Source organism: Slackia equolifaciens (assembly GCF_003725995.1).
GTDB lineage: Bacteria > Actinomycetota > Coriobacteriia > Coriobacteriales > Eggerthellaceae > Slackia > Slackia equolifaciens.
Map to the genome: position 1 here is coordinate 1 of NZ_QIBX01000012.1, position 57,671 is coordinate 57,671.

Annotated in this window: 45 protein-coding genes and 3 tRNA genes (1 of these 48 running past the window's edge); 13 read left to right on the forward strand and 35 right to left on the reverse strand. The window is 60.5% G+C overall.

Annotated features, from left to right (window positions below; translation table 11 throughout):
• Positions 1-300: 300 nt before the first annotated feature.
• From DMP06_RS07175 to DMP06_RS07190, 4 genes are all read right to left on the reverse strand, one after another.
• Positions 301-375 (reverse strand) — tRNA-Asn (locus DMP06_RS07175).
• Between the two features lie 6 nt (positions 376-381).
• Positions 382-456, reverse strand: a tRNA-Val gene (locus DMP06_RS07180).
• A gap of 163 nt (positions 457-619) precedes the next feature.
• Positions 620-694 (reverse strand) — tRNA-Ile (locus DMP06_RS07185).
• Between the two features lie 55 nt (positions 695-749).
• Positions 750-2,465: a helix-turn-helix transcriptional regulator gene (locus DMP06_RS07190; RefSeq protein WP_245962423.1), complete on the reverse strand. Its 1,716-nt coding sequence runs from the start codon at positions 2,463-2,465 to the stop codon at positions 750-752.
• A gap of 349 nt (positions 2,466-2,814) precedes the next feature.
• Here DMP06_RS07190 and DMP06_RS07195 point away from each other — a divergent pair, with 349 nt between their 5' ends.
• Positions 2,815-4,545 (forward strand): FAD-binding protein, encoded by a 1,731-nt coding sequence (locus DMP06_RS07195; protein WP_123209067.1) that lies wholly within the window; start codon positions 2,815-2,817, stop codon positions 4,543-4,545.
• Between the two features lie 194 nt (positions 4,546-4,739).
• On the opposite strand, the gene rpoD is transcribed toward DMP06_RS07195, so the two are convergent.
• The 10 genes from rpoD to DMP06_RS07245 form a co-directional block, all read right to left on the reverse strand.
• A complete protein-coding gene (gene rpoD / locus DMP06_RS07200) occupies positions 4,740-5,903 on the reverse strand; it encodes an RNA polymerase sigma factor RpoD (protein WP_123209068.1) in 1,164 nt (387 codons plus the stop codon).
• 215 nt (positions 5,904-6,118) lie between these two features.
• A complete protein-coding gene (dnaG, locus tag DMP06_RS07205) occupies positions 6,119-7,978 on the reverse strand; it encodes a DNA primase (protein WP_123209069.1) in 1,860 nt (619 codons plus the stop codon).
• A 115-nt stretch (positions 7,979-8,093) separates the two neighbouring features.
• A complete protein-coding gene (ribF, locus tag DMP06_RS07210; RefSeq protein WP_181443037.1) occupies positions 8,094-9,014 on the reverse strand; it encodes a riboflavin biosynthesis protein RibF in 921 nt (306 codons plus the stop codon).
• On the reverse strand, positions 8,998-10,008 hold the full coding sequence (gene truB, locus DMP06_RS07215) for a tRNA pseudouridine(55) synthase TruB (protein WP_123209071.1): 1,011 nt from the start codon (positions 10,006-10,008) through the stop codon (positions 8,998-9,000). The genes ribF and truB overlap by 17 nt, the downstream gene beginning before the upstream one ends.
• A complete protein-coding gene (locus tag DMP06_RS07220) occupies positions 10,005-11,003 on the reverse strand; it encodes a DHH family phosphoesterase (protein ID WP_123209072.1) in 999 nt (332 codons plus the stop codon). Before DMP06_RS07220 ends, truB begins: the two co-directional genes overlap by 4 nt.
• Positions 11,004-11,006: 3 nt before the next feature.
• Positions 11,007-11,393, reverse strand: coding sequence for a 30S ribosome-binding factor RbfA (gene rbfA / locus DMP06_RS07225; protein WP_123209073.1), 387 nt, complete (start codon positions 11,391-11,393; stop codon positions 11,007-11,009).
• Between the two features lie 416 nt (positions 11,394-11,809).
• Positions 11,810-14,578, reverse strand: a complete 2,769-nt coding sequence (infB, locus tag DMP06_RS07230; protein WP_123209074.1) for a translation initiation factor IF-2 — start codon at positions 14,576-14,578, stop codon at positions 11,810-11,812.
• A 30-nt stretch (positions 14,579-14,608) separates the two neighbouring features.
• Positions 14,609-15,811 (reverse strand): transcription termination factor NusA, encoded by a 1,203-nt coding sequence (gene nusA / locus DMP06_RS07235; RefSeq protein ID WP_181443038.1) that lies wholly within the window; start codon positions 15,809-15,811, stop codon positions 14,609-14,611.
• A gap of 69 nt (positions 15,812-15,880) precedes the next feature.
• On the reverse strand, positions 15,881-16,354 hold the full coding sequence (locus DMP06_RS07240) for a ribosome maturation factor RimP (protein ID WP_123209075.1): 474 nt from the start codon (positions 16,352-16,354) through the stop codon (positions 15,881-15,883).
• A 246-nt stretch (positions 16,355-16,600) separates the two neighbouring features.
• On the reverse strand, positions 16,601-17,473 hold the full coding sequence (locus DMP06_RS07245) for an NUDIX hydrolase (RefSeq protein ID WP_123209076.1): 873 nt from the start codon (positions 17,471-17,473) through the stop codon (positions 16,601-16,603).
• A gap of 519 nt (positions 17,474-17,992) precedes the next feature.
• On the opposite strand from DMP06_RS07245, the gene DMP06_RS07250 reads away from it, so the two are divergent.
• The 4 genes from DMP06_RS07250 to DMP06_RS07265 all read left to right on the forward strand — a co-directional run bounded on the left by DMP06_RS07250 (position 17,993) and on the right by DMP06_RS07265 (position 23,271).
• Positions 17,993-19,303, forward strand: coding sequence for an MFS transporter (locus DMP06_RS07250; protein WP_123209077.1), 1,311 nt, complete (start codon positions 17,993-17,995; stop codon positions 19,301-19,303).
• A 361-nt stretch (positions 19,304-19,664) separates the two neighbouring features.
• On the forward strand, positions 19,665-20,906 hold the full coding sequence (locus tag DMP06_RS07255) for a CaiB/BaiF CoA transferase family protein (RefSeq protein ID WP_123209078.1): 1,242 nt from the start codon (positions 19,665-19,667) through the stop codon (positions 20,904-20,906).
• 73 nt (positions 20,907-20,979) lie between these two features.
• Positions 20,980-22,629, forward strand: coding sequence for a medium-chain fatty-acid--CoA ligase (fadK, locus tag DMP06_RS07260; protein WP_123209079.1), 1,650 nt, complete (start codon positions 20,980-20,982; stop codon positions 22,627-22,629).
• A gap of 51 nt (positions 22,630-22,680) precedes the next feature.
• Positions 22,681-23,271, forward strand: a complete 591-nt coding sequence (locus tag DMP06_RS07265) for a hypothetical protein (RefSeq protein WP_123209080.1) — start codon at positions 22,681-22,683, stop codon at positions 23,269-23,271.
• A 226-nt stretch (positions 23,272-23,497) separates the two neighbouring features.
• Here the strand turns inward: DMP06_RS07265 and DMP06_RS07270 are convergent, their stop codons facing one another.
• Positions 23,498-24,457 (reverse strand): LysR family transcriptional regulator, encoded by a 960-nt coding sequence (locus DMP06_RS07270; protein WP_245962424.1) that lies wholly within the window; start codon positions 24,455-24,457, stop codon positions 23,498-23,500.
• Between the two features lie 395 nt (positions 24,458-24,852).
• On the opposite strand from DMP06_RS07270, the gene DMP06_RS07275 reads away from it, so the two are divergent.
• The 3 genes from DMP06_RS07275 (at position 24,853) to DMP06_RS07285 (ending at position 27,966) form a co-directional block, all read left to right on the forward strand.
• A complete protein-coding gene (locus DMP06_RS07275) occupies positions 24,853-26,049 on the forward strand; it encodes an acyl-CoA dehydrogenase family protein (protein WP_123209081.1) in 1,197 nt (398 codons plus the stop codon).
• A 111-nt stretch (positions 26,050-26,160) separates the two neighbouring features.
• Positions 26,161-26,928: a type I 3-dehydroquinate dehydratase gene (aroD, locus tag DMP06_RS07280; protein WP_161957859.1), complete on the forward strand. Its 768-nt coding sequence runs from the start codon at positions 26,161-26,163 to the stop codon at positions 26,926-26,928.
• Positions 26,929-27,081: 153 nt separating this feature from the next.
• Positions 27,082-27,966 (forward strand): shikimate dehydrogenase, encoded by an 885-nt coding sequence (locus DMP06_RS07285; RefSeq protein ID WP_123209083.1) that lies wholly within the window; start codon positions 27,082-27,084, stop codon positions 27,964-27,966.
• Positions 27,967-29,492: 1,526 nt separating this feature from the next.
• Here DMP06_RS07285 and DMP06_RS07290 read toward each other — a convergent pair.
• Positions 29,493-30,950 carry a solute carrier family 23 protein gene (locus DMP06_RS07290; protein WP_123209084.1) on the reverse strand — a complete coding sequence of 486 codons (1,458 nt, stop codon included), beginning with the start codon at positions 30,948-30,950 and terminating at the stop codon, positions 29,493-29,495.
• Between the two features lie 346 nt (positions 30,951-31,296).
• Here DMP06_RS07290 and DMP06_RS07295 point away from each other — a divergent pair, with 346 nt between their 5' ends.
• The 3 genes from DMP06_RS07295 (at position 31,297) to DMP06_RS07305 (ending at position 33,030) form a co-directional block, all read left to right on the forward strand.
• The gene (locus tag DMP06_RS07295) at positions 31,297-31,770 is read left to right on the forward strand and encodes a type II 3-dehydroquinate dehydratase (protein WP_123209085.1); all 474 of its coding nucleotides are present in this window, start codon (positions 31,297-31,299) and stop codon (positions 31,768-31,770) included.
• Between the two features lie 195 nt (positions 31,771-31,965).
• Positions 31,966-32,742, forward strand: coding sequence for a TIM barrel protein (locus DMP06_RS07300; RefSeq protein ID WP_123209086.1), 777 nt, complete (start codon positions 31,966-31,968; stop codon positions 32,740-32,742).
• Positions 32,743-32,778: 36 nt separating this feature from the next.
• Positions 32,779-33,030, forward strand: coding sequence for an EFR1 family ferrodoxin (locus tag DMP06_RS07305; RefSeq protein ID WP_220092550.1), 252 nt, complete (start codon positions 32,779-32,781; stop codon positions 33,028-33,030).
• Between the two features lie 153 nt (positions 33,031-33,183).
• Here DMP06_RS07305 and DMP06_RS07310 read toward each other — a convergent pair whose 3' ends face one another.
• Entirely contained in the window at positions 33,184-33,969 is a 786-nt protein-coding gene (locus DMP06_RS07310) for an enoyl-CoA hydratase/isomerase family protein (protein WP_123209088.1), read from the reverse strand.
• Positions 33,970-34,461: 492 nt separating this feature from the next.
• Between DMP06_RS07310 and DMP06_RS07315 the strand changes: the two genes are divergently transcribed.
• Positions 34,462-35,637, forward strand: coding sequence for an acyl-CoA dehydrogenase family protein (locus DMP06_RS07315; RefSeq protein ID WP_123209089.1), 1,176 nt, complete (start codon positions 34,462-34,464; stop codon positions 35,635-35,637).
• Positions 35,638-35,687: 50 nt separating this feature from the next.
• On the opposite strand, the gene DMP06_RS07320 is transcribed toward DMP06_RS07315, so the two are convergent.
• The 13 genes from DMP06_RS07320 to DMP06_RS07375 form a co-directional block, all read right to left on the reverse strand.
• A complete protein-coding gene (locus DMP06_RS07320; RefSeq protein ID WP_123209090.1) occupies positions 35,688-36,692 on the reverse strand; it encodes an MBL fold metallo-hydrolase in 1,005 nt (334 codons plus the stop codon).
• Between the two features lie 98 nt (positions 36,693-36,790).
• A complete protein-coding gene (locus DMP06_RS07325; protein WP_123209091.1) occupies positions 36,791-37,357 on the reverse strand; it encodes a hypothetical protein in 567 nt (188 codons plus the stop codon).
• A gap of 14 nt (positions 37,358-37,371) precedes the next feature.
• Complete coding sequence (locus tag DMP06_RS07330) at positions 37,372-37,851, reverse strand: DEAD/DEAH box helicase family protein (protein ID WP_123209092.1); 480 nt, start codon at positions 37,849-37,851, stop codon at positions 37,372-37,374.
• Positions 37,827-38,618, reverse strand: a complete 792-nt coding sequence (locus DMP06_RS07335; RefSeq protein ID WP_123209093.1) for a hypothetical protein — start codon at positions 38,616-38,618, stop codon at positions 37,827-37,829. Before DMP06_RS07335 ends, DMP06_RS07330 begins: the two co-directional genes overlap by 25 nt.
• Positions 38,619-38,691: 73 nt before the next feature.
• A complete protein-coding gene (locus DMP06_RS07340) occupies positions 38,692-40,035 on the reverse strand; it encodes a type IV secretory system conjugative DNA transfer family protein (protein ID WP_161957860.1) in 1,344 nt (447 codons plus the stop codon).
• 7 nt (positions 40,036-40,042) lie between these two features.
• Positions 40,043-41,338, reverse strand: coding sequence for a hypothetical protein (locus DMP06_RS11425; protein ID WP_161957861.1), 1,296 nt, complete (start codon positions 41,336-41,338; stop codon positions 40,043-40,045).
• Position 41,339: 1 nt separating this feature from the next.
• Positions 41,340-41,642 carry a hypothetical protein gene (locus tag DMP06_RS07345; RefSeq protein ID WP_123209095.1) on the reverse strand — a complete coding sequence of 101 codons (303 nt, stop codon included), beginning with the start codon at positions 41,640-41,642 and terminating at the stop codon, positions 41,340-41,342.
• 323 nt (positions 41,643-41,965) lie between these two features.
• On the reverse strand, positions 41,966-43,486 hold the full coding sequence (locus DMP06_RS07350) for an MFS transporter (protein WP_123209096.1): 1,521 nt from the start codon (positions 43,484-43,486) through the stop codon (positions 41,966-41,968).
• A 206-nt stretch (positions 43,487-43,692) separates the two neighbouring features.
• Positions 43,693-44,586, reverse strand: a complete 894-nt coding sequence (locus DMP06_RS07355; RefSeq protein ID WP_123209097.1) for a MaoC/PaaZ C-terminal domain-containing protein — start codon at positions 44,584-44,586, stop codon at positions 43,693-43,695.
• Between the two features lie 202 nt (positions 44,587-44,788).
• Positions 44,789-46,390, reverse strand: a complete 1,602-nt coding sequence (gene caiC, locus DMP06_RS07360) for a crotonobetaine/carnitine-CoA ligase (protein WP_123209098.1) — start codon at positions 46,388-46,390, stop codon at positions 44,789-44,791.
• Between the two features lie 105 nt (positions 46,391-46,495).
• Entirely contained in the window at positions 46,496-47,716 is a 1,221-nt protein-coding gene (gene caiB, locus DMP06_RS07365) for an L-carnitine CoA-transferase (protein ID WP_123209099.1), read from the reverse strand.
• Positions 47,717-47,854: 138 nt separating this feature from the next.
• The gene (gene caiA, locus DMP06_RS07370) at positions 47,855-49,006 is read right to left on the reverse strand and encodes a crotonobetainyl-CoA dehydrogenase (RefSeq protein ID WP_123209100.1); all 1,152 of its coding nucleotides are present in this window, start codon (positions 49,004-49,006) and stop codon (positions 47,855-47,857) included.
• A gap of 299 nt (positions 49,007-49,305) precedes the next feature.
• Complete coding sequence (locus tag DMP06_RS07375) at positions 49,306-50,589, reverse strand: MFS transporter (RefSeq protein ID WP_123209101.1); 1,284 nt, start codon at positions 50,587-50,589, stop codon at positions 49,306-49,308.
• Positions 50,590-51,165: 576 nt separating this feature from the next.
• On the opposite strand from DMP06_RS07375, the gene DMP06_RS07380 reads away from it, so the two are divergent.
• Positions 51,166-52,635 carry a helix-turn-helix domain-containing protein gene (locus DMP06_RS07380; protein WP_123209102.1) on the forward strand — a complete coding sequence of 490 codons (1,470 nt, stop codon included), beginning with the start codon at positions 51,166-51,168 and terminating at the stop codon, positions 52,633-52,635.
• A gap of 1,036 nt (positions 52,636-53,671) precedes the next feature.
• On the opposite strand, the gene DMP06_RS07385 is transcribed toward DMP06_RS07380, so the two are convergent.
• The 5 genes from DMP06_RS07385 to DMP06_RS07405 all read right to left on the reverse strand — a co-directional run.
• Positions 53,672-53,971: a ferredoxin family protein gene (locus DMP06_RS07385; RefSeq protein WP_123209103.1), complete on the reverse strand. Its 300-nt coding sequence runs from the start codon at positions 53,969-53,971 to the stop codon at positions 53,672-53,674.
• Positions 53,968-55,260, reverse strand: a complete 1,293-nt coding sequence (locus DMP06_RS07390; protein WP_123209104.1) for an FAD-dependent oxidoreductase — start codon at positions 55,258-55,260, stop codon at positions 53,968-53,970. The genes DMP06_RS07385 and DMP06_RS07390 overlap by 4 nt, the downstream gene beginning before the upstream one ends.
• A gap of 176 nt (positions 55,261-55,436) precedes the next feature.
• A complete protein-coding gene (locus DMP06_RS07395; protein WP_123209105.1) occupies positions 55,437-56,327 on the reverse strand; it encodes an electron transfer flavoprotein subunit alpha/FixB family protein in 891 nt (296 codons plus the stop codon).
• Positions 56,328-56,347: 20 nt separating this feature from the next.
• Positions 56,348-57,106 carry a putative electron transfer flavoprotein FixA gene (gene fixA / locus DMP06_RS07400; protein WP_123209106.1) on the reverse strand — a complete coding sequence of 253 codons (759 nt, stop codon included), beginning with the start codon at positions 57,104-57,106 and terminating at the stop codon, positions 56,348-56,350.
• A gap of 546 nt (positions 57,107-57,652) precedes the next feature.
• On the reverse strand, positions 57,653-57,671 hold the 3' end of the coding sequence (locus tag DMP06_RS07405) for an acyl-CoA dehydrogenase family protein (RefSeq protein ID WP_123209107.1). Its footprint extends 1,136 nt past the window's final position; only the last 19 of its 1,155 coding nucleotides appear in the window; its start codon lies beyond the right edge, outside the window — the gene reads right to left on this strand; its stop codon occupies positions 57,653-57,655.

The window sequence follows — 57,671 nt, forward strand, 5'->3', positions numbered from 1 at the left end:
CGAGTGGATGCGCTGGTTCCGCGAGGGGCGCATATCCCAGAAGCTCGGGTGGCTCACCCCGGACGAGCGCCGCGCGGCGCTGGGCTATCCGGTGCTGTAGGATGTACAAGAAAACGTCCGCGGTCCCATGGCACACGTCAGCTGCACGATTCTATAGAATCCTTTAAGTTTTAGTTCAAGCCGCCGAAAACAGCAAGCGGCAGCGCGGGCGCACCGCTCAAGGGCTCGACCCCTCCGCCAAACGCACGAATCTGGATTTAGGGCATGAAAAAACCCGCCGAAGCGGGTTCTCAGTTCAAGTGGCTCCTCGGGTAGGATTCGAACCTACAACCTATCGGTTAACAGCCGAGTGCTCTGCCGTTGAGCTACCGAGGAATATGATGGTGGGCGTTACAGGATTTGAACCTGTGACCCCTTCCGTGTGAAGGAAGTGCGCTCCCGCTGCGCTAAACGCCCACTTGTTTGCGCCTCAAGCGCGAGAAAGAATAATACTCGCATCGCTCTTGTTTGGCAACCCCCAATTTGAATTTTTTTTCAATCAAATCGGGCAAACAAGCCAAGGCAGGCTTCGCATCAGGCGTTATCGGAGTCATCTTGAAGCATGCACACGCAAGATGATTGGTGGGCCCGGCCGGATTCGAACCGACAACCAAAGGATTATGAGTCCCCTGCTCCACCGTTGAGCTACAGGCCCAGAGCCCGTTGCAAAGCCCGACTATTGTAGCGTAAACCCGAATATACGCAAGTCATCATTCCTCAAACAGATACACAACATCGATGAGCTCTTGCTTGGAGTGCACGCCCATCTTGGAGAATACGCCCTTGGCATGAGTGCGCACGGTGTTCTTTGACAGCGTGAGCTCATCGGCGATGAAAGCCACATCGCGCCCATGCGCCAGAAGCGTCATCACCTCGGTCTCGCGCGCAGTAAGCCCGTAATGTTTAGCAACCCCGGCACATTTGCGTTCGAGGCCCACCACTCCCGATGAAGGGTCCGAGGGCTCCCGAGGCGCACGACGATCCGCATCTCCATGCATCCGCGGTGCAACAGCCCCCTTTGTGCGCGACGCTGCGCCTCCGCTCTCGTTCTTAGCATCGTCCGCCATGTGCTGCCTGGCGTATTCTTCACCGCGCAACGCGGCATCGCCCGCATGGCGCGCGTCGCCTCTGGCCTCCCCGACGCGGTTTGCCACGGCCCCCAATAGCACGGAGCTGTTGCTGAACGCGTTGGTCTTCGCACTCGCCCGCGCCACGTCGCGAGCAGCTTTAGTGCGACGAACGCCGTCGGTCAGACGGCGCCCCAGCGTAAGCGCCATCGAGAGCACATAGATAGCCACGAGCGCAATCGCGAACAACCAAAGCGAGGTAGCCTCTCTCAATCCGCCAAACGAATACGACAGGAGCGCCCCACATGCCAAAAAGAGATAGACAACGCCCGAAAATGCACCAAACACCAGCACGGGCGGCAGCGCATACATGCGCGCTGTGCGAGCGCAAGTAACCACCATGAGCGACGAGGTGATAGAGAACACGGTAAACGCGATCGAAACGAACAAGCCTCGGCTCTGCCCCGTGAGAAACGGCAGCAGCAGAAACGAAGTCGCGATGAGAGGGAATATGAGCAGTTGAAGCTTGGAGAGAAGGGTGCGGGTGTAGATCATTCGCCAGCAGCCGAGCAGCACGATAGAGGCAAGAAGTAACCCTAGCATGCCGCTGTCGTTCACGCCATTCAGCGCTCCCCCGTCGATGATCGTGTCGGCGCGGATGATGCCGATCAAAAGCGCCGAGAACGCGACGCACAGCAGCGGTCTCCATAGGTCGATAGCGGCACGCAGAATCTTATCGCCTCCGCTGGACGGAGCGGCCTGAAACATGGGATGGCGAAACGCCGGGCCCACCTTTCGCGCCGCCACGCAAAACGCCGTCACCAACGGGAAGCATACGAATGCCACCAGCCACACCTGCACATCGGCGGGCAAAGCGCCCATCAAGAGATAAGCCAGAGCGCTGATCGCCGCAGCGCAAAACACGACGATTCCGGCGACGTACACCCGCAGATTCGCCACGAGCTCCTGCAGAGCGCAGAAGAAGAACGCGCTCGCGCACCCGAGCAACCCTCCCGTCGCGGCGCCGACTGCGGGCGGATACGCATCACGCCAAACCTGAAAGCCGAGAAGCACTCCTGCAGCGACCACCATCGCAAGCGCCGCCGCAGGATGCCGCCATGCCCTTGACGAAGGGCGCAGATACGCAGCGCCCGCCACAACGAACAACCCGATTGGATGGGCGAAGGCGCAGGCGAAGTAGCTTGCCGCGCGATAGGCCGCGTCGGAGCCCGCCGGAACGACGCTCAAGAAACCACCCCAGAGAAGCACCGACGTGCACATGAGGAACAGCCCGTACACTACGGCGCAAATGCAGGCTATCTTTTTAGGCATGCTCCCCACATCGGACCTTGCAGCCAAAACGTTCCCTCCCGTGACGTTTTCAGCTTTGCGAGCGTGCGGCGGCACGCATGACTCTCCCTTTTCACGCGTCATTACGCCCGTGCATACGCACATCTTCACGCTGCATTACAACGATGATAGCAGAACCGCGCGGAGGCGAACCGATCCAAAGAGCGTTGAGGGCGCCTAGGTCGAATCTCACCCACCCTATGTGAAGCATTCATAAGCGCTCTAGGCTGAAATAAGGGCAGACCCGAACATCGGGCCGGGCGGATGAAATGCGCAACTCATCCGCCGAGGGGAGCGGGCTTGCCCCGCGCAACGCTTCGGAGCGCAATGCTTCGAGCGAACAGACAAGGAGGGAATCATGAAGAAAGACCTCGACCGCCGCACATTCCTCAAAGGAGCAACCATCGCTTCCGCCGGCGTGGTAGCCGCGAGCGCACTTGCGGCGTGCTCGCCCTCGACATCGGCAGAGGAGACAACGGAGACCGCCGCCACCTCATCCGGCGAAGCCGTCAATACCGCCTCGCAGCAGTGGAGCTTTGAGATTCCGCCCGAGGCCATATCCGACGACCAGATTACCGAGACCGTCGAATCGGAGGTCGTCATCATCGGCTGCGGCATGGCGGGCATGTGCGCCGCTGCGTCATGCGCCGAGAACGGCCTGGGCGTAACGCTCATCACGGCCTCCGACGGCCCCGTGTCGCGCGGCGGCTCGAACAACGGCGTCTACTCCACCGTCATGGAAGAGATGGGGCTGCCCCGCATGGATCCCACGTGGTTCTACCGTATGCAGTACGCAGCCAACGGCGGCAACTTCAAACCCGAGCTGTGGTACAAGTTCTACAACAACTCCGAAGAGGCCATCAACTGGATCATCCAGATCGCTGCTAAGGCCGGCATCAAGACCACCATCGAATCGGGCCCGGTATACGAAGAGGGCGACCCCATGTACACGCCCGCCGCGGCGCATGCGTTCTACGTGGATGACGAAGAGCTCCATGGCGCCATCGGCAGCGGCGAGGGATACATCGCCGAGGAGATGGCCCGCTACATCCAGGAGGACCTTGGCGTGGACGTGCGCTTCGGCGTGCATGCCGAGATGCTCGTGCGCGGCGGCACGCCTAACGGCAAAGAAGGCCGCGTGGATGCCGTCATCGCCACCAATGCGGACGGCGACTACGTGAAGTTCGTGGGCAGCAAGGCCGTGATCCTCGGTACGGGCGACTACTCGCACAACGAGGAAATGATGGCTCGCTACTGCCCCGAGGCGTTGGAGCTGTGCGACTTCACCACCGACATCGACTACAACATCGGCATTTCCATGGGCGGACTCATGCCCGGCGAGGGCCAGCAGATGGAGCTGTGGGTGGGCGCCGCCTGGCAGAAGGCCCCCAACAACATCATGCTCGGCCGTCCCAATCTGCCCGGCGATCAGCCCTACACCTCGCACACCGGCCTTATGGTCGACGAGGACGGACGCCGCTTCATGAACGAGGATGTGCTGGGCGGCCTGGCCTGCGCCACCATCATGCACCTGCCCAACCGCACCTGCTACTCCATCTGGGGTCAGAACCGCGCTGAGGCGGGCGGCCCCTGGGGCGCCATCAACTACGCGCAGGGCGAGTACTTCACCACCGAGGAGGTCATCGACCGCTGGGATAACGACCTCGATGGCTTCGGCATCGTGAAGGGCGACACCCGAGAAGAGGTAATCGAGGCGCTGGGGCTTCCGCCCGAGACCATCGACACCATCAACCGCTACAACGAGATGTGCGAGAAGGGCGAAGACACCGACTTCTACAAGAGCCCCGACAAGCTGATCAGCATCGGCGAAGATGACGGCCCGTTCTACGGCGCGCCGTTCTCGCCCGGCCTGCTGACCTCGCTGGGCGGCTGCCGAAGCGACGTGCATCTGCGCGTGCTCGACGCAAACGACGAGCCTATCGAAGGCCTGTACCACGTGGGCTGCATGATCGGCGACTTCTATTCCGCCACCTACACCTACGCCATGGAGGGCATGAACTACGGCGCATGCTGCATCACGCTCCCCTACTGCCTGGGCAAAGAGCTCGCCTCCGGAGAGCTTGACTAGCGCATACCGCCACGTCATGCGGAATCCTCGGGCTGCCGCCCCTCCCTCCCCAATACAGGCTGCAGCCTGATTCCACCAAGGGCCCGACTCGAGTCGGGCCCTTTCACATACGCGCCCATGGCACAGAAAGGCCCGATGACGAAAGCCATCGGGCCTTGCAGGTATGATTGGATGAGCGATCGAAGACCGGAGCGCTAGTCCTCCAGGTAATCCTTGAGGCGCGCAGAGCGGTTGGGATGGCGCAGCTTGGCGAGCGTTTTGCTCTCGATCTGACGGATACGCTCGCGGGTAACGCCGAACTGACGGCCCACCTCCTCGAGCGTATGCGGGTGACCATCCTCGAGGCCGAAGCGCAGCATGATAACCTTGCGCTCGCGCTCCGCCAGGCCCTCGAGCACCTTGCTCAGCTGCTCCTGCATCATGGAGAAGCTTGCGGCATCGGGCGGCACGATAGCGGCGTCGTCCTCGATGAAATCGCCCAGCTGGGAATCTTCCTCCTCGCCGATGGGCGTTTCAAGGCTCACCGGCTCCTGGCTGATTTTCTGGATCTCGCGCACGCGTTCGGCGGTGAGGCCCATCTTCTCGCCGATTTCCTCCGGCGAAGGGTCGCGCCCAAGCTCCTGAAGCAGCTGGCGCTGAATACGGACGAGCTTGTTGATGGTCTCCACCATGTGCACCGGAATGCGGATGGTGCGCGCCTGGTCGGCGATGGCGCGCGTGATGGCCTGACGAATCCACCACGTGGCATACGTGGAGAACTTGAAGCCCTTGGTGTAGTCGAACTTCTCAACCGCGCGGATGAGGCCCAGATTGCCCTCTTGGATGAGGTCCAAGAACAGCATGCCGCGGCCCACGTAGCGCTTCGCGATAGACACGACCAGGCGCAGGTTGGCCTCGATCAGCTGCTGCTTGGCGTCCAAGCCCACCTGCTCGACGCGGGTAAGGCGGCGACGCTCGCGGCGATCGAGCTCGATGCCTTCGTCCTCGGCCTTTTCAAGCTCTGCCGCGGCGGCAACGCCGGCCTCGATCTTCATGGCCAGGTCGATCTCCTGGGCGGCGTTAAGCAGCGGCACCTTGCCGATCTCTTTGAGGTACATGCGTACCGGGTCACCCGTAAGCATGGTGACCGACGCGTCGGCCGTGCGGCGACGAATGCGCGTGGAGCGCGAGGATACCTTGGGCAGGTTGACCTCCACGCCCTCGGCCGCCTTGAGCTCTTCCTCGGGAATGCCCTCGAGCAAATCCTCGTCAGAGAGGTTCGACTCGATCTTGTCTTCCTCGAGCGTCATATCGGCGTCGTCGACGACGTTCTTTTCCTTTTTGGAATCTCCGGTTACTTTCGCTTTGGCAGCAGTCACAGATGCTATCCTTCCTCCGGAAAATGGGCGCAATGGCCCTAAAGATACAGCAATCAATATTAGCACAAAATAATGGCACGCTAAACGATATTTTTCACCGGCGATGCGTTTCTCATCAGAAGAAAAACGCATCGCGCGCGAAGCCCGGTCTGAACCTCGCGCATTCCGGTGCTCATTCGCACCAACGCGCCTAGTTGATGGCGCCCGGTTGCTCTTTAGTTGATGGCGCCGAGCGGTTTATGCTCTCGCCGCAGGGTCGTGAGATCCTTTTGCATGGACACCACGGCGGCATAGGTCATGTCGTAATCCTCCTGAGACATGGACGAGGGATCCTTGAGCTGCACGTTCAATGCGACCACGGAATCTTCCATATCGCGGATGGCCAGCTCCTCCGCCAAAAACTGCGCGACCTCGGCAGGCTCGAAATCATCGTAGGTCGAGGCGTGCGTGAGCGTCGACGAAGACCCCGGACACAGCCCCTCCACCCCGCGCACGACATCCCCGGCACTCGCCTGGGCGTTCTCGGAGAGGTACGCCAACAGCGCCGCGGCGATATCGGCGTGGGCCGAACGACGCCACTGGGTCTGCGCCAGCACGGCGGCGTAGTTCATGCCCAGCTGCGGTTCACGCGCGCACAGCGAGAGAAACTCCCGCTCGATGCGCAGCCGCTCGCGCTCGCGCGGAGAAAGCTGGATGGCGGGCCGGGGCGGCATCGGAGCTTCTTGCGCATCCTCGCGCTCGAACGCCTGGCGCGGTGCGGGCGTGGAGGCAAGACGCTCGACCACGGTCTGTGCATCCATCTGCAGGCGATCGGCGATATATCCCGCATACTCCTGCGCGAGCACCGACTGCTTAATGGGCGCAAGCAGGCCCAGGCACTCGGGCAACGCGCGGCTGCGATCGGCGAAATCCGCCACGTTGAAGCGCGACAGCGTGCGGTCGATAGCGTAGCGCAGAAGCGGCACCGCATGCTCCAGCAGCTCGTTCAAGGCATCGGCTCCACGCTGCTGCACGAAATCGGCGGGATCAAGATTGTCGGGAAGCGTGACCGCATAGAGCTCCACGCGGGAACGCCCCGCCTCGGGGAGCATGCTTTCGTCCACGAAGCGCGCGGCGCGGTCGGCCGCCCTCTGCCCTGCCTCGTCGCCGTCGAACAGGTACACGATGCGGTGCTTTGCGTGGCGAGACAGCGCGCGTATATGGCGCAGGGTGAGCGCCGTGCCCAGCGTGGCGACGGCGTTTTTCACGCCCGCCTCATGAAGCACGATCACGTCGGTGTAGCCCTCCACGACAATCGCCACGCCGGTAGACGCCATGGTTCCCTTCGCCATATCGAGGCCAAAGAGCACCTCTGATTTGTGGAAGATGGGCGTTTCCTGCGAGTTCAGATACTTGGGCTCGCCCTTGCCCACCACGCGCCCGCCGAACGCGATGGTGTCGCCGTCGGCGTCGCGGATGGGGAACATGATGCGGTCATAGAACCGGTCGCGCAGGCGGCCGTCGCGCTTGGAGGGCAGCGCCACATTGGCGTCGATCATCTCCTGCGGGGAGAACCCGAGAGAGCGCAAGTGGTACACGAGCGACTCACGGCCCGGCGCATAGCCCAGATTCCACCTCTTGGGCACCTCTCCGCCCAGCTTGCGGCCCGAAAGATAGGAACGCGCCGCATCTACCGAACCGCCCTTTCCGCGCATGAGCTGCGAGTGATAGAACTCCGCGGTGGCCTCGCACACCTCCTTGAGGCGCGCCTTCTTGCCGCGCGAGACGCGCTCGCCGGGCGCCTCTGCGATCTGGATACCCGCACGGCGCGCCAGCTCGCGCACCGCATCGACGAACCCCAAATCGTCGATCTTCATGACGAAGCTGAATACGTCGCCGCCCTCGCCGCAGCCGAAGCAATGCCACAGCTGCGTGGTGGGATCGATCTTGAACGAGGGCGATTTCTCGTTGTGGAAAGGGCAGCATCCCCAGAAGTCGCGCCCACGCTGGCGCAGCTGCACGCGCTCCCCCGCAATCGCGACAAGATCGCTCGCCTCGCGCACGCGCCGAATGTCCTCTTCAGATATTCCGGCCATACCGCCCTCCCCTCGTTTCTCGAGTCATGAATTGAACCCGCCCGCTTCCAAGGGCCGAAACGCAAGCAGGCGACACCTCGTCGAGCCGTTCAGAAGCTCGGCAGAACCGCAGAACCTAAAGGTTCTCCCGCACCCATTGGATGTTCGACTTCACGGTGGCGATGAGCTCGTCGACGCTTTCGAACTTGATCATGGGACGCAGGTAGTGCACCGGCTCGATCTGGATGATATCGCCGTAGATCTCGCCCGCGAAATCAAGGATGTGCACCTCGCACGTGGCCGTCGCATCGGCGAACGTAGGCGCCACGCCCACGCTCATGGCAGCCTTGTAGCGCACGCCGTCGACCGTCGCATAGGCCGCATACACGGCCTCGCCGAGCACCTGCATCATCGAAGGCAGCGAGATGTTGGCCGTGGCAAAACCCATGTCGGTGCCCTCGCCGCGGCCCTTGAGCACGGCGCCCTCGAACACGTACGGATGCCCCAGAAGGGCACACGCCTGCTCGCATTCCCCATCGGCCAGAAGAAGGCGGATGCGCGTGGCGGTTATGGGGCGCCCATCGGCGCTTTTGAGGTCATGGGCGCATACATGCATGCCGTCGCGAGCGCCCCACGCCTCAAGATCGGCCACCGTACCCGCCGCGCGTGCGCCGAAGCGGAAGTCGCTTCCCACATGCATTGCGTACGGCACAGCGCCCTTGAACAGGGCGTCCAGAAACGCGGAAGGCTCCTGCGAGGAGAACTCCGCCGTAAACGGCAGAACCACCACGACGTCAACGCCCGTTTCGGCGAGCGCCTCGATGCGACGCTCGTTGCTCATGAGCTTCTTGAGGCGTTCGGCATGAAAGCGCTCGTCGGGATCGATATCGAACGTCAGAACAGCCGAAATGCCGCCGGATTCGCGCGCCGTTTTGACCGCCTCGCCGATGAGGAAGCGATGCCCGCGATGCACGCCGTCGAACACGCCAAAGGCGCACGACGCTCCCGCAAGCAGCTCGTGGTTGAACGTCTCATCTGCCTTATAAACCTTTGCCACGGATGACTCCTTGAGAAAACACGCAGCTCGGGCGCGCAATGCCGTGCGCCGCATCGGCCGCATAGAGGGCCACGAGCTCATTTTCGTACACGAGGCTTACGACCTCGCCTTGGGCAGGCGCATCGCAGCTTTTGCGCGCGCCGCGACGAGGTCCGCAGTCGCTCTCGTCGAAACGGCGCGGAGGCTCGAACAAGACCAGATCGTCCAGAACGAGCTGACGTCCGTTGCGCACCGACGCAGCCTGCGCCTCATCCAAAAACGCCATGCGATAACCCAGCAGATACACCGGGTCGATCACCGCATCCAAACCGCGGTCCTCGAGCGCCTCAAGCGATACGCAGTCCTCGACATCGAGGTTGCCGGCAAGCGTGCGGCGCAGCGCATCCACATGGGCCGCCGTGCCGAGCGCCGCCCCCACGTCGCGCGCCACCGAGCGAATATAGGTGCCCTTCGACACCGAGAGGCGCACGTCCCAGTACAGACACGGGGCATCGTGGTCGGTCTCCAAGCCCAAAAGCTCGGCATCGTAGATCTGGATATCGCGCGGCTCGAGCTGCACGATGTTGCCCGCACGCGCCGCCTCGTACGCCTTCACGCCGTTGCGCTTGATGGCGGAATACGCAGGCGGCAGCTGACGATGATGCCCCACGAGCGTACGCACGTAATCGGCGGCAAAAGCCGGATCGCATACCTCGGGCGGCACGGGCGCCGTGCGGATGGGCTCGCCCTCCGCGTCATCGGTGTCGGTGGCAACGCCGAACGCGATGCGCACCTCGTACGTCTTGTCGTGCGCGGTCATGTACGCGTCAAGACGCGTGGCCGGACCCACGCAGATCGCGAGCGCGCCGGTGGCAAGCGGGTCGAGCGTGCCGGTATGGCCCACGCGACGCTCGCCGAAAATACGGCGCACGGCGTTCACGATATCATGAGAGCTTTTGCCCCGCGGTTTATCGATACCCACGATGCAGCAGATGCCGCTCTGGCCTCGCTTCATCGAATCGCCTCGCAGAGCGCGTCCAAGCGCGTCGAAAGCTCGCAGCGGGCATCGGAGAGCGTGCCCTCGAACGTGAACCCGGCCGCCGCCTTGTGTCCGCCGCCCCCGATCGACCGCGCAAGCTCGGCCACATCAAGGTCGTCGCCCTTGGCGCGCAGGCTTCCGCGCACGCATTCGGACTGCTCACGCAGCATACACGCTACCTTCACGCCCTTCAGCGAGCGCAGCGTGTCTATAAGCGGCTCGGCATCGGCCTTTACCGCCCCCGTGCGCTCGAAATCGGCGAGCGACACGTAAGAAAGCGCCCACAGCCCATCGGAAGAGACCGTCATGTTCTCGAGCATGATGCGTTCGAGCTGGATGGATGCGCTCGTACGCGACTGGTACACCTCGCGCGCCGCAAGCGAGGGATCGGCGCCCGCGGCAACCATCTCGCCGGCGGCAATGAATGCGTCTGCCGTGGTGTTTTGATACTGGAAACGCCCCGTATCGGTCATGAGGGCCGCATAGCAGCACATCGCCATCTCGGGCGTGGGCTCAACACCCAGCTCTTTGATGAGCTGCCAGATGAGCATGCCTGTGGCGGGGCTATCGGGATCAACGTAATTGAAGTCGGACATCGATTGGGGCACCGCATGGTGGTCGATGGTGAATTTGACCTTTGCGCGCTCCTGCACCCGAGCGCCCTCCCCCATACGTTCGGGGATGGGCACGTCGCATGCGATAAACGCCCGCACGTCGCCCTCGAACTGCGACCCGGGCACCATCTCCTGGATGCCGGGCAGAAACCCCAGACCGGCTTCAATCGGGTTGGAGCTGGCCAGAAGGCAGGTAACGCGCTTGCCGATCGACTTGAGCGCAAAAGCGAGCGCGAGCTGCGACCCCAGGCAATCGCCATCGGGGTTCACATGCCCGCAGATCGCGAAATTGTCGTATTTTTTAATCTCGTCCGCCATCGCCGACAGCGTTGTATTGGTTTGAGGGGTAGCAGCCATCGCCTACTCCTCGCCCTTCAGCGCCTCATCGGTGCCGTGCGATTCGGCGTTGCGCTCGGCGTCACGCGAGAGGGCGTCGGAGATGCGCTGGGCCTCGTCGACGCTCGCATCGAGCAAGAAACGCAATTCGGGAGTCACGCGCCACGAGAGCGCACGGCCCAGAAGCGAGCGAATGCGCCCGCGCGCGGCGGCGAAGCCAGCAGCGGCATCGTCGTAGCGGCCGGGCTCGGCGGTATAGAAAACGTTGCAGTAGCTGCGGTCGAAGCTGACCTCGCAACCGGTGATGGTGACCATATGCAGACGAGGGTCGCTCACCTCGAACAGGAGGATGTTCGCCAGTGCTTCGCGCGCCTGCTCGTTCACTTTGCGGCTAGAACTCGATTGCTTCATGAATAGCCCTCCTTTCAGGAAGGATTTCCAAACTCGCGATGGGTGCGGGGAGGCATTCCATGCTCAAACAGTCCTGGCTCGCACGAAAGTCACATTAAGTGGCTTTCGGCTCGTGCGGAACTGCGCGTGGAACGCCTCCCCGCACCCACCGTAAAATACAAATCAAACCTTAGGGGCACGGAACGAAACAGCGAACGACACCCCGGTGTCCCAGATTGGCGGAACAGCGCGGGCGAAGCATGCTTCGCTACGTGACGAACACGCCGGTGACATGTTCAGTACCTGCCTTTGCGCCCGAGAGGGCGCGTCCTGCTCGCTCGTCGAGCAGGACGTCGCGAAGAGGCGGGGCGCCCGCCTGCCGTGCAGCATCGCAGCGCCTCGAGGAGTGAAGCATAGGCGGCAAAAGCCGCCAGACTTTACTCCGTGCGTTCGACTTCCTCGATACGGTAGCCCTCGATGACGTCGCCCACCTTGATATCCTGGTAGCCGTCCACGCCGATGCCGCACTCGTAGCCCTGCTTGACGGTTTTGACGTCATCCTTGAAGCGGCGCAGCGACGAGATCTTGCCTTCGAAGATGACGGTGGAATCGCGCACCACGCGCACCTTGTCGTCGCGGCTGATCTCGCCCTCGGTGATGTAGCAACCGGCGATGTTGCCCACCTTGGGCACGCGGAAGACGTCGCGCACCTCGGCAGAACCTGTGTCGCGCTCCACGATCTCGGGCGAGAGCATGCCCACGCGAGCCGCATTGATGTCCTCGATGGCCTGATAGATGACGCGGTACAGGCGAATGTCGACCTTCTCGTGCTCGGCAGCCTTGCGAGCGCCCGCGGTAGGACGCACGTTGAAGCCGATGATGATGGCGTCGGAAGCGGCAGCAAGGGTCACGTCGGTCTCGGTCACGCCACCCACGGCAGAGTGGATGATGTTGATCTTGACCTCAGACTGGTCCATCTTCTCGAACGCATCGCGCAGCGCCTCGATAGAGCCCTGCACGTCGGCCTTGACCACCAGGTTGAGCTCGGTGGCGCCGCCCTCGATGCGGTTGAACAGGTCGTCCAGGCTCATGTGGCTCTTGGCCTCCTGGGCAGCCAAACGGGCACGCAGCGCACGCTCCTCGGCAAGCTTGCGGGCATCGCGCTCGTCCTCGAACACGCGGAACTCGTCGCCAGCGGTGGGAACGCTCGAAAGGCCCAAGATCTCCACCGGGTCGGAGGGACGGGCCTCTTTCGCGTGCTCGCCGCGCGGGTTGACCAGCGCGCGCACGCGGCCATGGCTTGTGCCGGCAACCACGGCGTCGCCGGGCTTGAGGGTACCGCGCTGAACAAGCACCGTGGCAACCGGGCCGCGGCCCTTGTCCAGATTGGCCTCGATCACGAAGCCGGAGGCCAGCGCGTCGGGATTGGCCTTGAGCTCAAGCACGTCGGCCTGGAGGATGATGGTCTCGAGCAGGTCGTCGATGCCGAGCTTCTGCTTGGCCGACACATTGACGAACATGTTCTGGCCGCCCCATTCCTCGGGGATGACGCCGTACTCCACAAGCTCCTGGCGCACGCGGTCGGGCTGGGCGCCGGGCTTGTCGATCTTGTTCACCGCCACAACGATCGGCACCTTGGCCGCCTTGGCGTGGTTGATAGCCTCGATGGTCTGGGGCATCACGCCGTCATCGGCAGCCACCACCAGCACGATGACGTCGGTCACCTGGGCGCCGCGGGCGCGCATGGCGGTAAACGCCTCATGGCCGGGCGTGTCGATGAAGGTGATCTGGCGGCCGTTGATGTTGACCACCGATGCGCCGATGTGCTGGGTGATGCCGCCGGCCTCGCCCGCAGCCACGCCGGTGTGGCGGATGGCGTCGAGCAGGCTCGTCTTGCCGTGGTCGACGTGGCCCATGACGGTCACCACGGGCGGACGCGGCTTGAGATCGGCCTCGGTGTCGTTGTACACCACGGCGTACTCTTCCTCGGGCGACACAACGCGCACCTTGCGGCCCATGTCGTCAGCGATGAGCTCGATGAGCTCGTCGGTCATGGTCTGGGTGACGGTGAGCACCTGGCCGAGCATGAAGAGCTTCTTGATGATCTCGCTGGAGTTCACGCCCAAAAGCTCGGCGAACTCGCCCACGGTCGCACCCTGGGGCACTTCGACCACGCTGTCATCGAGCACCAGATCGGGATCGATGCCGCGCTCCATGGCCTCCATTGCCATGCGCTCGCGCTGCTGCTTCTCGCGCTTCTCCTTGCGCTTCTTGCGACGGCCTTCGCCCTCGGTGTTGGAGGTTGCGGCGGCCACGGCGGCGCGGGCATCGGCCAGCACCTTGTCACGCTGCAGCTTCTCCGCCTGCACGGCCATCTGGGCGTAGCGATCCTCGCCCTGAGCGTTTGCGAGCTCGGGCACATCGGGCTCGAAATGATGCGGGGCGCGACCCTTCTGGCCCTGCGCCTTGCCATGCTTCTTTGCGGGACGCGCAGGCTGCTGCTTTGCAGCCGCCTTCTCGGCGCTGATGCGAGCGTTCTCCGCCTCGATCTGCGAAAGCAGCGAGCTGAATGACGATTTGGGGGCCATGCTGGGCGCGGGCTTTTTGGGCTGACGCTCGGGAGCGACAACCTTGCCGGTCTTTTTAGCTCCGCGGTTCGCGAGCGCCTCCGCGACCGCCTTCTTCTTGGCGACCTCGGCCGCAAGCTTGGCGGCACGCGCCTCTGCGGCGGCCTTCTTGCGACGCTCGGCCTCGGCGGCCTTCTGCTCCTCTATCTGCTTGGCGAGGCTCGAAAGACCGGAAGACGCCACCGGCGCAGGTGCGGGCTTTTTGGCCTTCTCGTGCGCCTGCGGGGCCTCGCGGTGCTCCGCGGCGCCGGCTCCCTTGCCGCGGCGGGCGCGCTCTGCGTCACGCTGGGCACGCTCGCGCTCCACGGCCTCGCGGCGAGCGCGTTCGACCTCGGCCTTCTCCTCGGCCTTCTTCTCGGCCTCTGCCTTGGCCACCTCGGCGGCCTTGGGATCTATCTTAGCGGCGACCTTCGCGCTCAATTCGGGCACGATCGCCTTGCGAATCTGTTCGACATGCGCATCGGTTAGCATGCTCGCGTGGCTTTTCGCGGGAATCTTCATGCCCTGGATGCGAGAAAGCAGCTCTTTGCTGTCCATGCCGAACTCTTTCGCCAACTCATGAACTCTCATGCTGGCCATACGGTACTCCTCGTCTTTCCTTCTTCCTACTTACTCGCAATCGGCATGGACGCCGCAGAAACGGCTGCCGGGACGCGCGTGGTTGCGGCAAGGCGTGCCGTCCTCGGACACGAAGGCGCAGAACTCGCCTTCCTCCTCGGGCTCCTCGTCGATAAGCATATTCTCCTCGGGAGCAGGCGCGATGCCAAAGCTCGTGGATTTGATGTCGATGTGCCAGCCGGTGAGGCGCGCAGCAAGGCGAGCGTTCTGGCCCTCCTTGCCGATGGCCAGCGAAAGCTGATCGTCGGGCACGATGACGGTAGCGTAGTGGTTCTCCTCGTCCACCAGGACGCGGTTGACGCGCGCGGGAGAAAGAGCATGCGCCACATACACTGCCGGATCGGCATCCCACTGGATAACGTCGACGCGCTCGTTGCGCAGCTCCTCGACCACCATGCGCACACGGCTGCCCTTGGGGCCTACGCATGCTCCCACGGGATCGAGCTTGGGCTCGCGGCTGGCCACAGCCACCTTGGAGCGGGCGCCGGGCTCACGCGCGACGTTTTTGATCTCCACCATGCCATCGTAGATCTCGGGCACTTCGAGCTCGAACAAGCGGCTGATCAGGTCGGGGTGCGTACGAGACACGACGATGGCGGGACGAGCCGCTTCGCCGCGAGCGCGAGGCTCGAGCGAATTGGGGTCGCGCACCTCGATGATAAGCACCTTCAGGCGCTGGTTGTGGCGGTAGTGCTCGCCGGCGGGGCGCTCGTTGCGCTCGTTGGGGTTGCGCTTCTGGTCGTAATGGGGAAGCTCGGCCTCAACGCCGTCGCGAATCTTGATGATGGTGAAGTCAGGGGTCACCTGGAGCACGGTGCCGGTCACGATGTCGCCCACGCGATCGGAGAACTCCTCGTAGATGCTCTGGCGACCTGCCTCGCGCACCATGGCGGCGATGACGCCCTTGGCGTTCTGCGCGGCGATACGGCTCACGTCGCTCGGCGTCACGTCGCGCTCGGTGAACTCGGTGTACTCATCGGTCTCCTCGTCGTAGGACTCCTCCACGGGCACCATCTCGTACACGTAGATGCGGCCGGTGGCGCGGTCGATGGTCACGCGCGCATCCCATTCCAAATCGAGGATGTTCTGGTAGCTCTTGGCGAGGGACGCCTCCAGGCGCTCGAGCAGGTAGAACTCGTCAATCTTCTTCTCGTGCGCCAGGGCCTGTAAAGCCTCCATCAGTTCGGATGCCATGATCGTCCTCCTTGTATCGTCTTTTGCTTGAATCTTTCAACTAGTTCGATGCGCCGTGCGGCGCGTGGATTACCTGAATTCGATCTTGCCCTTCACATGTGCCTTCTTCACTTCGGCGAGCGGAACCTCGATGCGGCCCGACTCGGCATCGAGCAAAACCGCATTCGCCTGAGCGTCGAAGCCCGCGAGCACCGCGTTGAAGCGGCTCTGCCCGTCAATGGGCTGGGTGGTCATCAGATACACGTCCTCCCCTGCGAAGCGCGCGAAGTGCTCGGGCGTGCGCAGCGGGCGGTCGATGCCGGGAGAGCTCACCTCGAGCGTGTAGGCGCCGGGGAACGGATCGAGCTCATCCATGAGCTCGTTCACCCACACCTGGGCTGCGGTAATGTCATCGAAGGCAATGCCTTCGGGTTTGTCGAGGTACACGCGGATGGTGGGCGCCTTGCGCGAGCCCACGACCTCTATCGTCACCACCTCGATGCCCTCGGCTTTCGCACGCGGCTCGAGCGCGGCGAGAATCGATTGTTCTTTGGATGTGAGCACCTCGACCCCCCTATCATCTGCCCGACTGAAACTCGTCCTGCCGGTCTGCTCGCCGGCATGATAATGCGCTCATACAAAAAGAAAGCGGGACGAGCCCACTTTCTCTCACAAGCGAAAAAGTTGTTGCGCACCTCCCGTCGAAGATGCGGAAGCATTTATACCATATCCGCAGCCTATTCCACAAGAACGTCGCGAAAAATCGCATATCGAACAGGAGGCGGGAGCGCGAAAGGGCTCGATGCCGCCCTATGGCAGCACGCATTCGTTGACGAAGCCGCCCCGACCGTCGTCGCGCGGCTCCATCATAAGGCGGTCGATATGCGCGCGCCCCTGAGCAAAGGAGCGAGCGTCGACGGCTCGCGCGAGACCGTTGAGGTTGTAGGCGGTCGCAGGCACAAGACGCGCTTTGCCGGCATCGGCCCGCCTCACGATCTCGTCGGGTTCCACCCAGCCCGAAACAGCGGCCTCGGTGGTAAGCGCGAGGGCGTCCTGCCCCGCAGGCAAAAGCGCCGCGAAGAAGAACGTATCGTAGCGACGCGGGCAGTACAGGGGCGTCACCCAGCGCGAGATCGGCGCGAGCAGGTCGGCGCGCAGGGCAAGCCCGCGAGCATTGAGAATATCCAGCAATGACACCTCGTGGGCCTCAAGACGCGCACGGTCTGCCTGCCAGCCCGCGTCAGTGGGATCAAACGACACGAGCGAGCCCTCATCGCCCGCAAGCAGCACGCTCGCCTCCTCGAAAAGCTCGCGTGCGGCTGTGACCACGAGCGAGCGCGCAAGGGATGCGCTCTCTATGCCCAGACGTTGCGCCCACTCCTCAGGACTCGGACCGATCCAGGGGATCTCTCGCTCGTAATCATCCTCGCGCGCGCTCCCTCCCGGAAACACCGCCGCTCCGGGAACGAAGGCCATCGTGGACGCGCGGCGGATCATGAACACCTCTTTGCCCGATGCGGCGCGCGGCGCATCGCGTACCAGCATCACCGAAGACGCGTTGCGGGGAGCAACCGCCTGCTCATCCGATGCGCGAAACGCCCTGATTTGGACCGCATCTTCCTCGGACACAGGAGCAGACACTACGCCGCCCGATTCGGTGGGGATATCGATGAGAAGAGTCATGTAAGCCTCCCGTCAGCCAGGCATGGCGCAGAAAAACGCACTCCCGCACCCTTTGATCCACATCCGCCCAAAGGGTGAGCTTTGCATCCACCTTCGCCCAAAAGGCAAGCTTTGCACTGCGTTTCGCTTTCGAGCCTTTCTACGCCGGATGCGTTTGATAGGCCCATCCTATCGAACCGAAACATGAAGCGATAGAATCCGTCCTCAAATCCGCCAATTTATGCCACACATCTTATATATTGTTGGTATTCATGCATTTTGCCTTCTTGATTTTCGGCGCAAATTATCTGTTCTGTCCGAATTCAATTACCAGTTTCCATGAATTGTTGGGAATAAAACGGAAATTCCTATTGGTTTTGTGTTCATTCAGTGCGCATAATGTGCACTAGGTTTGATGCTCCCCGTTCTTTGCGATGCGAACGGCCTGTCACGCAGGTTGAGCGGTTCGGATCGGTGACTACGGGAAGCATCGAGGGGTTTAGGCAAAAGTTCGGCTGTAGTCTTGATAAGGAGGACTCAATGAGCGCAGCAGCTGAAAGGGCGAAGAAATACCTGTTCGCTATTGCCACCGTGTACATGTGCTACCTGACTCACGGCGTGCAGGCTATCATCTTCAGCCAGAACCAAGTTAACTTCTACACCCAGTGGGGCTTCACCGACGCCGCCGCTGGCGCCGCGGCCGTGTCCCTGGCCATCACCTGGACCGGCGTAGGCAAGTTCGTCTCCGTGTGGATCGGCGGCGAGATCTCCGACCGCATCGGCCGTAAGATTCCTGCCGTTCTCGGCGGTGTTCTGTACATCATCTCGTTCGTCATCATGCTGGTGACCGACAACGCCACCGTCGCCTGCGTCGCGGGCTTCCTGTCCGGCGTTGCCACCTCCGGCTTCTGGGACGGCGCCCTGTACCCGGCGATCGCCGAGGCGAACCCGCGTTACTCCGCCTCCACGACCATCGGCATCAAGGCCGTCATCTCCGTGTCCGGTATCATCTATCCTATCTTCGCCGCTATGAACTCCGGCGCTTCCTGGCACATCAACATCTGGATCCCGATCGTGATGTCCATCATCGCCACCGTGTTCGCCATCCTGACCCCGTTCGTCTATGACGACGAGCGCAAGCAGGCTGTCGAGGCCGGCGACGGCGCTGCGGCCAAGAACGCCGCCGACGCCGAGATCCAGGCCGCCAAGGATGCCATGCTGCAGAAGCCTACCGCGATGACCAACTTCGTCACGCTGTTCTTCGGCTTCGTGATTATGTTCATCATGTACGGCGCGCAGCAGTACTCCAAGTCCTTCGGCATCAACAACCTGGGCCTCGACCCGGTTGCCGCCGCTGGCATGACCTCCATCTACACCGCCGGTTCCATCATCGCCGTGCTCTTCTGGGCATGGATGATGGGCAAGCTCCGCTGGACCCCGATCAAGGTCATCCTGATCGACGCCATCCTGTCCGCGGCTGCTCTGGCTCTCGTTATCCTCGCGCTGCCCCTGGGCCTGGGCGCGGGCGTCGTCTACGTCGCCATCGCGGTCCTCGGCTTCGGCGCTGCTGGCGGCATGCTCCAGACCGGCGTTACGCTGCGTCAGATGATGTGCCCCGGCCCGCGTGGTCGTAACGTTGGTATGTACTACACGTTCATGGGCTTCGCGTCCGTCTTCCTGCCCTTCATCGTTGGCTCCATGACCAGCGCCACCGGCGAGGCCACAGCTGTGTGGATCATGATGATCCTGCTGCTCGTCGCCTCCGTGCTCGCCATCCTGATGTCTGTATACGTCATCGCACAGTACAAGAAGCAGTTCGGCGAGAGCGCTATGAAGCCGATGAAGGACTAGCTTCAAGCAAACACCCGCCTAAAATAACCCCGCCTCAAACAAGCGAAAGGCAGTCGGCAAGCCCGGCTGCCTTTCCTTTATTTTTTGGCCTTTCACCTGCGGTTTTGACCTATAGAACTCTTCTATGAAACCCATAAGAAAACGCCCTGAGTACCGATTAGACGCACCTCCTTATGCACTCCATAATACTTACATAGGGTGGTTTTCGAGATGCGGCAGCATCATGTAAGAAACGCGCCGGATATCGGCGGCCCGCCTGGCGTCATGCTATGCGGCGCTTCCCATCCGTCGGTTTCGCCCACGCTTCCCCATCTTGAGATACCAGCCAGCAACGAGCTGGAAGCAAAGGAGGCCAAACAACATGGAACCGCTCAAAGGAATAAAGGTGGTCGACCTTACGACCTTCCTCGCCACTCCCACCACGGGCCGCGTGCTCGGCGAATGGGGCGCTGACGTCATCAAGGTCGAGGCCGCCAAGGGCGATCCTACCCGCGTCAACCAGGCCGTCGTCTACGGCATGCCCTCCTCCGACGAGGAGAACCTGGCATTCGACGTCGCCAACATGCACAAGCGCTGCATCAGCCTGAACCTCAAGTCCGAAAAGGGTCTCGAGGTCATGCACAAGCTGCTCGCCGAGGCCGACGTGTTCATCACCAACACCCGCACCAAGTCCCTCGCAAAGATGGGTCTGGATTGGGAGAGCCTGCATGCGAAGTACCCCCGCCTGATCATGGGCCATGGTCTGGGCTATGGCAAGAAGGGCCCCGAGAAGGACGCTGCCGGCTTTGACGTGACCTGCTACATGGGTCGCGGCGGCGTGTTCGGCACCACCGTCAACAAGGGCGACGCCCCCATGATCCCCACCAACGGCTATGGCGATTTCCAGGCCTCCATGTTCCTGACCGCCGGCATCCTGGCCGCCCTCATCGGCCGCGAGAAGACCGGCCAGGGCGACTACGTGACCTGCGCTCTGCAGCACGCCGCCATCTATGCGCTGTCCGTGGGCATGATCTCCGCCCAGTACGGCAACCCCTACCCCAAGAGCCGACTCGAGGTCAACAACCCGCTCAACAACGTGTTCCGCTCCAAGGACGACAAGTGGGTCGTTCTGTGCCTGCCCGAGTACGACCGCGATTGGCCGCGCGTCATGAAGCTCATCGGTCGCGAGGATCTGGCGGAACACCCGGATTACTCCGTGTGCGACATCGTGAACGAGAAGGGCATTGCGCCTGAGGTCGTCAAGATTCTGGACGAGGGCTTTGCCCAGTTCACCCTGCAGGAGCTGCTCGACATGTTCCATGAGAACGACATGCCCTGCGAGCCCGCCCAGACGCCGACCGACGTCTATGAGGATCAGAACGCCATCATCAACGAGTACATCAAGGAAGTTCCTTATCCCGCCGGCCCGCGTTGGTGCCCGACCGTTCCTTGCCAGTTCGAGCTCAGCGAAACCGCTCCGCTCACTCCCACCGGCAAGATGGGCTGCGACACCGAGGCCGTCATGAAGGATCTCGGCTACACCGACGACGAGATCAAGGCCGCCGAGGCAGAGGGTGCCGTCAAGGGTTCCACCGACCTCGCCGTTCTCCAGGGCAAAGCGTAAGCATTTACGTTTCTCCTGCGAAGGGGCGGGCCTACCCCGCCCCTTCTTTTATCGCATATCCGATAGGACAAGCATGATTACCGATCTGAAAATCAATGCCGAAGCAAAGAAACGCTACTATCGGCTCGGATACTGGGGAACAAAAACCCTGTGCGACGTCTGGGACGAGCAATCGGCCCGCTTCGCGAACCGCACCTACGTCAAGGACGATCTGGGCGGAAACCTCACCTATGGCCAAGTCGACCGCCTCGCTTCGCGCCTCGCAACCTGGCTCAAGACCGAAGCAGGTGTGCAAAACGGTGACGTGGTGACGTTCCAAGTGCCCAAGTGGGTCGAATTCTGCATCATCTACGTGGCGTGCCTCAAAGTAGGCGCCGTCATGCACCCCATCGCTACCAACTTCAACGCGGACGACCTCAATTATGCGTTCGGTCTCGTGAAACCGCGCGTCTACATTTGCCCCACCAAGTACAAAGCGGTGGATTACGAAGCGCAGTTCCGCGAGCTCGGATGCGACGTCACGCGCGACATGACGGTTTTGCTAATCGACCAGCACGATGCCCCGCGCGACGATTCCACCTGCGCGGCGCTTACCGACGTGCTCGCCCGCTGCGCGCCCCTCGATGAGCCGTCGCCTTCATCCTCGGACGAGGTGGCATGCATCCTCTCAACCTCCGGCACCACCGGCCGCCCCAAGGCCGTCCTGCTCACGCACAACAATATCCTGTTCTCCGAACGCGCCTATGTGTCGGTGCTCGACATGACGCCTGACGACGTGTGCTGGATGCCCTCGCCTTTGAACCATGCCACGGGTTTCTTCCACGGCCTTATCGCCACCATGCTCGTGGGCGCCTCCACCGTGCTCGAGCTCAAATTCAGCGCCGAAGACGCCATCGACCTCATCAATCGCGAAGGTTGCACCTGGTCGCACGGCGCTACGCCCTTCGTGCACGACATCGTGGCGTACATGGAAAAAACGGGCAAGCGTGCCGAGACGCTGCGTTTCTACCTGTGCGGCGGCGCCCCCGTGCCCAGCATCATGGTCGACCGCGCCTATGCCCTCGGGTTCCTTCTGTGCGAATCGTACGGCTCCACCGAAAGCTGCCCGCATATATACGTCCCGCTCGACAAGTGCCTTCACTGGGACGGCAATTGGTCGGGAATCGCCTACAAAGGCATCGAGGTTCGCGTCGTAGACGAGAAGCACAACCCTGTTCCTTTAGGCGAGCAAGGCGAGGAATGCTCGCGCGGGCCCCATCAGTTCGTGGGGTACCTCAATGACCCGGAGAACACCGCCAAAGCGCTCGATGACGAGGGCTGGTTCTACAGCGGAGACCTGTGCGTCATGGACGAAGAGGGCCGTATCCGCATCACGGGCCGCAAGAAGGAGATTCTCATCCGCGGCGGCGAGAACATCTCGGTGAGCGAGGTGGATGCGAACGTGTCTGGCTGCCCCGGCATCGGGAACCATGCCACCATCGGCATGCCCGACCAGCGTCTAGGCGAGCGCATATGCACGTTCGTCGTTCCCAAGGGCGACGCGCGACCCACGGTGCCCGATGTCCAAGACTACCTACGAGCGAAAGGCGTGCCCAAGCGCCTGTGGCCCGAGCGCATCGAATACATCGACGCCATCCCCTACACCAAGACAGGCAAAATCAGACGATTCGTTCTTCAGCAGGAGCTCGAGCGTCGCATGAAGGCCGAGCAAGAGGAAGGGTAACACTTCCCCACCGCTCACCCCGCCGATACGCAGAAACTAGAGAGGACCGCCATGACCGCCCAGGAATTCCGCATCACCCGCACCCATGCCACATGGAAACCCCGCGTAACCGCCGAGGATATCCCGTTTTTCGAGGTCGAAGACACAGGCGACGTGCTCATGGCTCTTGGCGGTTCGGTTGAGGCCCACACATCTGGCTCGGGTCGCTCCCTTGTCCACGAACTCCCCTATGCTTTCGCCCATGCTAACGAAGTGACCGCCGATCATGCTCCCTTCGTCTCGCTGGCCGATCTGCCGGAAGGCGTCACGCTCAACTACCGCATCGACGGCGGGCTCAACAACAACTGCATCGTGTTTTCGTGGTCTATCGAGAACCCGGAGGCCTATGCGCTCAAATGGGTGTGCATCAAGACCTTCACGGGAATGCAGGTCAAGTACGTGACCGAGAAAAAGCGCTCGCCGCTCATCTTTGCGTTCGCCGACGAGGACGCATTCGCCTACTGCGACAAGATGCCCTGCGAGGAATGCGCCTTCAGATGCAAAAGCGGCTTCTATGCCTACGCTTGCATCAGCGGCGTGGGCATCGTAAAGATGCCCATCGATCGCGTGAGCATGATCACGTTCGGCAAGTTCGACGAGTAGGCCGAAACGCCGCAAACCCAACGCGAGAAACGCTTTAATCAGATGCAAAAAAGAAGGCAGCCATCCGGTTGCCTTCTTTTGTTTCAAATGCAAATGCCGACGATGCTCGCGTAAAAGCCACGCCTTGAGCCCATGAGGCCTGCGCCGTCAAAGGCGAACGCAGCCTCTCCCCCGTGAAACCACGCAGACAAGGAGGAGGGCGCCGTGCCCTTTCGGCAGCACGAAGCTACTCCTCGCGCCCGTGTGGGAACGCCGCGCCGGAATCCAGCCCCATCACGAACTCGATGAAGCTCTCGAGGGCAAGGTTCTTGAACTCGGCCTTCTTATACACCATGTACACCTGGTGGAAATCGTAAGGCACCTCGTTCTCATCGATGGGAACGACCGAGACCTTGGTGAACGGCTTGAGGCCGATGGTGTTGAGCACGAGCGCGCATGTGTCATCCTTGATGGCGGAGAGCATGCCGCCCACGGTGATCTCGTCGTCGAACTCGTAGTTCGCAGGAATATGATGCTCGGCCAAAAGCTCGGCCATCTCGTCGCCCACAGGCGTGCCGCGACGGTAGGTGATTACGTTATGCCCCACCAGATCCTCGAGCTGAATCTTATCCTTTGACGCCAGCGGATGCTCTTCGTTGACGGCGATAACCACCTCTTGCACCGACACGGGCTCAAAGCACAGCGCCGGCTCTTCCTCGAATCCCTTCGCGGCGAACACGATGTCGTAGCGGTCGTCCTTGAGGCCCTGAATCAATGGGTTCGAGAAGCCCTGCATGATTTCGAAATGAACCTCGGCGCTATACTTCTCATGGAACGCCTCGATGAGCGAGGGCAGATAATCGCCCGTCACCGTGTAAAGAGCGCCCACCTTGAGCGTACCTGAAAGCTTACCGGTGTATTCATGCATGACCTCCACGCCGCGATCGAGCTCACGCAGCGCGCGACCTACATAATCGGCGAACTCGCGACCGTAACGCGTAAGGCGCACATTGCGCCCCTCGCGCTTGAACAACGGCACGCCCAGCTCGCGCTCGAGCGACTTGATGGCGTCGGAAAGCGCAGGCTGACTGATATAGAGCTCTTTTGCGGCCTTGGTGTAGTGCTGGAGCTCTGCGAGTTTGCGGAAGTAGTACAGCTGAGACAGGTTCATGCCGGGAATCACCCTGTTCTTATATGCAAGGGCCAATACGCGCTTCTCGATTGGGGTCGCTTCCATAAGCGAAGTTTATGAAAGCATACAATCAATAAGCTCTGCCTATTATACGTAAAATCGTGTGTACGCCTCCATGATTGCTCGTATTTTTTCAAAAAGATCGCCTCTTCTATGCATATGACGCACAATGCAATGAAGGCGCATCGCCCTTCCCCGCCTCAATCGTGTCAACACACTCGATTAGAGGCATTCTTTTACACATATTTCGTAATATGTCCGGCAAATATTCAAATGATTAGTTTTATCTATGATTAATAAGGAAATCTTGTAGTGTTACTGAATTGTATTTCCCACAAAAAGCTCGGATAATGTGAATCAGCAAGAGCAAGGAAGCTCAAGCAAGGATCCATTGGACAAAGGAGGTTTGAATGAATCCTAACGCTAAGATCACCGACGAGCAGTTTGAGGCGTACCTCAAGCAGATTCGCGAGCTGGTGGAGGGTCCCTTCGACGAGATGCAGAAGGAGATCGAGGTCACGAACACCTTCCCCGAGGAGTTCTACGAGCTCGCCAAGAAGAACGACCTGTATCGTTTCTACCTGCCCTCTGAGTACGGTGGATGGGACCTCAACGAGCTCGAGATCCTGCGCGTCCAGGAAGAGTTCTCCCGTGGCCCTGGCGGAATGCGTATGCACCTGCACCATGCCGCTGACATGAACTGGCGTATCCTTGACGACTACGGCAAGCCGGAGCTCAAGGCCAAGTACATGGACAAGTTCCAGGACAAGACCATCTACTGCAACTTCGCCATCACCGAGCAGAACGGCGGCACCGGTGCTGACCTGCACACCACCGCTCTGAAGGACGAGAACGGCAACTACGTCCTCAACGGCGAGAAGTGGCTGATCTCCCACACCGACTGCTCTGACTTCACCTACGTCATCGCTGTGACCGATCCCGAGAAGTCCGGCAACGAGCGTCTGTCCGCCTTCTTCGTGCCCAACGATGCTCCTGGCTTCGAGATTGTTCCTATGCCCCACATGATGGGCTGCAAGGGTGCTGGCCATGCTGGCCTGAAGTTCACCAACCTGGTGCTGTCCCCCGAGTACCTGCTCGGCGAAGAGGGCCAGGGCATGGAGATCGCCATCCACTCCCTGTCTGTCTCCCGCGTGCACATCGCTATGTCCAACCTGGGTATGGCTCAGCGCATGCTCGAGATCTCCATCAAGCGCGCTCAGGATCGCGTGACCTTCGGTAAGCCGATCGCCAAGCGCCAGATGATCAAGGCCAAGATCGCCGACATGGATATGATGATTCATGTGCTCCGTTGCGCCATCTACGACTTCGCTCGCGACTTCGACCTGGATCCCCACAACGAGTACGTCACCGAGAAGGCCGCTATCTGCAAGCTCTTCTCCATCAACACCGTCAAGCTCGTCTCCGACGAGATGCTTGAGATCTTCGGTGGCGACGGCTACTTCGAGGATTCCCCCTATGGCCCGACCGAGCGTCTGTACCGCGACTGCCGTGCTATGTGGCTGGAAGAGGGCGCTCCCTGCGTCCAGCGCATCACCATCGCTCGCGAGTGCGAGAAGCATGCCGGCCGCATCAAGTACAACTTCTAAGTCGTTGCTTGAATCGGCTGTGCGTTGCGCAGCTTGAATTAAGGCGGCATGCCCCTGGCGTGCCGCCTTTTCTTTTGTCGGCCTACGCACGGATTCGAAAGAAGGAGCTCCATGCAGCCACTATCAATCAGAAACGTATCCATCGGAGAGGGCTCGCCAAAAATCATCGTATCGCTCATGGGTAAAAACGCGGCGGAAGCAATCGCCCAGGGCCTTGCCGCCCTTGAAGCGGGCGCCGATTGCCTTGAATGGCGCGCCGATTTCTGCGAGAACGTCCACGACGTGCGGTCCATGGCGCTCGACGCCGCATCGTTGCGCAGCGCCTTCGGTGATGCTCTGCTCCTATTCACCTTCCGCTCCACGCCTCAAGGCGGACAGATGGAGCTTCCCGTTCCCGAATACGCAGAGCTTACCGAGGCCATGATTCGCACAGGTGCATTCGATATCGTAGACGTCGAGTCATGGATCGGCGACGACCAGGTGCGCGCGCTTATGGCTGCCGCTCACGAATGCGGCGTGGCCGCGATCATCTCGCACCACGATTTCGAAAAGACGCCGAGCGTGGATTGGATGGTCTCCGAGATGCGGCGTTTCCAGGATTTAGGAGCCGACATCCCCAAGATTGCTGTGATGGCGCACGACGCATCCGATACGCTGCGTCTCCTGCAGGCCACCGAAGAGATGGGCCGCGTTTATGCCGACGGCCCGCTCATCACCATGGCCATGGGGCGCTACGGGGCGCTTTCGCGCCTTACGGGCGAGGTATTCGGCTCGGCGATGACGTTTTGCGCAGTCGAAGAGGCCTCGGCGCCGGGACAAGTGGACATCTCCCTCGCGCACTCGCTCATGGAGGGGATCCACTCCATTCACTCCCGCTAGCCATTCAGTCGAAAATCGCATGTCAACATGCACGTTTCTTCGTCCCAAATAGCCCAATTTATGGGGCGAAATATGAACGCAAACCGAGTACTATTGCGGAAGGACGAAAAGAGCCACAAGGCCGTCCGACCCGTGTATCAGGAGGTTTAAACCATGGGTGAAAAAGAACGCATCTCCGGCCACACTCATCTCATTTCGCTGATCGGCAGCCCGGTTGCCCATTCAGGCTCCCCTGCCACCCACAACCTCTCGTTCGAAAAGCTTGGCATCGACTCGGCATACCTCGTGTTCGACGTCAAGGAAGATGGCGTGGAAACCGCCCTTGCCGCCATGCGCGCTCTAGAGGGTTGGGACGGGTCCAATGTCACCATGCCCTGCAAGCGCGCCGTCATTCCCTATCTTGACGAGCTCGATCCGGCCGCCGAGCTCATGGGCGCCGTAAACGTCATCGAGAAGAAGGACGGCAAGCTCAAAGGCTACAACACCGACGGCGTAGGCTTCATGACCAATCTCCGCAAGCACGGCGTTACCGACAAAGGCGCCACGATGACGCTCGTGGGCATTGGCGGAGCGGGCTCGGCCGTGCTCACCCAGGCTGCGCTTGACGGCGTGAAGACGATCCATGCATTCGCGCGTGCCAATTTCGACGGCACCTATGAACGCGTAGCAGAAGGCCTCGTGCCCGCCGTCAATGCCAAGACCGAATGCGACGTCCAGCTGCACGACCTTGCCGACATGGATCTGCTCAAGAAATGCATCGAGGAGTCCGACATCCTGGTCAACGCCACCAACGTTGGCATGGGCGAAGGTTGCGAGGATTCCCTGATTCCCGTTGACTACCTGCGCCCCGACCTTGCGGTGGCCGACGTCATCTACTTCCCGCGCGAAACGCGTCTGATTCGCGACGCCAAGGCCCTGGGCTGCGTCACCGTGCCCGGCATTGGCATGATGCTCGAGCAGGCGGCCGCCGGCGAGAAGATCTGGTACGACGCCGAGATGCCCACCGAGGAAATTGCCGAGGCTTTGTTCTCCGAGTAGGATTGCTTTACGCGATTCGCGGCAACGTCGGTACCGTTGCCGTACAAGAGACGCAGTAGAGCCTTCATCGCATAAGGCCAGTCTTTTCCAAAACGCAGGATAAGTATTATGGGCGCAGAGGGAAGAGGTAATCCTCTTCCCTCTCGTTTTATCCTCTCCTCTCCTCGTTTTGCCTCTGCCTCCCCTCCCTTGCCCTTGCCCTTGCCCTTGCCCTCTGTCGCTCATTCTTTTTCTTTCATCAGCCCCTTCTCTCCGACACCCGTCTCCACTTGCCAGACTCCCCCAAGATATAGCAACAAGCGCACTGAGGAGTTGGCGTCTCCCCTTCTGCCCGACACCTTACTTTTTACGTGTACTTACCTCCTCGTTCAACCCCGCAGCGCAGAACGCTCTATTGCCCACGATGCATCCCAACCGAACTAAGTCTGCTGGTCAATAGTTCAGTCGGACACATTCCTCCATCTCCGTAGCCGAACTTCGGCCCTAAAACCAGACCTAGCTTTACAACTAGACTCCATCTCAAAAGCGGGAACGTTCTTATATTCGGAGTGATCCCCGAACCTCGCAGCAACCATATGCCAAGGCCGGCTAAAGAACTCGCCGCAGTAATCCACCTTGGTCAAAAAACACCCTAATGGGCGCTGACGTTGTTCGATTCACGACTCGTGGTCATTTTTTACCCAAATGGGCGATACCGACATTCGAAAAGCCCCTCCTGAATGCGAAGACCCTCTCATAGGGCACCTCGAAACGCATAAATTGTTCTATAGCTGCATTTTCCTCCGCTTTCGTGCCATGAATCGGCTCTGGCGAACCCTATTTTCGCCCATTTACGTACAATTTGACCAAGCTATCAATAATGCACCCACGCATCGCCCATTCGAGTAAATATTGACCAATTAGAAGGTTGCCGTCTCCCATGCCTGTATGCAAACCACAGCATGTACTTTTACGACAAATCGTCTGCCAGGAGATCGCCGACCTGCCTATCACAGTAAAGATCAACTCGTTTGTGCCATGGCCAAGGAGGGCTGCTGCCCCTGCATGGATATAGGTCCACGGCTCAAGTCCACGAGGTCAACCGGACGTGCTTTGATGACTGCTATTAAGAAAAGCATACAGAGTTGCTGTTTTTGCAGTCGACTCACTTGAAAAGAACACCAATCCCATGCTTTGCCTCACGGCGTAATAGGCTTCGTCTCGCAGTTAGATGGGCTTTTGCTTTGCCTCCCTGCAGCCCAATAGGCTTTGCACTCCCCTGCGGTTCAATAGGCTTCGCCCTACGGTCAGATACGCTTCGCTTCGTAAGTGTCATCCATAGAAAAGTGACTACCAAAGCTCCGAACAAAAAGATATGACAGAACCAAAAGCCGCATACGCATGCAAAGCGAGGCCCCAGGCAGCTGCCCAGGGCCTCGCTTTGCAGAGATACGATCCCGCATCGGTATTCAATCGGAAGAACCTTCGCAACAGCATCAAATGGTAGTCGACATAGTACCGACCACGAAGACGCAGGTCACCCGAGACTATTTCTTGGCCTCTTCCTCGGCGAGCTTGCCTTCTCGGGCCGCCTCCATATGCTCTTTCAGAGCCTTCAGCTGACGCTCGGTCTCCTCGTCCTCGATGCGCTGCTCTTCCTTATTGCCCGCATAGTCGGAACGAATCTTGTTGTTGTCGCACAGCAGCAGATACAGGGCGATGCCGGCGATCAGGCCCACGCCGCCGCCGCGCGCCAAGATAAAGCCTGCGAGCATACCGGCGACGCCTTGGTCGAGCTTGTCCTTGGCCAAATCGAAGCAAATCTGCGCGCAGACAAAGCCCTGGATGCACAGCACCACAACGAGCATGGCAGCCGATGCCGCTGCCGCAGCCTCATAGATGGGATAGATGAACAGGCCGACGACCGTGAAAATGATGTTGGTGCCAGAGCCATCGTAGATGGAATCCATGCCCTGGCGGCCGTCTTGCTTGTAGCGCTGATAGGTAGCGACGCAGTACGGAGCGCTCAACGGGCCGGCAAGCGCCGGATAAGGGGCGAAGAACGCCAGGAGCAGGTTACGAATACCGCAGATGACATTGGTGCGGTTGGAGTCGAACTCGATGTACTCGTCATCGCGCTGCGCCTGCAAACCGAGCTGCTGCACGGTCACAAAGTCGCCGTAAGCGATAACCCACGCGATGAGCGCGATGGGGATTGCGGAAATCCAGATATCAAGGCTCGCGAACCCAATGCTGAAAGGAGACACGGCCATGAACAGCGCGCCGAAATCAGGGACCTTGATGATTTCGCCGGAGAAGTTGTAATGGAACTCGCCGGTAACGCCGCCGACGATGAACATGGCAAGCACGGCCCACAGGAAGCTGTAGTTGCCCAGAATCTGCAGCAGGCGGTTGGTTTCCATGTGCTTGCGCACGCGCTTGCTGAACATGAGCACGAACACCACAGCCAAGCCGGCAAGGCAGCCCCACGTTACGGTGTCCATCGCGCCGCCCTCGACCAGACGAGCGTACACGGCGTTGACGCCAGCGCCCAGCACGATGCCGGCCTTAATGGCCGGTGGCACTAATGTGTTGAGCTTTTTCGATAACCCGGTGAATCCTAAGAATATGAATAAGAGCGCTAATTCTAATTGCACCGCTGTTAACGCCTGTATTCGCACGACACCGGGATCGAACCCTTCAAGATACAGGATGACGATGGCCATAGCGGGCGTAATCCAGCCGCAGATAGAAGGCTCGCCGAACAGCCAGTTGCAGGTATAGAGCGCGGTTTCCAAAACGACAAGCGCCCACGCCACCTCGGGCTCGAGCCCCAGCGTGGTGGTGAGAACCGCGAGCGCGCCGTAGGAGGTGCAGGCATTCATCAGGCCCGTAGCGATCTCGGGCGGCGAGATCTTAAAGTGGATGAAAGGCAGGCGAATGCGGAACAGGCCCGCCTTGATACATGGCTGAATACCGCCGTAAGAACGTTTCATTAACGCCATCTGGTCCTCCCGTCGATCTTATTGGGAACCCCGACACCTGGAAGCGTTCTTGAACTCTTTATACAACGCCCGTGATCGAAGCCACGTATACTCGTTCACTATATCAACATATCTTGCGCAATCATAAGGACAAAACTCCGATTTAATCCGGTTTATTCATCCATTGTTTCTATAGTTTTAACCTTTCACCGGCCAAACAGCGCCGCATCGCTACCCAATTTCTGCAGATTAGCGACGTAGTTTTACGGATGCTTGGTCGATTCGCTCAATTTGTCCATACACCGCGTTCGTCGCGTTGCCGATAATGGCGGAGACGCAGCAGCTAAAACAGAATGCGAGGGCTTCTATGGAAACGCTGGCTATCATCAATGGGCCAAATAACAATTTCTATGGCATTCGCAACAAGGCGCAATACGGCTCTCAAGCCTACGACGACCTCATCGAGGAGCTAAAGGAATACGGCGCCACGCTCGGATTCGCCGTCGAGGCATTTCAGTCCAACAGCGAAGGTGCGATCATCGACCAGCTTCAAAGCCTTTACCTCAGAGCACGGAACTCCGGCGTACCCATCCCCCTTGTAATCAACCCGGGCGCCTTCACCCATTACAGCTATGCAATCATGGATGCGCTCGAATCGGTGCACGAGCTCATGCCCGCAATCGAATGCCACATGAGCAACATTCATAAGCGCGAAGAGTTCCGCCACATCTCCGTCACGGCACGCGAGTGCATCGGACAGGTGGCCGGCTTTGGCAAGGACAGCTATAAAATCGCCATGCAGGCGCACCGGCTTCGCATCGATAGCGAGCGTGACGCATAGAGCCGCCCGCTCTTCGGCCGCCTTGCCGCCATGGCACAGGCCCATTCGCCAGGGCCATGAGCAGCACCCGGCGTGCACATTGCCCTGGCACCTCCGCGCGCACTGTTCCCATTGCGCGTTTGCCCCGACCCAGCACGCATCAAGAGCTTGCCCGCATTCACCCCCCTCCCCCGCGCATCGAAAGGATGCCCGCCTATGATCAAATCAATCTGCATCGAGAAGATATTCACAGAGGTAGATTTCTACGATCGCTTTGCAGAGGCGGCCAAAGCGGGTTTTTCGCATGTCGAGTTCTGGAGCTGGAGCACGAAAGACCTCGGTCGCGTAATGGCCGAGCTCGGCAAGCATGGCCTTTCTGTAGCAAGCATCTCGGGCGATCAGGACTATTCGCTTGTCTGCGCCGATGAGCGCGAGGGCTATCTCGAATACCTCCGCCGCTCAATCGAGGCGGCAAAAACCCTAGGCTGCCCCACATTGGTGGTGCACTCCGACGCAATAGGCCCCGACGGCAAGATTTCCGCCTCCGCAAAGCACCTCTCCAACGAGGAAAAGTTCGCGGCAGCCGTCGAAACGCTGCGGCAAGGCGGCGAGCTGGCGCGCGAGGCGGGGTGCACCCTCGTGCTCGAGGCGCTCAACACCAACACGCAGCCCGGATGCTACCTGCATGACAGCGAAACCGCGCGTCGGATCATCGACCACGTGGACTCGCCCTACGTACGCCTCCTCTACGACATCTGGCATATGGAGCAGATGGAGGGGAATATCCAAGCCACCGTACGCTCGCTTGGAACCCGTATTGGATACATCCATATCGCCGATTCATGCGGAAGGCACGAGCCGGGCACGGGAACCATCGATTTCGAGGCGTTCAATCGGTCGCTTATCGACATCGGATACGATGGGGTCCTTGGATTCGAACTCACGCCAGCGACCGATTCATGGAATGCCTGCGAAACCATTCGTGCGTTCTAACGCAAGATTCGGCAAAACAGAAGGAGGCATGACGCCGTGCAGCACCAGAAAGACGTAGCGCACCTGTTCAAGCGCGTGAAAACCGGCCACGTGAAGGCAACGCGGCACTTTCATGCATCCGACGCGTGCATCGGGTGCGGCATCTGCGCGCGCTTGTGCCCCGCCAACGCCATCGACATGGTGGAAGGACGACCCGCCTGGGTCAAGGATCGATGCTACGCGTGCCTCGGCTGTTTGCGTGGCTGCCCCGTCGAAGCGATAACCTACGGCATGCACGAAACGCATTGAGGCCGCCCCGCCGAACGATGTTGCCCCGCCGAGCCCAATTGGTGGGCAAACAACAAAAAACGGCAGCCCCAGAGAGACAGGGCAGACAGTAAAAACGGAAGAGGCACCCCGATGGGTGCCTCTTCCGTTTGATAAGGAGCAACGAAATGGAAGTTACTTGCCCTGCCACACAGGCTGGCGCTTCTCGACGAAGGCAGCGGGGCCCTCGATGCCGTCGGCGGTCTTCTCGAGGAAGCGATAGGCGGCGTCGGAGTAGCGCATGGCGTCCTCTTCGGACATCTGGTCGGCAGCGTGCACGATGTACTTGGTCCACTTGAGGGCCAGAGGAGCGTTCTTCAGGCACTGCTCAGCCAGCTCGATGGCCTTGTCCATGACCTCTTCAGCGGGCACGACATAGTTGATCAGGCCGAGTTCCTTGGCCTCGGGGGCCTTGATCTTCTTGCCGGTGAGCAGAAGCTCCATGCAGTCCTTGCGGTTGATGTCGCGAGCGAGACGCACCAGGCCGCCGGTGGAAGCGATGATGCCCAGGCCAACCTCGGTGCAGCCGAACTTAGCGTTCTCGGCAGCAACCACCATGTCGCAGGACACGGCGATCTCCATGCCGCCGCCAGCAGCGGAGCCGTTGCACGCAGCGATGACGGGCTTGGAGCACAGACGTGCGGTCAGACCACCGAAACCATGCTCGGTCACGGTCTGGCACTCGCCGCCCTCGGAGAGCTCGGAGAGGTCCTCGCCGGCGCAGAAGACCTTGCCGGTGCCGGTCACGATGATCGCGCGGACGTTCTTGTCGGTCTCGGCATGGTTCATGATGTTTTCCATAGCCGCGGAAGTGACACCATTGAGAGCGTTAGCGACCTCGGGACGGTTGATGCGGATGATCAGCAGGCCATCCTCACGAAGGTCGGACACGACGGTGTCGGTGCCAAAGTAATCTGCCATTGTTCCTCCTTGTTCATTTGAACGTACGGCTTGGGTTCGTCCGGCCTATCCTGCGTCGTCCGAACCACGGCGCCTACGATAGGAAAACCCAGGTCGAATTCATATCACTCGAAATTGAGTATTCCCGAAATACTCGAAAACGGGCGGCTCGGCGAGAAATGGTGAGCGAATACCAGGTACCCTCGCGTCACCGGATGAAAGCGCAGGTGGCGCGAATAGAACGCCCGGACAGAGCTCTTCCCGCCGGGCGCATCCGCGTGAAAAATCATGGTTTATCAGGGCTAACGATGCTACGCTTTTCAACTAAAACACCACGGTTTTACAATATTGACGGCGTTATAATAGGCGGAGCAGGCATTATGCGTCTGCCGCGGAGCCCCATCGCTTCGCTGGAGGCAACACAATGCCTGAGACGGGTGAAAACAACCACGTGCTCGTAACCCGGGCACGATTCGAGTCTTCGGTACCTGTGAGAGAGGAAAGGGGAGACTGATGAATCATTTTCTGACGGCGGAGCATTACGTGCTCATCGACGAGGTGCGCGATTTTGCTACCAAGCACTTCGATTTCCCCTCGGTCGCCCAATGGGTGCGCGACGGCGGCATCACCGACGAGGTGGTGAAGGCCTTCGTACAGCTCGATTTCAACGGCTTCGGCGTCATCCACCGCCGCGGCCACACCCACTACGACATGCTCGCGCAGGTGCTCGTGCTCGAGGAGCTCGCGCGCGTCGCAGGCGCCACGCTGCCGTTCCATATCGATTTTCTGCATCTGCAAATTCTCGAGCGCTTCGCCGGCCCGCAGCGCGTGGACGAGATTCGCACGCAGTACCACGATACGGGGCGTCTCTCATTCGCGCTCGCCGTATCGGAGCCGGACGGTGGATCCGATACGGCCGGCATGAAGACACGCGTACGCACCGAGGGCGGCCGCCTTGTCATGCGGGGCCAGAAGATGTTCGTGAACAACGGCGAATTCGCACCCTACCTGCTCATCGCAGCCCTCGACGGCGACGTTCAAAGCGCCGAAGGCAAACCCGCGTTCTCGTTTTGGATGCTTCCGCGCGATTTGCCTGGCATCTCGGTATACCCCGAAGCCAAGATCGGCCAGCGCATGCTCCCCTTCGCCAACATCGTGCTCGACGATGTGGAGGTGAAAGAGGAGTACCGTCTGGGCGATGTAGAGTTCGGATTCGGACGCCTCTACCAGCTGCTCGAAATCGGTCGCGTCTTCGTATGCGCCACGGCGCTCGGCGAGGCGCAAGCGGCAATGGAGGACGCCGTGGAATGGGCTCGATCGCGCGAAGCGTTTGGCGAGCGGGTGTCCGACTTCCAGCAAATCCAGCAGATGCTCACCGACATGGAGGTGCGCCTGACCAATATGCGCAACCTGGTGTATCAGGCCGCCTGGGAATACGACAACGCCTCTCACGACCGCCTGACCGTTGCCCTTATGAAGCGTTACGTGCCCGCAGCGGCCACGCAGGTAGCGAGCGACGCCATGCAGATTCTTGGCGGCCGCGGCTACACTCGCGAGAAGCGCGTCGCTGCGATCTGGCAGGACTGCCGTGGCTTCCAGATCGCAGAAGGCACCGACCAGGTTATGGTGCGCATCGCCTCTCCGCTGATCATGCGCAAATACGACCGACCGGCCGAAGCACAAGATTAGTCGACCGCAGACGCAGGGTTCGCATCGCGCCCCTTCCGCCTCAGGGCGAATCAAAGGGCGCGATGGCGATACACCTTGGTATTGTCGTCGAACGTGCGCTCGATGCGGCCTTGTGCCATAAGGTGCTGAATGCTCACAAAGCATTCGAGCATGGCGTAGTAGCGCTGCATGGGAGAGAACGCCCGCCATGCCTCCATGGTGCGGTGAAGCGAGAGACGAGCCGCCGTCTCCCCCGTGCAATAGGGGACTCCCCTTACGGCTTCGAGCACCCGCTCGAGCTTATGCTCTTTCTTCTCGATGATTTGATCGACGCGCTCGCCCAGCGGGTGGTACGAGGCTCCTCCATGCCCCAGAAGCACGCACCGAAGCGGCAGGCTGCGCAGACGTTCAAGCGTTTCGATGAACATGGCGTAGGCGTCGAGCTTGCCCGGCAAGGGGTCGATCGAAGGCGTAGTGGTGTAAAGCACCGCGTCGCCGCCAAACAGAATGCCTCGATTGGGCTCATAGAGGCACAGATGGTCAGCCGTATGCCCTGGCGTGGCGATCACACGAAACGAGGCGTCGCCCACCGAGAGCGCGTCCCCCTCCTTCACATAGCGCACGTCGAACAGGCTCTGGTCAATGAAAGCCGTCTCGGCGTTGCAAGCCCTGTAGGCCCGAGCATCATCCTCGGTGGCGCCGTTTGCGAGCATGCGCCTGAAGAATAGCTCCTGGGAGCGCTCCGTCTCTTCGGGCGTGCGCGCCTTGACGCCTATAGCGGAAGCGTAGACGCGTGCTCCTGCAGGCAAAAGATGTGGAGCCATCTCGGCATGGTCGAAATGCATGTGCGTCAAAAACACCTTGCTCGCCTTGACGTCCACACCCAGCTCGTCTGTGGCGCCTACGAACAAATCGCGCGCCTCGGGGCTATAGGCGCCCGTATCAACGATCAGGCTCTCGGAACCCGATTTGACGATATAGCAGTTTGATGAGCCCTTTTTCAGATTGGAGAACGGCAGCCTGACACGATAGATTTCAGGAACGTCCCATACTCGCTTATACAACCCTTTCGCCACTGCACGCTCTCTTTCTTGGACTGTCTAGCCTCGTTTCCCCCTATCATACCAATGTCTTCGCCGGTTATGGCACGCATCGCGCCCGTGCTCGAACAACGCTACCGAATGATTCGGTAGATACAATACGCAACCAGGGCGAGAGGCCCCAATGTGGAAACGAGCCCGATAATCGCATCCCCTATCGCATAGCGCGCACTCCACAGAACCGCAGCCAGCACGGCAACGATCAGGACCGTGCGCAGAAAGCGCGCAACCGCCCCGTTGGAAAAGAACAGCCACGGAATAACGCGCAGTGCCGAAGCCGTGCCACGAGCCGTGCGGTGGCGGCTCCGGCTGTCGAGCAGGTCGCGAACACGGCTCCTCAAGCCTCTGCCTTGCTGAGCGCCGGAATTACGTGCTCCGACGCTCGCCGGCGCATCGACGCGCTCGGGAACGGCGATGCTCTGCTGGCCGGAAAACGATGCGAAGAAGTCCATCCCTCCGCCCGAGGCCTCCGACGCACCGAGAGGCGAACTGACCGCCCTCGTCTGCAGTCTTCCATCTGGAGCGACGTTGCTTGCATCCCGTTGCTGGACGAGCGCACCCCCTTGTGCATCGGTAAAGCTATTCGGCTGGCGTTCGAAATCGCGGAGAAGCGATTCGTAGTAGCTGGTGCCGTGCGACATGATGCCTCCTCCTTCTACAGTGCCACGCGATTGAAAAGAACCGGCTGCCCGTGCGCGCTGCCGCATAAGACCGCGCCGTCGCGTAGATCCATGAGCTCCTCCACGGTCACGTTGCGCTCCTGCGTCTCGCGCTGCGTGTTTCCCATCCCGTGCGACGAAAACAAGCCGAAGGGCTGGCGATAGCTGTTCGATTGCCTATCGGTCACGATGCGCCTGTACGTGCCGAATGCCTGCGAGAAGGGCTCCGCCTGCTGGGCGCTCGCGCACCTGAACACCATCACATCGGCATGTTGGGCGATAAGCGCGCCCACCTCCGCATCGTCGCGTGCCACATGCAGCACATCCGGCGCCGTCACGCCCGTGATGTAGCCCGCCGATTCATGCGGTGCCGTAATGAGGCGCCGCAGGTCATCCGCCCCCTCAAGCGACACGTCGCTCACCATGAGCAAAAACGGGCAACCCTCTTCGATCAGCGTGCGCAGCTCTTGATACAAACAGCGAAATACCGTTTTGTTCGGCGTGGGCACCGTGACAGAGGCAATGCAGCCGTTGCGAACGGCGAGGCAACGCTTGCACAGGTATGCCGCGCGAAGCCGCGCCGCGTCCAGAGGTAGGCGCCCATCTCGGAGGCGAACGTGCGCACCGCTGCGTAGGCGCGCTGCTGCGCATCCTCTTGGGAAAGGGCCGTTCTGACTTCCAAGGCGTCCCGGTCAGGCATATGGCTTATCACGTCCGATTCCAGCCTGCTCGGAGACATCTCGGTCAAATCGAGAAGAAGATCGAGGTTGAACGGATACGCGCCGAACGGTTCCGGATGCATCCTGAATTGCACCAGCATGATGCGCAGATAGGCCGAAAGATAATTTCGCAGCAGATGCGCTTCGGCGGACGGAACGTCATCTGCCACCAGCATATCGAGCGCGGCGGAGACGGAGACCCCGTACAAGGGGTCGTAGTAGTGCTCGAAAGAGCCGGCGGGGTTCATGCTGTAGGTGCGAAAAGCAAGGCCGCTGCCCGCGTTGCCGCCAAGCCCATCACGTAGGGAGCCCACGTCCGACGCAAGCTGCGGATCGTTCTGCAGCACAACGACGCCCATGCGCCCGCACGAACGACGAATGCCCTGCAGAGCAACGCGCCTACGCTGATCGGCCGTCCCGCAAAATGCCGCGAAGCTGGACGGTGCGCCGGCTTGAGGCAGCGCATCGCTAAGGCGCAGCTCGCGCCGTTGTGTGACCAACCTCGCAAAATTAACGTGCGCCATGCGCCTCTTCCTCCTTCATTCCCCCAGGCTCGCCTCGCTAAGGCCGCAAGGCTGCTTTTTCTTCGGCCGGGCGTTATGCATCGCGGTCCTTCATGAATCGAAACCTGAACGGCGCCGCCTGTGAAGCCAAGCCCACCACGGCCTCGCCTACGCCAAGGTTCATCAGGCCCCACTGCTCCACCGTGCGTCCCTCACGCTCGCGGTCGAACTGCCTGTTGCCTACGTTTTGGTAGCGATAGGATTCCACGTTGGGCCCAAAAAGATCGGACACATACGCCCTCGATGCGGCATCGTTCATGCGAAACGCGAACACCGATCCGAAGCCCGACAAAATGTTGTGCCCCACGTGCTCGCCGTATGCCGCATTGATCTGGCCCACGCTCTGCAGGCCCGCCACCACGCTCACGCGTTTGCTGCGCCCATAGTTGAGCGCATCCTCCAAGTGCATCAACTGCGGCACCAGCCTGAGCTCGTCCAGAAAGATGTGCGTCCTGCCCGACGCCTCAAGCGTTGTGCCCAAGGCCTCCTTGAGCGCCAGATCGATCAGGACCCTGTACACCGGCGCAAGCGTCTCGCCGATCGAAAGGTCGTACAGAACGAAGATACGCCTGCCGCCCTTCTCGCGAACGGCGCGACGCATGGACACATACCGCTGCCCCGGCTTGGCGCGGGCGGCGAAATTGCCCTGGAAGCATTCGTACAGCAGGCTTCGCAGCTCGCCCATCACGCCGAGCGCCTGGTTGGAGGTGCCATCGCCCACATACGAGCGCAGCCCTTTGAAATCGGCGTAGCGCTCCAGATATCCCATCAGCTTGGCCACATCGTTCTGTAGAAGAAAGTTGGCCAAACCCGCGTTGTTGCACGCGTCTTTCCACGCGGCAGGCCCGTCTGCGCTGCGGCGCACGAAATAAATGATGGCGGCGGCGAAGATATCGCGGGCCGCTTTCGCGAAGAACGGCTGCATCTTTGATCCGCGGTCGCGAAAATACACCGCGGCGATCTCGCGCGCATTCGCCTCGACATCCACAGGATCGTTCCCATCGGCGGTCACCTCCAGGAAGAGATTCCAGATATCGCTTTGGCCGCGATGGGCGCGGTCGTTGGCGATAACGTAGTCGCCCTCTCGGTAAAACCCCGGGTGAGCAAGATAATCGCCCTTCGTGTCGAAGATGAGTGACACGCCGTCCTCGCCGCCCCGCCAAAGGGCGGTTTGGGCAACCACATGATTGAGCACGTTGGTCTTGCCGCTGCCGGCGCCTCCCAGCATCAGAATATTCTTGAAGACCGTGGGGTCGTCCACGGCGAACGCGGGCCCGCCATCCGAACTCTCGAACACGTAACGAGGCTTGTGCGGAGAACGCACGTATGCGCAGTTCTCGAGAGAATACCCAAAGAGGGTGTCTTTTCCGGTAATCATGCTCACCTCACATGTCCTGTCCGCCGCTGTCCTGGCCGCCGCCGTCTTGGCCGCCACCCTGACCGCCGCCGCTATCGTTTCCCCCGTCGCGGTCGTTGCCGCCGCCTGAAGACCCTCCAGGGTCGCCGTCGTCGTTAGAGGCGCCGGCATCCTCTCCCCCGCCGTCAAACGAGGGCGCATCGCCCATGCCGAGCGATGTGCTGCCCAGCCCGTCTTCCGCACCCTGCGCTGCGCCGCCGTATGCCGCGCCGCCAAAGGAAGCACCTGGCGTTCCGCCCTCCTGTTCCGCGCTACTAAGAGAAACGCCTGTCGACTCGCCGTCCTGCGTTGCGCCGTCAACGGCACCGCCCACCGTCTCGTTGCCCCGAGCCGTGCCTACTTGCGCCAGGGTGCCAGAGCGTTCGCCGAGCGCGGAGCTGAGTCCATCGTCCGCCTCCGCCCCATGGGAACCGCCTCTCGCAGTGCCCGCCTCCAAGGCCTCGGCTTTCAACGCATCCTGCTGCAGTCGATGCTCCCCCTCGACACGATCCGCCTCATTCTGTGCCTCCACCAGCTGCCTATCCTGCCTATCGAGCAACTCGCCGAGCGCCTTGTAGCTTTCGGAGGGATTCTGCAGCGTCAAGCCGTATTCGCGGTGCTGGATCAGCGCCTCCAGCGTCACATCGATATTCTCGTCGCCGTAGTTGCGGGCGGCTGCCTCAAGGCTCGCCTCATACGATGCCGCCTTCACGGCCGCCACGTAATCGGCCGCATTCTGGTCCTGCTTGCCTTCGGCCGCCTGAACGGCTGCTATGGCGCGCAGCGTGTTTTCCTGGCCCGCTTGAAACGCCTCTTTCTCGCAGGGCTGAATGCGGTAGATATCGTAATCCGATTCGGGGTCAAAATACGTGCCTGGCATCTGCCCGCGGCTCTCTTGGATACCGTGGGTTCCTTCGTGGAACACGGTCTCCAGCGTCTGCCAGTTGGACGCGCGCACGTCCACGGGCACAAGAACCGTGGCGCCGTTCTCGTCCACGTCCTCGGTCAAGAACACGCCGTCGCGCACTACGCCCTCGTTGAGGCAGATCGAATGGTTGTTCTGATAGCCGAACGTTGCGCCCGTCATGGGTTCGGCGCGCACGGTGCACGGCTCGCAGTTGTGAGCCGCCGCATAACGGTTCTCCACCTCCTGACAAGCGTCGAGCTTCTCTGAAAAAGAGAGCTTGCCCCACTGATCGGTAGAGAACAGGCCCAAAAGCTGGGTATCGCCCAGCTCTGCGTAACGCGTCGCCAGAGCGCTTCGATGGGCCACGTAGGTGCCCATGCTAGCGCCTCAGGATAAGCGCGCGCCCGGAAGCCTCGTCCTTCACGTAGGCATCCATCAGCACGAGCGCGTCAAGATAGCTCCTGCCGCGCGCCATGCGCTGAATCTGAATGACGGAAAACTCCCCATAGCGGAAGTTGGGCGTGGCGCCCGTGTCGATGTGCGCGCGCAGAAGCCCGAGCAGACGCTCATCAAGCGTCTTTGCACACGCGCGGGCATGCTCCTGCACAGCCTCCGTCGTCCAACCGGGATGCGCCTGCGCTATGAGCCTCGCAATTTCTTCGGGATGTACTTGCGGCGGCATCTCTTCCTTCTTCCTCGCCCTGCCTTAGGGCAATCGCCTCGATCGCCTGCGCCGGCCGCACAGGAAGCGGCCGAACCGTTCTGCAATCAAGTATAGGAAGAAGGCCCGTTCAAGCCAGCAACGCCGCGTTTTGCGAAAAACGAGGGCGCTTCGATGCACCCTTTAAGAATCCGTCTCCAACATACGCGGAGCGGAAAAGAATAGGGGCGTTTACACGCAAAAAAGCCGCCCATACAGGGCGGCCGCAATGCACGATATCTCTGTCGCACATAATATGGCGACGGCGGCATCCCCCTCCCGAATGCCGCCGCTCACCTGCGCGATTAATGCCGCTTCTGACGAACGGCAGGAACGCCTTCGATGGCGCTCGTCTCGGCAAGCGATTTGCCGCGCGTCTCAGGCGCCATGAAGTACGACATCACAAAGCCGACGATGACAAGACCCGCAGCGATCAGCATCGTGGCTCCCACGCCAAAATCGGCAAGGATGATCGGGGTGCCGTAGGTAGAGATAATCGTACCGATACGGCTGAATCCTATAGCGATGCCCACAGCCGTGGCGCGCACCTCGGTGGGGAACAGCTCGTTGGGATAGAGCCACTGCAGAATGCCAGGGCCTCCGCTGAAGAACGCATACAGCCCGAACGCCAGAATGACCACGACAACAGGCGCGGTAGGCCACACGCCGAGCACAACCAGGCCGATGGCCATCATGAACAAGCTTACAAGCACGAGCTTGCGGCGTCCCATGGAGTTGAGCCAGAACATGGCGGGAATGGTACCCACCAGGAAGAACAGGCTCAGCGCGCCCTCGCCCAGAATGGATTCATGACCGGCGCCCAAACCGAACGCATTCATGATCTGCGGTCCAAAGGTGTAGATGGCATACATCGGCACCACCTGGCACAGAATGAAGAATCCCAGGAAAATCATGCGCTTGAAGTAGCCGGACTCGAACACCTTCTTGAGCGACGTCTTCTGTTCCACATCGGCAGGCTCGAGCTCGACATCGTCGCCGAACACTTTGCGCACGACCTCCTCGGCCTCCTGCGTGCGACCTTTCTGGGCAAGCCACAGGGGCGATTCGGGAATGTCGTGTCGACCGATGAGCAGAATGACGCACGGAATAACAGCGCTGCCGAGCATCCACTTCCAGCCGTCGGGCACGCTGTAGAGGAAGTAGCCCACGATAACGGCAACGGTGGCACCCAGGTACCACGCAGCCGAAACCATGCCCATGGAAACCGAACGATGCTTCTTGGGCGTGAACTCTGCGATGAGCGAGGTGGCAATCGGATAGTCAGCGCCCACGAACACGCCGATAAAGAAGCGAGCTGCAACGAGCTCCCACGCGGTGCTTGCGAATACGCTGAGGATCGAGAACAAGGCGATGGCGAGGATATCGATGACGAACATCTTTTTACGACCGATGATGTCGGTAAGATATCCGCCCAGAATGGTGCCAACAAGGATGCCCAGCATGACCGACGCGCCGATGGCGGCGCTTTCCACAGAGCTCAAGTTGAACATCGGCGTAATCTGCGTCAGCGCCACGCCGATAAGCGAGAGCACGTAGCCGTCCAAGAACGAACCGCCGCTCGAAAAGAACGAGATCTTACGCAAAAACGGCGTCATCTGCACGTCGTCGATGGTCTTCTTCGCCGCCTTCTTCGTGCGCTCCGGAATGTGCTTGAACGCATCCGCCAAGCCTTCGGGAGAAAAACGATCGCGCGCTTTCTTGTACGAATGGGTCGACCGCACGTCCGGGCCAAGGTCAGGAAGGCGTTGCTCCTGCTGCTCGGGAGGGCTGGTCACGGTGGTGTTCTTCTTCACGTCGTTACTCATGGCGCGAACCTCCTTTTACGATTGCGCAAAGCCCAACGGCCTGCGCCGCCTCGTTTCAAGGCGCCTTATTGAGTCTGTGATGGATAAACCGAGCGGCCGCGAGCAAGCAGCCTATTTATCCATCATAAACCCAATCTGGCGCGGAGGGAGCGTCCTCCCTCCGCCGTCAAGAAAGCGTTACCCGCCCCTTTAACCATGCCAGAGCATTACTCCCACTCAACCAGGCAGGAATTCAGGAACGGTTTGGGCGTGCGCTCGTCCGCCGCCACAGCAGCATCGAAGGCCTCGGCGTCCACCACACGGAAACGAGCCTCCGTATCGGAAATCTTCCACACCTGGGTGCGAAGCTTCGTGCCGGGCAGCACCGGAGAGGTGAAGCGGCACTTGAAGCGGCGCAGACGCTCGGGCTCGCCCGGGAACAGAAGCTTGATCACATGGCGCATCGCGATGCCCGCCGTGCACACGCCGTGGTTGATGGGGCGCGCCAGACCGGTCTGCTCGGTGTAGGACCAATCGATGTGCTGCTGATGCCAGTCGCCCATCATGCGATAGATCAACGGCCAGTTGTAGCCCACGACCTCCTCGTAGACCATATCGGGCTCGCGGTCGGGATACTCCACCACGTCTTTCGGGGGCTGCTCGCCGCCGAAACCTCCGTCGTAGATGCAGCAATCGTACGTCTCAACGGTGCACAGGTGCGTTCCGTCGGAGCTGTAGGACTTGCCCACCTGCTTGGAGAGCGACCCGCGGCCTTCGCCTCGATCCCAGATAGCCTCCTGGGTCACATAGGTCTCAATGTGGTCGTTCATCTTGAACGGAGCGTGGAAGTACACATCGATGCCATAGTGCAGCGAACCGGAATAGTCGAAGCCGTAGTCGAGGGTGGTGGTCATTTCCTCGTTCACGGTCAGCGGCACGCCGAAGATAGGCAGAACCTTGAGCTCGGGGTTTTTCGCGTCATGCTCGTTGACATACTCAAGGTCGACCTTGCCGTCCCAGCCGCAACCGCAGCCCAGCGCGCAGATCTCGAGATCCTTGAACGTATAGTCGCGCACGAAAGGCCCGAAGGTCTTCCCTACGATCTCAGTGCTGATTGCCATTAGGCTCCCTCCTCTTTTCAGCTTTATTAAATCTCGCAGGTGGAAACGATGTCAGCGAGCGGGCGTCCGGTATCCCAGATTGACCCGCCTTGGGGCCAAGCGGCCTTTTGTGCCGCGCCGAGCCCCAAACAAGGGCCAAGATGGGGTGCCCGACGCCCGCGCAGCGTCGAGCTACGCGCCGTTCGGAAGAACGGCGCAATCATTAACGCAACAGCTTCTTGGCGATTTTGCCCACGCTGGTACGGGGCAGATCTGCAACAACTTCCCACATCGAGGGGATCTTGAACCCGGCAAGACGGCTGCGGCAGAACGCGGTCACCTCGTCGGTATCCACGCTGCATCCCGGCTCGGGAATCAGAAACGCCTTGACCGCCTGGTCGCGCACCGGATCGGGCACGCCGATGACGGCGGCCTCGGCGACGGCGGGATGCTCCATGAGCACGCCTTCCACCTCGGATGCCGAGATGTTCTCGCCCGAGCGCTTGATCATGTTGGACTTGCGATCCACGAAATAGAACCAGCCCTGCGCGTCGCGATAACCCTTATCGCCCGAGCTCAGCCAACCGTCCTCGGAGATGGTCTTGGCCGTGATGCCAGGCTCCTCGTAGTAGCCCTTCATGATGCTCACGCCGGGAATGCCGCGCACCACGATCTCGCCCGCCTCGCCCGGCACTACGGGCACGCCGGCGTCGTCGACGATTTCGACCTCGTAGCCCAAGCCCGCACGTCCGATGGAGGGCCAGTGGCGCTCGCCGTACGGCAGATCGGTCAAAACCCAGCACACCGACTCGGTGGAGCCGTAGCAGTTCATGAGGCGAATGCCGAAACGCTCCTCAAAGGCGTCCTTCTCCTCCTCGGTGATGGCGAGATAGTACTGTGCGGAATGCACGTGATGGTCGAGCTCGCCCTCATCGTGGGGCTGCAGCATCATCGTGCGCACCAGCATGGCCGTCAGCTGAAGCGACGTGGCGCGGTATTCGCGCACCTGCTTCCAGAAGCGGCGCGCCGAGTACTTCTCGATGAACACGAGCGTCGCGCCCGCGGTCAGAACCGGCATGAGAGCGGCCAGATGGAAGTTGGAATGGAACGCCGGCATCGTGGTGAGCAGGCGATCTTCCGGCGTGAGCATGCACTGCCAATCGGTGTAGTAGCCGCCGAACAGCATGTTCGCATGCGTGAGCTCCACGCCTTTCGGGCACGACGTGGTGCCCGAGGTGAAGATGATCATCGCGGTATCCAGCTCGGAAAGCTCGCATGGAGCCTCCAGGACGTCGGAGCACTTGGCGACCTCGGCGTCGAAATCCACCGAATGACCGAACAGCGGCTCGCCCGCATGGTGGTGCGAAACCAGCAGATGCTTGATGGGATAGACGCGCTCGACCGGCGCGGGCACAGGGTTGCGCCACTCGATTTCCGAAGGAACGCCCTCCACATAGAAAGGCTGACAGTCCGGCTCGGCAACTACGATGTCGATATGGCACTTCTCGTAGACGAAGGCGCACTCCTCAACCATGTTCGCCATGTTGATGGGCACAGCCACGGCGCCGATCTTCGCAAGCGCCATAGCAGCCGACACGCATTCCGGCGAATTATAGAGCTGGAGAGCGACGTTATCGCCCTTCTTCACGCCCAGAGAAAGAAAGTAATTGGCAGTGCGGTTGATGAAGCGGTCGAACTCGGCGTAGGTGAATACCTGCTTCTGCCCCGCCTTGCTCTGATACTCCATGAAAACGTGGTCGCCACGCTCGACACGCAGCCGCTCCCAAAGGCTGCGCAGGTCGTCGTTACCTACGATGGTACTCATTGCAGTCCGTTTCCGTCGTATGGCCCCTTAAAGATGGAGCCCGCACGAGGCGGGCTCCACATCGTCCCTCACGATGCGCGAGCGCGCATCAGAATCAGGCGTCGATTAGTTCTCGCCGACAGCGATGGCGCCTTCGGCAACCAGCTCGTCGATCTTCTCCTTGGAGTAACCCAGCTTGGTGAGCACGTCCACGGTGTCGCCGCCCTTGGCGGGCATGGGACGCCAGATCTTGCCGGGGGTCTGCTCGAAGCGAGGCATCGGGGACAGGCCCTTGAAGGTCTCGCCGTCTTTGGTCTCCCACTCGACGAAGTTGCCGCGGGCGGCCATATGGGGATCCTTCACCATGTCCTCGAACTCCAGGACGCTCTGAGCGGCGATGGCATGCTCGGCGAGGATGTCCTCGAGCTCAAGCTTGGTGCGCTCAAGCAGCCAAGCCTCGAGACGCTTCTCGAACTCCTTGGCGATGGGCATGGACAGCCACAGGGAAGCGGTGTCCTCGGGCAGGTCGGGGGTACCCCACTGATCGCCCAGGCCCAGCTCCTCGATAATCCACTTGTTCTGGCGGATGCCGAACAGGTTCAGAGCGATGAAACCGTCCTTGCACTTGTACACGCCGATGCCGCACAGGTTCTGGTTGCGGGCGCCAGCGCGACCCCAGTTGATGCCGTCGTTGAGGTAGTCGACCAGGTAGTACTGGCTCATGTACATGATGCCCTCATACATTGCCCAGTCGATGCTCTCGCCCTCGCCGGTGCGCTCAGCCTTGCGCAGGGCGGCCAGAGAAGCGCCGATCAGCAGGTAGGAGTTGATGTAGTCACCGGAGTAAGGCATGGTGATCATCGGCTGCTCGGGGGTGCCGTTCTGGCAGGTGAAGCCAGCGTAGGGGCCCACGGTGCCGTCGTAAGCGGGACGCTTGACGCGGTCGGGATCGCCGAACTTACCAAAGCCGGAGCAGTGGACGATGACCAGCTTGGGGTTAACGGCCCACATATCCTCGTCGGTGAAGCCCTTGCGGTCCCAGGTGCCGCCCTTGGAGGACTCGAAGAAGATGTCGGTGTCCTTCAGCATGTCAAGCAGGACCTGCTTGCCGCCGGGGGTGAACTGGTTCAGCTGGACGGAACGGCAGTTACGACGCTCGGCCTGAGCAGCGTTCTTGGCGTCGCGCACGGTGTCGCCATAGCCGGTGTTCTCGAGCCAGGTGACGTCGGCACCCCAGTCAGCCATGATGTTGCAGGCGCGGGGAATTGCCTCTTCCATAGCGGCGAAGACGATCTTCACGTCGTCAAGCACACCAAAATGCGGCTTCTCGGTAGGAATTGCAGCCATTGGACTTCTCCTCACACTCAAAGAATTAGAAACTGCTTGAGTCATCTTTCGAGGGATGGCTCGCCTGCGAGGGCCCGCAATGCTGCGGGCGCCCGCAGGAGGTGAAGCGGGCGGCGAGAGTGGCCGCCCGGATTCAACTTACTGGCGGTAGGGCTTGATGGCCATCTTGGAACCGGTGAGAATCATCATCTCGTCGGTGCCGCCGGAGATGCGGTCGACGCGCAGGTCGCGCCAGATGCGGTTGATGCGGTGCTCGGAAGCAACGGAGATGCCGCCGAGGATCTGCATGGCGTCGTCAACAACCTCGAAGGAAGCGTTGGCGCAGTAGTACTTGCAGCGAGCGGCCTGACCGGCGTCGACGTCGCCACCCAGGTTGACGTCGGCGTTCCAAGCGGCCTCGTACAGCATATTGCGCATGGCGTCGAGCTTGATCTTCATGTTGCAGAACTTCAGAGAGTTCAGCTGGAAGCGAGCGATCGGCTTGCCGAAAGCAACGCGGGTCCAAGCATGCTTAGCGGCATCCTCGAAAGCGGAGATAGCGGTGCCGTAGTCGCAGGCGCCCACGAGCCAGCGCTCGAAGTTGAAGTCGGAAACGCCGCGGTTGAAGCCGTTGCCCTCTTTGCCGAAGAAGTCCTTCTCCTCCATCTCAACGTCGTTGAGGTAGACCTCGCAGCAGGAGTCCATGCGCAGGCCCAGCTTGGTCAGAGGCGACAGGGAAACGCCCGGCTTGGACATATCGACGAAGAACTCGGAGATGGTGTCCGGATTGTCGGCGTCGCGGCACATGATGATCAGGTACTTCACGCCCTTGGAGGAGGTGATGAAGGTCTTGGTGCCGTTCAGGTAGATCTTGCCGTCGCGACGCTGATAGGTGGTCTGCAGGCCAGACACGTCGGAGCCGGCGCCGGGCTCGGTGCAGGCGGAGTTGACTACCTGCTCGCCGGTACCAAGGTACTTCAGGCAGGCTTCGATCTGCTCCTCGGTGCCCTCACGGACGATGGTGTTGTAACCGGTCAGCAGATACAGGACATAGGTGGGGGCGCCATACTGGCCGAGCACCTCGTAGATGGCCATCAGCGTGGTGATGGGCTCCTCGAGGCCCAAGCCGCCATGCTCCTCGTCGAGCATGATGCGGTCGAAGCCGAGCTCGCACAGACCCTTGGTCCAGCGCAGCGGGTACTCGTGCTTCTCGTCGCACTCATGGAAGTAAGTCTCCCAGTTCTCGGACTCCATGTAGTCGCGATAGGAATCCACGATCAGCTGCTGCTCGTCGGACAGTTTGAAATCCATGTCAACCTCCTGTAGTTTCGGATTTCACCTTCCGGTCCTCCGCCTTGCGGCTTCGGGCCGAATTACCAAAGACGTACGCCATATCAGGCGGGCGTATGCGCCTCATGAGCGGTGCCCGGGAGGGCTGGGTGGACAAAGGAGGCTTCCAACTGCGTACCGCTCATGAGAAGCATGCGTTAATCATGCGTCTCATAGGTCTTGTCAAGGGGTTTCACGGGGCGGGCAGGCTTTTGCCGTCCGCCCCCTTGTATCTGGAGAGTTCCCGACGGTCACTTCGTCGGCGGGGGGTGGATTACGCGTTAGTTCTGAGCGTTCGCAGCAGCGTTCTTCTTAACGGCACGCAGGCACAGCAGCAGCATGACCACACCGAAGACTGCGAAGGCGATCTCGATGGCGAAGATCATGTTGTAGGCAGCGGTACCCTGAGCGTCGATGATGGAGCCATACCAGGTGTGGATGAACACGTCGGGGATGTAACCAACAACGGACAGGATGCCAGCGGCGGTACCGAAGATACGCATCGGGATGCCCAGCTCGGACAGCGGCGAGGAGCCGATGGAGAAGGCGCCGTAGGTGAAGAAGCCGAACACGACGACCAGAGCCAGAGCAACCATGCCCAGACCGGGATCCTGAGGCAGCATGATGAACACGCCCAGGCACACGATCGCGAAGATGAAGCAGCCGAGGATGGTCTTGGTGGACTTGATGCGAGCAGCCACAACACCCAGGATGGGGCCAGCGAGCAGGCCGATACCATAGGTACGGATGAGGCCGGCGACGTTCACGAGGTTGGGGTCAACGCCCATGGCGGTCATGTACGGGGTGGTGTAGGTAGCGCCCTGGTACACGCAGTACACGGCGAAGTACGCGAGGCAGGCCCAGATAACGCCGGGGGTCCTGAGTGCCTCAGCGTAGTCGGCCATGTTGAAGAACTTCGTCCTGGTGGTGTCGATCTCGCCCTTGAAGTCGGGGATGAAGACGTAGGACAGCACAGCCATGACAGCAAGCACAACGCCGAGGAACACCAGAACCATGGTGACGCCGGTGGCAGGCACGGGGATGGCGGCAACGATAGCAGCGTTGATCAGGCCAACAACCAGACCGGCAACGCCGTAGATGGAGTAGCTCACGCCGATGCGAGCAGGATACTCGTCCTCTTCGCAGCACAGACGGATGACCTTGAAGCGGGTGCCCCACCAAATGAGAATGGAGGTAATGCCCATGCCGATGAACAGGATGTAGCACATGAACAGCGAGGGCAGCGTGGCATAGATGAAGGTCAGGATGGCGGTGCCGCCGAAGCCGATCCATGCCAGGGTGCGCATGCGGAACTTATCCGCGAAGATGCCGGAAGGCAGGTAGCAGATAACTGCCGCGATGCCGTAGCAAGACACCAGAGCGCCGAGGTCGGCGTTGGTGCAACCGAGACCCTGCATCAGGGGCTCGTAGAAAACGTTCTTCAGATACATCGGGGTGTAGATAACGGAAGAACCCATGGAAATGAGGACGATCAGGAACCACTTGTGGATACCGCTAATGTCCTTGTAGGTCACTTCGCCCTTGCTCTTAGCAAGAAAAGACATAATGTTTTCCCTTTCTCAAGTAAGGCCTGCGAAACCCTCTCACGCTTCGCAGGAATTAAGACGTCCCTTCTTGTCTATAGCCCTTGGAAGATCGTTCGCCTAAGGTAAGGTTCGCGCTCACGCGATTCATGTTCGCTTCGAGCATCCGAGGAATATAGGCGTTGAGGGAAATCGTCTTGCCGCCTTAAGACGGCTCGCGTTTCGGCCCCCTATGCCGACGTGCATCCGCCTCCTTTCACGGGTGAATGCCCCTTGCTTGTCGCTTGGCATGCCTCACACCTCGTTCGGCATGCTTCAGCGGTTCGCAAGACCAGATGTGGGCATTTTGTGCCGCGGAGACGAAAACGGGTATCGCTCGAACGCCATGAAATCGTCATTACCGGAATACTCGCTATCAGGTTTTTTGTGGCTACTCAATTTTTAGGGATGTACCTCACGTGGCGTTATCCTGTATCTTGAGTACGTAACAATTGCACGGAGGTTAAGTAATCACCCTTGGAAACACCGCGATTTGAAGTACTCTTTTATAGAGTTCGACGATAGATAGATAAGTAATCCATAGGAAGCGAGGATGCCTTGGAACAGAATTCAGGCTCTTCCGTCACCAGATTGACGGAAGAAACCAAGGAGCGTTTCGGATTGTACTATCTCGCCACGACGCTCTTGCTCGCGTGGTATTACAGTCTCTGGTTCACGCCCAACATCTTCGTGCATAGCAATTTACTGTCCGATAACGTCACGTTTTCGTGGCTTGCGACACTCGCCGCGTCGGGAATCGCGTTTCTGGTTCTGGCGAACCTCTTTAATAAGATAGATAAGCGGCTCTATCAGATGCCGTCGCTGATGATCGTCGCCGGCGTCGTTGCCGCAGGGGCCACAGCGTCTTACACGCTGTGGAGCAACGCTGTTTTAAACACTGTAGCGGCACTCGTGGTATTCCCTCTCCTCTTCGGCCTCTCCAACGCCATCATCTGGATCGGACTGGGCGAATATCACGCTCGCAAGAAGTCCTCGTTCTCCACCCATAAGTTCCTGGGCGTGTTCGGCATAGTAATGCTCGCCTCAATGCTCTTCACCACCATTGCGCCTCACATCGTGGCCGTAGCGTTTGTGACGCTGCTCCCCATCGCGAGCGTGGTTCTCTACCTTTATGAAAGCAAGGCGCTCGGCGCTACCCCGCTCCCCACGCTTCTCCCCACGGACACGCGCAAGAAGACGCTTAAACCCACGGTGATCATCTCTGTGACCATCTTCATTGGATGTGCGGCCTGCTACTACAACATCGCCATCATCCCGTCAGACATGCTGAGCCCGGGCAGCATCTGGCCCGACGGCATGTCGTACGTGATTGGCATTTCGTGCTCGGCCCTGGCCGCCGGCGTTATCGCCGTCTGCCAGGCGACCATCTCCAAGAGCATCGTCACCTACCGTTTCCTCCCCTGGCTGCTGGTGGTCACGGTGGCGGCGATTTCGCTCTTCGTTAACGGCGATCCCCTGCTGTACCCCTATTCATTTATTATCACGGTGGCAATCGCCGGCATCTTCGAGGTTATGCTAATCGGCTACTTCGGCACGCTTTCTGCTAAGGGCTTTGTGGCCACCGCCATGGCTTTCGGCATGTCCAGCGCCGTGGTGCGCCTGGGGTTCTTCTTCGGCGACAGCGTGGCCGTGTTCTACGAGCAGAACCCCGTGCTTCACGAGCAGCTTTCCACCGAGACGGCGATCGTCTTCCTGTGCCTGCTTGCCATCTGCCTCATTCCACTCATGCGTCAGGAAAGCGTGATTCTGCAGCTCACCACTGCCCCATCCAAGAATAACGAGGTCGAAGAGGTGTGCGACGCCGCCATCGCCGAGTTCGCGCTCTCTAGGCGCGAAGGCGAGATCCTCAAGCTGTTCGCGCGTGGCTATACCATCGATAGCATCTCTAAGAAGCTCGTCATATCGCCCTATACCACGCAGACCCACGTGCGTCATATCTACTCCAAGATGCACGTCCATAAGCGTTCGGAGCTTTTGGACTACATCAATATGCATCGCACTGAATAGCGACCCACTTCAGCCACCGCGCATGCCTACGGACCCTCCTGCGGCGTCTCCCTGGCATTGCGCCGCGAGCAGCCGCAGAAGCTTCGGATAGGCCCTCCCCTAACGACTTCTCTAGCATTTCGTCACAAACGGCCGCAAATGGCTTCAGGGTTATCACGCGTGCGAGCTCTCCCCCAGTGCCTCCCCAGTGCTTCCTTAGTGCTTCCCTAGTGCCTCACCTGGGGTACGCAAGACCGCAAGAACGCCCCATGAGATCGCCCCAGTCGCATGGACGCGCCCATTGTCCACGTTTAAATGTGCCTATATTGTGCGCAAACGCGGAGCTACAGAGCAAATCGTCGAATCGGCCTCCTTACCTCAAGGGCAAGAAGGCCGATTGGTTTGGAATACGCTATTGAATGGTCAAATTTGCTTCCAATGGGCAACTAAACCGTACGTTTTTCGGCAGGCTGGTCAAATTTGCCTCGTGTAAAAAGTCGCTCCGAAAACAAACGGCGATTTGCTGCAGTATGGACGTCGCTCTGCAACCGCGTAAAGGTCGCCCTCGCAAACAAAAGCCGATTTGCTGCAGTTTTCGAGGGGTGCCCCAAGTACACTGCCGTTGGGCTCTTCGTTTCCCCAGTTCACAGCGTCGCGCCGATTGGGCTACTCGAAGAGGCGTCCTAAAACTGCAGCAAATCGGCGTTTGTTTCGGAGCAACGTTTGCAATGCAACAAATCGCCGTTTGTTTAACCCGCGACCGCGCGCCGCCCATTGGAGGCGAATTTGACCGCGGCGGCGTACGCAAGCTGCCTGGCCGCCCATTGGAGGCAAATATGACCAGCCTAGTTTTTCATTCTCAACCCTTCACAAAGTAGGACGAGAACTGGGAGATGCATTCGGCCCTCAGCCGCGATCCATTATGGCTTAAACCGACCTCCGGATCGGTTCCACTGCGTTTGTCCGCCCTCCAGAGGCACGATTGACCCGACCCTGAAACTTTGCCAAAACATCAGGGAATAAAAAACGCCGCCCGAAAACGGGCGGCGCATAAATCTTAGCCGAAGCGGTACTCGATACCCATCGTGGGCTGCGGGTTCTCCCACTTCTTGATGATGGTGTCGCCACAGGCAACGCGGCACGTACCGCACTCGAGGCAACCAGCGTAGTCGAAAGACTTGCGGCCTTCCTCGTCACGCTTGTACAGCGCGGCCGGGCACACCATGATGAGCTTGTCGAACTCCTCGTCAGAGGGCTCGTCCACCAGCTCGATGTGAGCGTTGGACTCGTCAACCTCGTACTTGTTCAGCGACAGGTACTCGTCGACATTGACGGTGAATTTGATGTCACGACTCATAGGGCCTTCATTGCTCCCTTCACGTCCTTGAACAGGTTCATGAAGCCCATGCTCTTAACGATCGGCATCATGGTCTTCTTCATGGGGGGCACGGGGGTGCCGTCCACCACAAACATGCCGTTCATCATGTCGCGAATCATCTCCGGATAGCCGCAGAACATGCGATCGAAGTGCTCCATGAAGTTAGGCACGTTCTTGAACTGGCGCAGGTCTTTGAGAACGAAGGAGTTCTCCAGGGCGTCCACGTAGCACTGCAGACCGGCCTTGGAAGTGTCGCCAGCGTCAAGAGCCTTGGCGGCGGACTGACCCGCCATCTGGCCAGCAGCCACGGCATAGTCCATGCCGCGCACCGTGTAGCCGAGGTTCACGCACATGGTGGCGTTGTCGCCCGCGAGCAGAACGCCGTCGCCGATCAGGTCGGGCATCGTGGTGATGCCGCCCTCGGGAACCATGTGGCCAGAGTGCTCAACGAGCTTGGCGCCCTTGAGCACAGGGGCGATCTCGGGACGGTTCTTCAGGTCCTCGAGCATCTGATACACCGGCACGGTAGCCTTCTCGGCAGTAGCCTCGATACCGGCCACGATGCCGATGGAGATGGACTCCTTGTTGGTGTAGATGATGCCGCCACCGAAGGTGCCATGCGTGCAGTCGCCTGCGAACAGCCATGCAGCACCCTCGCCGGGATTGCACTGGAAGCGCTTGTCGATCTCCTCCTCGGAGAGCTCGAACACTTCCTTCACACCCACAGCCATCTGAGCCGCGGAGGGCTTGGGAGCGCCCACGGCCTGATCCGCGAGCAGAGAGTTAGCGCCGTCGCAGAGCACCACAACGTCAGCGGTGATCTCGTCCTCGCCGGCGAAAATGCCCACGACCTTGCCGGAATCGTCCTTCACGAGCTTTTCAACGGCGATGCCGTAGATGAACTCGGCGCCGGCGTCCTCGGCCTGCTCGGCCAGCCACTGGTCGAACGTGCCGCGAAGCACGGTGTAGGACTCCTTGCCGTCCTCCAGAAGCTTATCGGAGGCGAAGTCGATGGTGAAGTTGGAGTTGGGGGACATCAGCGAGATGCGCTCGTGCGAAACCTTGCGCTCGAACGGAATCTCGTCGAAGTTGTCGGGGAACACGGCACGCAGGCAGTGGCCGTAGATACGGCCGCCCGTCATGTTCTTCGCGCCGGCGTAGTTGCCGCGCTCGACGACGAGCACGGACTTGCCCGCTTTTGCGAGCTCGTACGCCGCCACAGAGCCGGCGCAGCCGGCACCCACGACGATTGCGTCGAAGTCAGCCATTGGCTTACATCCTTTCACAGGGGGTTAAGGCCCCGGAATGATTCCGGGCATGCCGCGAGGGGTATCGCTCGCTGCATTCTAGATTGAGGGCGCGCCCGAAGACGCGCCCTCACGTGCTTAATGACCAGCGTCCACCCTGCCCGCGCATGCGGGCGGTGCGGTGCGCAAACCGATGCTTACAGAGCGGCGGTCAGCGCAGGGAGAACGGTCTTGATGTCGCCAACCAGGCCGTAGTCGCACTGCTTGAAGATGGGGGCGTTCTTGTCCTTGTTGATGGCGAAGAGAGCACCCGCGCGGTTGCAGCCGACCATGTGCTGCATCTGGCCGGAGATACCGCAGGCCACATAGACCTTGGGGGACAGCATCAGACCGGACACGCCGATGTAGACCTCGGTGGGCAGCCAGTCAACGCCCTCGGTGAGAGGACGGGAGCAGCCGAGGCCAGCGCCCAGCTTCTCGCACAGGTCGTCGGCGAGCTTGAGCTCGTCCTTCTCGGCGAAGCCGCGGCCGGCGGCCACAACGACGTCAGCCTTGAACAGATCCACGCCGCTCTTCTCTATCGGCTTGGAGGAAACGAGCTTGACGGCCTTGGCGGGAGCAACCCAAGCGAGCTCCTCGGTGGCATTGGCGCCAGAAGCCTCAGCCTCGGCGAAAACGCCAGCGCCCACGGTGTAGAAGGCAACGGAGCCAGCAGCCTTCTGCTGCTTCTGGCCCACGCCACCGAAGTACATGTTGGTGGCAACGTCGCCATCGAAGGCGATGACATCGGTGATCACGGAAGCACCGGCATGGGCGGCCAGCTTGCCGGCCACAACCTTGACGTGCTTGGTGGGCTCGGCGAACACAGCGCCGGGCTGCTCGGCGTCGAAGGCGGCAATCACGGTGTCGGCGGCGTCGTCGAACACAGCGCCCTCGGGCAGAGCCACATGCAGAACCTTATCGGCGCAAGCGGCAGGAACCTCCATGTCGCCCACGGCGACGAGCACTACCTCGTCGGCCACGGTGCGGGCGCCGGCGCAGAGCTCGCGGGCGGCGTCGGAACGTTCAGCGAGAACGAAAGCTTTCATCTCTTAATCCGTCCTTTCCCTTACAGCGCGGCCTTGATGGCGGCGGCGAACTTCTCGATGGCGCCATCCTCGGAGGCGTCCATGATCTCGAGCTTGCGGTCAGCCTGCTCGGGGGCCTTGCAGTCGACGACCTCGATGGCGTTGGCATAGGAGCCCTCAGCGCCAGCAACGTTCATCGGCTTCTTGCCGGCAGCCAGGATGTCCTTCATGCCGGGAATGCGGGGCAGCGCGATGTCGGGAGTAACGGACACGACGGCGGGCAGAGGCACCTCGACGGTCTCGATGACATCCTCGAGGGTGCGCTCGACGGTCACAAAGCCGTCGCCGGCCTCGATCTTGGTGGCACCGTTGACAACGGGCAGACCCAGCTTGGCGGCCAGCTGCACGTCAACCTGCTGCGCGTAGTTGTCGGCAGAGCCGTCGCCGCACAGGATCAGGTCGTACTCGCCCACCTTGGCGATCAGCTCGGCCAGAGCGCCGGCGGTCGCATGGGCGTCAAGGCCGTCGCAGGAATCGTCGGCGGTCATGTAGAGCTCGTCGACGCCGCGGGCCAGAACGTTCTTCTTCATCTTGGAGTCGTCGATCTTGGAACCACCCACGGTGACGCCCACGACGCTGGAGCCCTCGTTAGCAGCGGCCAGCTGAGCGGCGGCCTCCATGGCGTTCAGGTCGTAGGTCGAGACGATCGGCTTAGCCTTGGAGTAGTCCAGGCTGCGGTCACCGGACACCTGGATGTCCTGATCGTCAGGAACGACCTTGAAAGAAACAACGATTTTCATCTTGTGCCTTTCCCTTCTCGGTAGCGTTTCTTCTCTTCTGCCTCTCGCGTTGCATATCGGAGTCCGTCTGTGCGAAGACCTCGGACGCAACGGGTTTGCCTCTTATCCGCTGCGCATCATTCGAGGCATTTCGCACTTCGCCTCCGATGCGGACGGACAGATTATAGCGTAAAAATCGAAGTGTTACGTTGAGATTGACACGTAACACCGCTGCGAAACGTCCTGCATATACAGCACCACCACACCTGGAAGCCTCGCGATTTTACTCGCATTGAACCAGGTCAACGAAAATACTCGTTTTTTTGTGATACAAGAACCGCGATTTCGCAGCAAAAAAGTGAGCAACTCGGAGCCTTCGAGCGGCGAATGGTGCACCCGGTTGCCTCGCGAGCCCAAGCCTACCGATCCGCGGCTTGAAAGCTCCCGGTACGAAAAGGGACGGATTGAAGGAAATTTCATATTCCCTTCATAATCCGTCTCAATTTAGGACGTCTAGCCACCGTTCACCGCAATTGGTGTGACGCTAAGCCGCAACAGTAACACTCACTATTCGGCGTACTTCTTA

Coding starts and splice junctions, on each gene's coding strand:
- fadK (WP_123209079.1), top strand. CDS start 20,980: ATGATTACCGATCTGAAAATCAATGCCGAAGCAAAGAAACGCTACTAT.
- DMP06_RS07350 (WP_123209096.1), bottom strand. CDS start 43,486: ATGAGTAACGACGTGAAGAAGAACACCACCGTGACCAGCCCTCCCGAG.
- fixA (WP_123209106.1), bottom strand. CDS start 57,106: ATGAAAATCGTTGTTTCTTTCAAGGTCGTTCCTGACGATCAGGACATC.
- DMP06_RS07315 (WP_123209089.1), top strand. CDS start 34,462: ATGAATCATTTTCTGACGGCGGAGCATTACGTGCTCATCGACGAGGTG.
- nusA (WP_181443038.1), bottom strand. CDS start 15,811: ATGGCATCCGAACTGATGGAGGCTTTACAGGCCCTGGCGCACGAGAAG.
- DMP06_RS07375 (WP_123209101.1), bottom strand. CDS start 50,589: ATGTCTTTTCTTGCTAAGAGCAAGGGCGAAGTGACCTACAAGGACATT.
- dnaG (WP_123209069.1), bottom strand. CDS start 7,978: ATGGCCGGAATATCTGAAGAGGACATTCGGCGCGTGCGCGAGGCGAGC.
- DMP06_RS07310 (WP_123209088.1), bottom strand. CDS start 33,969: ATGGCAGATTACTTTGGCACCGACACCGTCGTGTCCGACCTTCGTGAG.
- DMP06_RS11425 (WP_161957861.1), bottom strand. CDS start 41,338: ATGGGCACCTACGTGGCCCATCGAAGCGCTCTGGCGACGCGTTACGCA.
- DMP06_RS07345 (WP_123209095.1), bottom strand. CDS start 41,642: ATGCCGCCGCAAGTACATCCCGAAGAAATTGCGAGGCTCATAGCGCAG.
- DMP06_RS07295 (WP_123209085.1), top strand. CDS start 31,297: ATGGAAACGCTGGCTATCATCAATGGGCCAAATAACAATTTCTATGGC.
- DMP06_RS07335 (WP_123209093.1), bottom strand. CDS start 38,618: ATGGCGCACGTTAATTTTGCGAGGTTGGTCACACAACGGCGCGAGCTG.
- DMP06_RS07385 (WP_123209103.1), bottom strand. CDS start 53,971: ATGAGTCGTGACATCAAATTCACCGTCAATGTCGACGAGTACCTGTCG.
- caiC (WP_123209098.1), bottom strand. CDS start 46,390: ATGAGTACCATCGTAGGTAACGACGACCTGCGCAGCCTTTGGGAGCGG.
- DMP06_RS07325 (WP_123209091.1), bottom strand. CDS start 37,357: ATGTCGCACGGCACCAGCTACTACGAATCGCTTCTCCGCGATTTCGAA.
- infB (WP_123209074.1), bottom strand. CDS start 14,578: ATGGCCAGCATGAGAGTTCATGAGTTGGCGAAAGAGTTCGGCATGGAC.
- DMP06_RS07300 (WP_123209086.1), top strand. CDS start 31,966: ATGATCAAATCAATCTGCATCGAGAAGATATTCACAGAGGTAGATTTC.
- DMP06_RS07355 (WP_123209097.1), bottom strand. CDS start 44,586: ATGGCAATCAGCACTGAGATCGTAGGGAAGACCTTCGGGCCTTTCGTG.
- aroD (WP_161957859.1), top strand. CDS start 26,161: ATGCAGCCACTATCAATCAGAAACGTATCCATCGGAGAGGGCTCGCCA.
- DMP06_RS07395 (WP_123209105.1), bottom strand. CDS start 56,327: ATGAAAGCTTTCGTTCTCGCTGAACGTTCCGACGCCGCCCGCGAGCTC.
- DMP06_RS07195 (WP_123209067.1), top strand. CDS start 2,815: ATGAAGAAAGACCTCGACCGCCGCACATTCCTCAAAGGAGCAACCATC.
- DMP06_RS07275 (WP_123209081.1), top strand. CDS start 24,853: ATGAATCCTAACGCTAAGATCACCGACGAGCAGTTTGAGGCGTACCTC.
- caiB (WP_123209099.1), bottom strand. CDS start 47,716: ATGGCTGCAATTCCTACCGAGAAGCCGCATTTTGGTGTGCTTGACGAC.
- DMP06_RS07220 (WP_123209072.1), bottom strand. CDS start 11,003: ATGGCTGCTACCCCTCAAACCAATACAACGCTGTCGGCGATGGCGGAC.
- truB (WP_123209071.1), bottom strand. CDS start 10,008: ATGAAGCGAGGCCAGAGCGGCATCTGCTGCATCGTGGGTATCGATAAA.
- caiA (WP_123209100.1), bottom strand. CDS start 49,006: ATGGATTTCAAACTGTCCGACGAGCAGCAGCTGATCGTGGATTCCTAT.
- DMP06_RS07245 (WP_123209076.1), bottom strand. CDS start 17,473: ATGACTCTTCTCATCGATATCCCCACCGAATCGGGCGGCGTAGTGTCT.
- DMP06_RS07290 (WP_123209084.1), bottom strand. CDS start 30,950: ATGGCGTTAATGAAACGTTCTTACGGCGGTATTCAGCCATGTATCAAG.
- rbfA (WP_123209073.1), bottom strand. CDS start 11,393: ATGAAGCAATCGAGTTCTAGCCGCAAAGTGAACGAGCAGGCGCGCGAA.
- DMP06_RS07265 (WP_123209080.1), top strand. CDS start 22,681: ATGACCGCCCAGGAATTCCGCATCACCCGCACCCATGCCACATGGAAA.
- DMP06_RS07390 (WP_123209104.1), bottom strand. CDS start 55,260: ATGGCTGACTTCGACGCAATCGTCGTGGGTGCCGGCTGCGCCGGCTCT.
- DMP06_RS07340 (WP_161957860.1), bottom strand. CDS start 40,035: ATGATTACCGGAAAAGACACCCTCTTTGGGTATTCTCTCGAGAACTGC.
- DMP06_RS07250 (WP_123209077.1), top strand. CDS start 17,993: ATGAGCGCAGCAGCTGAAAGGGCGAAGAAATACCTGTTCGCTATTGCC.
- DMP06_RS07255 (WP_123209078.1), top strand. CDS start 19,665: ATGGAACCGCTCAAAGGAATAAAGGTGGTCGACCTTACGACCTTCCTC.
- DMP06_RS07285 (WP_123209083.1), top strand. CDS start 27,082: ATGGGTGAAAAAGAACGCATCTCCGGCCACACTCATCTCATTTCGCTG.